The organism is Streptococcus mitis (genome assembly GCF_946190065.1).
GTDB classification, from domain to species: Bacteria; Bacillota; Bacilli; order Lactobacillales; family Streptococcaceae; genus Streptococcus; species Streptococcus mitis_DE.
In genome coordinates, this window is record NZ_CAMHZD010000012.1 from 1 (window position 1) to 57,671 (window position 57,671).

A 57,671-nucleotide genomic window follows, 5' to 3' on the forward strand; every position below is an offset into this window, starting at 1 on the left:
TGCTCCTGGCGCTGCTGGTTGATCTTCCACAGGTTGCGCTGGAGTTGGGGTTTCTGTTGCTCCTGGCGCTGCTGGTTGGTCTTCCACAGGTTGCGCTGGAGTTGGGGTTTCTGTTGCTCCTGGCGCTGCTGGTTGATCTTCCACAGGTTGCGCTGGAGTTGGGGTTTCTGTTGCTCCTGGCGCTGCTGGTTCTTCTACTTTTGGCGCCGGTGTCGCTGGTTCGTCCGCTTTTGAATCAGTCGCTGCTGGTTCTTCCACTTTCGGCGTTGTTGCCGCTGGCTCCTCTACTTTTGGCGCTGGAGTCACTGGTTCGTCCGTTTTTGGTTCAGTTCCTGCTGGTTCGTCCTCTTTTGGAGTTGTTGCCACTGGTTCTTCTACTTTTGGTGCTGGAGTCGCTGGTTCTTCTGCTTTTGGCGTTGTTCCTGCTGCTGGCTCGTCTGATTTTGGTGTTGTTCCTGCTACTGGTTCTTCAACTTTTGGCGCCGGTGTCGCTGGTTCGTCCGCTTTTGGATCAGTCACTACTGGCTCTTCCGCCTTCGGTGTTGTTCCTGCTGGTTCGTCCGTTTTTGGTTCAGTTCCTGCTGGTTCGTCTGCCTTCGGCGTTGTTACCACTGGTTCCTCTGCTTTTGGCGCTGGCGCTTCTGAACTTGGATTTGAAACTACAGGTTGATTTGTAGTTCCTGTATCTGAAGGGGAATTGTCTGTTACTGGAGTTGAGACTCCTGAATGACCCTCACTTCTTACACCTGATGATGGATTTGAAGTTTCGGCTTTTGTTTCGGCTTTTGGCGCAACTGAGACTGAGGTTTCTGATTTCGGTGCTGCTACTGCTGCTGGTGTTTCCACAACTACTGGTGTCGTTTGTTTAACAGTAGTCCTTTGCTCTCCAGTTACAGTATCTATCTTTGTTTCAACTTCATAACTTTGACAGCTACCAGAATTATCAATCGACACTCGCTGTCTTTTTACTTCTGTATTTCCATCTTTTAGAAAAGCCTCTTCGCTAAAATACAATTTATTATTAGCAAAAATCAAATCTCTATTTGCAATACGATTTATCTCAACCAAACTATCAACAGATAGCCCCGTTGCCCCACTAATAGCACTCAGTGTATCTCCCCACTTAATTGTGTAGTGTGATAAATTGTCTATATTTTGAATATCAGCTTTTACTTCTGCAACTGTTCTAGCTACCCAGACACCATCTTGTTCATTAGCTGAAACAGTTGGAGCTAAAAAGCCCAACCCCAATAAAATCACACCTGTCGCAACAATTGCACCGGTTCTCAATTTTCTAAAGCCACGTAGGGATAATGTCCCTCTAACATTTGTTTGTCTCATAATGTTTATTTTTCCTCACTATTCTATATTTTCCAAAGTATACCCTGCCTAGGTCTACTAGCCTATGTTTGCGATATGGATAGGCTTCTACAGATTTATCTATCTATTTTCAAGATAAGATTTCTATAGATTTTTATGCACAATTCCATATATAAGTTGTGAAACCCCTTTCTAATAAATTCCATAACTTTAGTATATCATATTTAAGTACTAAAGTACAAGGAAAGCAACTGAAAGCAATGATTTTCACCACTGCTTTCAGCTCTATTTTGTATTGTTAAATAGCCATTCTCTATCCACCATTCTTGAATAGAAAAACAAGATGCTTTCTCTATTTCCAGAATCATTTTTTCAAACTTATTCGCCATCCAGCAAGAGCTCTTTTGGTTGTTTTCTAAGGAGATTGCTTGAAGCAAGTGCCATAACGAGAACTACTAGAACCAATGCAAGAACAAAGACGATAATAAAGTCTGATGTCTGAATAGAAATGTCTAGACTCGACAAAGTCTTACTAAAGCCATCTACTTCTGCACCACCACCAAGGTTAGAGGCTTGAGCAGCCTTGCTAGCCTGCTTAGCAACACCAGAAGTTACATTGGCAAGAACAGTGTTTCCGATTGCACGTGCTGTGTAGTTGGCTAGGAAGTAAGCAGAAACAAGAGCAGGGATGGCAATCAAGATGGATTCGGTGATAAATTGCCCCAAGATACTTGCCTGCTTGAGACCGATAGAGAGGAGGATTCCCACCTCCTTGCGACGGGCGTTGATCCAAAGGCTGAGCAAGAGAGCAAGAAGAAGGACTGAGAAGCTCAAGCTACCCCAGAAGAGGAGGTTGGCCATCTTGTACATACCAGAGATGGATTGCTCAAGAGCTGGGTAGTTAGAGGAGCTCTTAACGAGTGTATAGTTCTTCCAGTTGATACCGCTGATACCATTCAACTCTTTCATAACATCATCCAAGTTCTTGTCCGCTGTTACAAAGAAGGTTGCGTCCCCATAAATGGCTGTGTCTTCTGTGTATCCATAAAGTTTTGCAGCAGTGTGAATGTCTGTAATAGCTGTATTTTCGTATAGTTCTTGTGAATAGGTTACTGCCGACTTATTGTGACCATCAAAGAGTCCCTTGATTGTCACTTCAACTGTTTCCTTAGCACCTTTTTCATTGTCTGCGTCGTAGACATTGGAGTCCAGTTTAACCTTATCCCCTACTTTCCAGCCGTGTTTGGCTGCCAAGTCCTTGTGCAGGAGGATCTTGTCCTTGTCGTCGTTGGTTATGTGCTCACCTTCGACCAACTTATAAGAACCAGAGACAAACTTGTCTTCTTTAGAGGAGTCATTGACACCTGTAATCATCAAGCTACTTCCAAAATGTTTGGCACGGTCAGGTGTCAGATTTTTCTTGGTATCTGGCGTTTCGATGAGTTCATAGCCAGTCAAATCCCCAATAGCGTTGATGCGTTTAACATAAGACTCGATGGCCTTGTTTTCGGTGATTTTTTTGATATCCTCACCCTTGATATTCCCAGCACCACGTGGCGTTCCTTGATTAACGCGACGATTGATTTGCATGGAGAAGCTGTTGGTGATATTTTTAAATGTCTCCTGAGAAGCCTTGGCAGTAGCTCCCTTGATGGACAAGCCGACCAAACTCAAGCTAGCCATGAGGAGAATAATCAGGAAGATGACAATCGATTTGAAAAACTTCCTTGTAACATAGGCAAATGCGTTGTGTAACATAGGTTCCCTTTCTAGATTTTGTTTTATAATCCTATCAAAACAAGCTTAAATTATTTACTAGTATTGCGAGTTTCAGTCAGTTTCTTATCCTTCAACTCAAGTGTAATATCTGACGCTTGTGCCACTTCTTTACTGTGGGTTACGACAATGACACATTTACCTGTTTTCTGGGCAAGTGATTTGAGCAGTTCGACAATATCTCCAGCAGTCTTAGGGTCCAGATTTCCTGTTGGCTCATCGGCTAGAATAACTGGAGCTTCTGAGACCAAACTGCGAGCAATGGCAACACGTTGTTGTTGACCACCTGATAACTGGAGAACATTCCGCTTGATCTGACTTTCATCTAAACCAAGCTCAAGCAGCGTATCCTTGCTTGCCTTTTTATTGACCAAGCGGATATTTTCCAGTGGAGAAAGATAATCTATCAAATTATAATTTTGAAAGACCAGGGAAATATGGTGCATGCGATGGTAAGAATAGCCCTTCTTACGAATGTCCTCTCCTTGGAAAAGGATAGAACCTTCAACAGGACTATCTAGACCAGCAAGCAGGGACAAGAGAGTGGATTTTCCTGCTCCTGACTCCCCAATAATACTGTAAAATTTCCCGGGTTCAAAATTATAATTGATCTGATATAAAACTGCCTCAGCAGTGTTCTTATAACGGTAGGTAACATCTTGCAATTGTAATAAAGTCATGATTTCTCCTTCTTAACTAATAGATGATAAAATTTCTTTCGGTGATTTTCTAAATAAGAACAGGAAACAAAGGGCTACAGATAAGCAACTAATCAACAACAGAAAGACATAGGATTCTGCAAAAGATAGGATGCTGGCTGATAAACCGCTTGCTTTGGCTAGTGTGTCTTGTAAGGCTGTCTGATCTCCACTTGCTAATAATGTTTGGAGTAGGTAAGATGTGATTGCGTTTCCTGCAACAAATGCTGGAAGTAAAGCACCGAGAGACACCAAAACAACCTCTAAACAGAACTGTAGGAAAATCGAGCCCTTGCCTTTTCCAAGTGCAAGTAAAATTCCCACTTCGTAGACTCTTTCTCTCAACCATAGAGACAAAACAAGAATTAAGGCTCCTGCTCCTGCTATCATAATCCCATAAAGGAAAATGGTCAGAAAGGTTTGGAAGGTTGCAACTGAATCCTTGATTTGTTCAAAGGCCTTGTTTTCCTTCTCGACTTGGTATCCTTGACTTTCCAAGGTCAAGTTTTCCACCTGCTTCAAGAGTCCGTCCATTTCCTTAGGATTTTCTACATAGAAGCGAGCTGCACTGACTTGAGGTTCACTATTACCCAAAAGGCTTTGGCTACTCTCATAATCTGTAAAGACCTGGTTTTCACTGAAATCAGAAGACAAACCTGTGAATTTCTCCTGTTTTTTACCAGAAAAGATTCCTACAATCTCAAACTCCACTGTTTGCCCTTTGCCAGATTCTGACTGTCCAGCATCCAAACCAATCTTGTCGTGAAGCGAAAGAACGTTCTTCTTAGCCAACTCTTCGTGGATCAAGATTTTCTTGGAATCTCCTTTTTGAAGGTGTCGGCCTTCTTTTAAGTTGAAAGCCGAGCTGGTAAAGGTCACATCCTTAGATGAATCCTCAAGAGCTGTTAAGCTAACCAAGTTCTTGTCCGCAGCTGATAAATCATCACGCTCCACGCTCTGCTCTCCACTCACCGCTTCCTTGTCTTTTAACTTTGCGACCGTCTCGAGTTCAGGAGAGATATTTTCCAACCCCTTAATCTTGCTAACTGATGCTAGGTCCGATAACTTGAAGGTCTGACTATTTTCTATCTTCTTAATAGAAAAAGATGTATTGAGTGATTTGTAAAGATTGGTTTCCACTGTTTTGTTGGATTTCATCAGCGTCAAACAGGCTGAAATTCCTGCTAAGAGGACCAATAAAATCAGAAATAAAATAAAACTTCTCAGTCGTTTTCTGCTGACATAGGCCCAAGCTCTTTGGATTGGATTCATTTGTCACCTCCATATTTGTAAGACTATTATAAAATCCAAATATGAAATGTTTATGAAATACAAAAAAAGAGCAAAAATTTTTTGCTCTACTTGAATTCGATAAAAAAAGAGCTAGCCTAAGCTAACTCTTATCCTATGCGGAGAGAGGGACTTGAACCCTCACAACCTAAAGCGGTCACAGGATCCTTAGTCCTGCGCGTCTGCCAATTCCGCCATCCCCGCGTCGATTACTTTACTAGTATATCAACTTTTAGGATGCTTGTCAACACTTTTTTTCAAAATTTTTCATTTCAATCAACCAAATTACTCAGAAATTTCATTTAAATTTTCATCTACTAACTTGGCTCCAAGTGTATTTTTGAAATGACCTAGGGCAAATTGATGATTTTCAGGCCATATGGAAGCAACAGCAGGTTTAACAATCTCGATATCATATCCTAGATTATAGGCATCTATAGCTGTATGCAGGACACAGATATCCGTCAAGACTCCTGTTAAGATAACTGTAGAAATTCGACGCTCTCTCAAACGGATATCCAGGTCAGTCCCTGAAAAAGCTGAGTAATGGCGTTTATCCATCCAAAAGACACGACTGTCTGAACCATGCTCTTGATAAAAGGTCCCCAAATCTCCATATAAATTTCGTCCACTAGTCCCAATCAAATTGTGAGGAGGAAATAACTTGCTTTCTGGATGGAAACAATCATTTTCTTCGTGAGCATCAATGGTAAAGAAGATATAATCTCCGCGTTCAAAAGCTAGTCGAGTCACCTTACTAATAGCTTCCGCAATAGCCTGAGCTGGAGCGCCTGCTGTCAATTTTCCACTATCAGCAACAAAATCTTCTGTATAATCAATCGAAATTAAAGCCTTAGTCATTAGTAATCTCTTTTCTTCACTTCTTCAAAAATATCTGAAATCAAGACCTTAAGATAGGTTCCCTTCATTCCAAGCGAGCGACTTTCAATAATCCCTGCAGACTCAAGTTTACGAAGAGCATTGACAATCACAGAGCGGGTGATTCCGATACGGTCTGCAATCACAGACGCAGTTAACTGGCCTTCATTTCCATTTAATTCCCCTAAAATTGCTGAAACAGCACGGAGTTCTGAATAAGAAAGGGTGTTAACTGCCATGGTAACAGCAGTACGGCGACGGATATTTTTCTCATCTTCTTCACGCTGGAAGTTAAGGAGTTGAATTCCAACAACGGTACTCGCAATCTCAACAAGGATCAAATCCTCGTCTTCGAATTTTTTATCATTGCGCCAAATAATCAAAGAACCAAGGCGAATCCCTGATACATGAATCGGTGCAATAGTCGTCAAACCATCTGGAAAGTCTGCACGACTCTCCACAGGGAAAATACTTAAATCATGATCAACCGTCAGATTGGCTTCTGTATCGTAGATCATGTTCGCACCTTGAATGTACTCATCTGGGAAAATTTTAGTTTGGAAGAATTGCTCTACACGATCTGTATTGGTTTTGTAACGCATAAAATAACCAAGGAGACGTCCCTTGCTATTGACGATACAGGCGTTACAGTCAATAATATCTGCCAATTGACGGGTAATCGCATTGTAGGGAAGTTCTTCCTGCAACTGCTCCTCTGAGCGCTTCAGGATAGAAGTAATTTTTCTAGTTTTTTCTAATAAATGTGCCATTTTTCACCTCGAATTTAATCGCTATCATTATAACATAAACAGCTTGAATTTTCAATTATTATCTGAAAATTGCTTATTTAATTGCAATTTGAAAAAACAAGAATATTTTTAATTAAATTGCTTCTTTTCTATTGACAAACTCCCTATTTTTGTGTATTATAATATTACAAGAAGATAATATATCTATTTTGTTTATCTTTCTTTTTCCATTCGGTCTCCTTATATAAAAAAGCGATTCATTTTGAACCGCTTTTTCTTATTTATCGCCCTTGTTACGAATCACAAAGCCTGTTTTCTTTTCGCTTGAAGTATTGCGTGGTTTTTTATTATCCTTACGGTAACGTTTTTCTTTATCAAAACGATCGTTGCTACGACTTCCTTTTTTGAACTCATCACGACGACCACCACGACGGTTGTCTCCTCGGCGATTATCACGACGGTCATCTCCACGACGACCTCCCTTAGCTTTACCACCGAAGCCATTACCTGACGGTTTAAACGGTAGTGGTTTTTCACGTGCAATCTCCACTTCAGGAAGGCTATCTGGATCTTGAACTGTTAGACTCAAGATATACATTGCCAATTCTTCTGGAGTAAATTCAGCAGCTAGTTTACGAGCATCCTTGCCAAATTTCTCAAAGTTAGCACGAATGGTTTCATCTGCAAAATCACGTTCGATTTTCTTGAGAGCTACCTGTTTTTTAGCTTGGAAGGCTTCTTCTGCACTTGCAGGCTTGAGACCTTTCATGCGTTTCTTGGTCAAGTTCTCAATGATTTGGAGGTAGCCCATTTCATTTGGTGATACGAAAGTAATCGATTGACCTGACTTACCAGCACGACCAGTACGTCCGATACGGTGAACATAACTTTCAGGATCTTGTGGAATATCATAGTTATAGACATGGGTCACACCTGAAATATCCAAACCACGCGCTGCAACATCTGTCGCAACCAAAACATCAAGATTACCGTTTTTAAAGTCACGAAGGACACGAAGACGTTTGTTTTGGTCTAGGTCTCCATGAATTCCTTCTGCACGGAAGCCACGGATTTTCAGACCACGAGTCAATTCATCCACACGGCGTTTTGTACGACCAAATACGATAGCAAGCTCTGGTTGTTCCACATCCATGAGACGAGTCATGGTGTCAAATTTTTCTTGTTCTTTGACTCGGATATAATATTGGTCAACCAATTCTGTTGTCAATTCCTTGGCAGCAATTTTCACATGCTCAGGTTCTTTCATAAACTGAACACCGATACGTTTGATGGCTTCAGGCATAGTCGCTGAAAAGAGCAATGTCTGACGGTTCTCAGGTACACGAGAGATAATCGCTTCAATATCCTCAAGGAAGCCCATGTTGAGCATTTCATCCGCTTCGTCAAGGATAAGAGTTTCAATATCTTGTAATTTCAAGGCCTTGCGTTTAATCAAGTCCAAGAGGCGACCTGGTGTTCCTACTACAATATGAGCACCAGATTTAAGAGCCTTAATTTGTTTTTCAATGCTTGATCCGCCATATACTGAGCGGACTTTGACTCCCTTACTACGACCAAAACGGAAGAGTTCTTCTTGACTTTGGACAGCTAGTTCACGAGTTGGAGCGATAACTAAGGCTTGGATGGTCGCTTCTTCTGTACGGATTTTTTCAAGAGTTGGCAAGCCAAAGGCTGCAGTTTTTCCTGTACCAGTCTGAGCTTGACCGATCACATCCTTGCCTTCTAGGGCCAAGGGAATAGTTTGTTCTTGGATAGGACTGGTTTCTACAAAACCAGCTTTTTCAATCTCTGCTAGCAAATCAGCAGACAAGTTTAATTCATTAAATTTCACGTTATTCTTCTTTCTAAAGGTGGTGCGAAGCCACCCTATAGGGCTTAGTTTATACTTTTCTTTTTATGACGTATTTTCATATACTGGATATAAAATCGTGTTGCTTCTTTTCCACAAAAGAAAAGTACTGTTTTCTTTGCAACCTATCTAGTATAACACAAGAGAGAAGCAAAAGATAGTTAAATCCGTCGATAAAGTCATGTAAACGATTTTTCTGAGAAAATGAGGCTGAAATTTCCACTATTTCATAAACTTTTTTAAAGCGTAGCAGAATTGTGCAAAAGTTTTTTTCTTGTGCTAGAATGAAAATCGAATAGGAGGAAGATAAATGTTAACTTATGATTTAATCGTTATCGGATTTGGTAAAGCTGGTAAAACACTAGCAGGTAAATTGGCTTCAGCTGGCAAAAAAGTTGCCCTCATTGAACGTAGCAAAGCCATGTACGGCGGAACTTGTATCAACATCGGTTGTATCCCAACTAAGACTTTGCTAGTTGCTGCTGAGAAGGACTTGTCTTTTGAAGAAGTGATTGCTACCAAAAACACTATCACTGGTCGCCTCAACGGTAAAAACTATGCGACTGTTGCTGGTACAGGCGTGGATATCTTTGATGCGGAAGCTCACTTCCTTTCAAATAAAGTCATCGAAATCCAAGCTGGTGATGAAAAGAAAGAACTGACTGCTGAAACAATCGTCATCAACACTGGTGCTGTTTCAAACGTCTTGCCAATCCCTGGACTTGCTACAAGCAAAAACGTCTTTGACTCAACAGGTATCCAAAACTTGGACAAATTGCCTGAAAAACTTGGAGTCCTTGGTGGCGGAAATATCGGTCTTGAATTTGCTGGTCTTTACAACAAACTTGGAAGCAAGGTTACAGTTCTAGATGCCTTGGATACTTTCCTTCCTCGTGCAGAACCTTCAATCGCTGCTCTTGCTAAACAATACATGGAAGAAGACGGTATTGAATTGCTTCAAAACATTCGTACTACTGAAATCAAAAACGACGGTGACCAAGTGCTTGTCGTAACTGAAAATGAAACTTACCGTTTCGACGCCCTTCTTTACGCAACTGGACGCAAACCAAATGTAGAACCACTTCAACTTGAAAATACAGATATTGAACTAACTGAACGTGGTGCTATTAAAGTAGATAAACATTGTCAAACAAACGTTCCTGGTGTCTTTGCAGTTGGAGATGTCAACGGTGGCCTTCAATTTACCTACATTTCACTTGATGACTTCCGTGTTGTTTACAGCTACCTTGCTGGAGATGGCAGCTACACACTTGAAGACCGTCTCAATGTACCAAACACCATGTTTATCACACCTGCACTTTCACAAGTTGGTTTGACTGAAAGCCAAGCAGCTGATTTGAAACTTCCATACGCCGTTAAGGAAATTCCTGTCGCAGCCATGCCTCGTGGTCACGTAAACGGAGACCTTCGCGGTGCTTTCAAAGCTGTTGTTAATACTGAAACAAAAGAAATTCTTGGAGCAAGCATCTTCTCAGAAGGTTCTCAAGAAATCATCAACATCATCACTGTTGCTATGGACAACAAGATTCCTTACACTTACTTCACAAAACAAATCTTCACTCACCCAACCTTGGCTGAGAACTTGAATGACTTGTTTGCGATTTAAGTTGAGATTTAATCGTATCGAACAGCCCTCTGAGGGCTGTTTTTACTTCTGCGAAATCTCATACTCTTCGAAAATCAAATTCAAACCACGTCAGCTTCACCTTGCCGTATATATGTTACTGACTTCGTCAGTTCTATCTACAACCTCAAAGCAGTGCTTTGAGCAACCTACGACTAGCTTCCTAGTTTGCTCTTTGATTTTCATTGAGTATCAAATCTGTCTTTTCCCTCTTTTATGATATAATAGAAACATGAAATTAAAAACTACTTTGGGCCTTCTTGCTGGGCGTTCTTCCCACTTCGTTTTGAGCCATCTTGGCCGTGGAAGTACGCTCCCAGGAAAACTTGCCCTTCAATTTGATAAAGATATTTTACAAAATCTAGCTAAGAACTACGAGATTGTCGTGGTCACTGGAACCAACGGGAAAACCCTGACAACTGCCCTCACTGTCGGCATTTTAAAAGAGGTTTATGGTCAAGTTCTGACCAACCCAAGCGGTGCCAACATGATTACAGGAATTGCGACAACCTTCTTAACAGCCAAATCTTCTAAAACTGGGAAAAATATTGCCGTCCTAGAAATCGACGAAGCCAGTCTATCTCGTATCTGTGACTATATCCAGCCAAGCCTTTTTGTCATCACGAATATCTTCCGTGACCAGATGGACCGCTATGGTGAAATTTACACAACTTACAAGATGATTTTGGATGCCATTCGTAAGGTGCCTACGGCTACTGTTCTCCTTAATGGAGACAGTCCACTTTTCTACAAGCCAGCTATTCCAAATCCTGTACAGTATTTTGGTTTTGACTTAGAAAAAGGACCCGCTCGAGAAGCTCACTACAATACAGAAGGAATTCTCTGTCCTGACTGCCAAGGCATCCTCAAATATGAGCACAATACCTATGCCAACTTGGGGGCCTATATCTGTGAAAATTGTGGCTGCAAACGTCCTGATCTCAACTATCGCTTGACAGAACTAGTTGAGTTGACCAACAATCGCTCTCGCTTTGTCATTGACGGACAAGAATACGGTATTCAAATCGGTGGTCTCTACAATATCTACAACGCCCTAGCTGCAGTTGCTATCGCCCGTTTCCTTGGTGCAAATCCACAACTCATCAAGCAGGGATTTGACAAGAGCCGTGCAGTCTTTGGACGCCAAGAAACCTTCCATATCGGTGACAAGGAATGCACCCTCGTCTTGATTAAAAATCCAGTCGGTGCGACCCAAGCTATCGAGATGATTAAACTAGCTCCTTATCCATTTAGCCTATCTGTACTCCTAAATGCCAACTATGCAGATGGAATTGATACAAGCTGGATCTGGGATGCTGATTTTGAACAAATCACTGACATGGACATTCCCGAAATCAACGCTGGCGGTGTTCGCCATTCTGAAATCGCACGTCGTCTACGAGTAACAGGCTATCCAGCTGATAAAATCACTGAAACAAGTAGTCTGGAACAAGTTCTTAAAACCATTGAGAACCAAGACTGTAAGCATGCCTATATCCTAGCAACTTATACTGCTATGCTGGAATTCCGCGAACTGCTGGCTAGTCGTCAGATTGTTAGAAAGGAGATGAACTAATGGTTTATACTTCACTTTCCTCAAAAGCTGGCAATTACCCCTATCAGCTCAACATTGCCCACCTCTATGGGAACCTCATGAATACCTACGGGGACAATGGAAACATCCTCATGCTCAAGTATGTGGCTGAAAAACTGGGAGCCCATGTGACCGTTGACATCGTTTCTCTCCATGATGACTTTGATGAAAATCACTACGACATCGCCTTTTTCGGTGGCGGTCAAGACTTTGAACAAAGTATTATTGCAGACGACCTACCTGCTAAAAAAGAGAGCATTGACAACTACATCCAAAACAACGGTGTAGTTCTGGCTATCTGCGGTGGTTTCCAACTATTGGGCCAATATTATGTTGAGGCTTCTGGGAGACGTATCGAAGGTTTAGGGGTCATGGGCCACTACACCCTCAACCAGACCAATAACCGTTTTATCGGTGACATCAAGATTCATAATGAAGATTTCAATGAAACCTACTATGGATTTGAGAATCATCAGGGCCGTACCTTCCTCTCAGATGATCAAAAACCACTGGGACAGGTTGTCTATGGAAATGGAAATAACGAAGAAAAAATCGGTGAAGGCGTTCATTATAAAAATGTCTTTGGTTCTTACTTCCACGGACCGATCCTCTCTCGTAATGCCAATCTAGCTTATCGCCTAGTCACTACTGCCCTCAAGAAGAAATATGGTCAGGACATCCAACTCCCTGCCTATGAAGATATTCTCAGCCAAGAAATCGCTGAAGAATACAGCGACGTGAAAAGCAAGGCTGACTTTTCTTAAACAAAAGGAAATTATATCAAAGAACTCTGTTATCTTGTCGGAGTTCTTTTTGTCTTTTCTTTTACCCTTCTCCCTTGCATTTTCTCACTTTTTTTGCCAAAATAGAGGGGTAGAAAGAAGGTAGCATATGTCTAAATTACAACAAATCGTAACATATCTTGAATCAGAAAAACTAGACGTCGCTGTCGTATCTGACCCCGTCACAATCAATTACCTCACTGGCTTTTACAGTGATCCCCATGAACGCCAAATGTTCCTTTTTGTCCTAGCAGATCAGGAACCCCTCCTCTTTGTCCCAGCTCTTGAGGTTGAGCGTGCAAGCAGCACCGTTTCCTTCCCAGTTGTGGGCTATGTGGATTCTGAAAATCCATGGCAAAAAATGAAACATGCTCTTCCACAACTTGACTTCAAACGTGTCGCTGTTGAGTTTGACAATCTCATCTTGACCAAATATCATGGCTTGAAAATAGTCTTTGAAACTGCTGAGTTTGAAAACCTCACTCCTCGTATCCAACGCATGCGCCTCATCAAATCAGCTGACGAAGTGCAAAAAATGATGGTTGCAGGTCTCTATGCTGACAAGGCTGTTAAGGTTGGTTTTGACAATATTTCTCTTGATAAGACTGAGACAGATATCATCGCCCAAATTGACTTTGCTATGAAGCGTGAAGGTTATGAAATGAGCTTTGATACCATGGTCTTGACTGGTGATAATGCTGCAAATCCACACGGTATTCCAGCAGCTAATAAGGTTGAAAATGATGCTCTTCTCCTCTTTGACCTGGGTGTTCTAGTCAACGGCTATGCGTCAGATATGACTCGTACAGTCGCAGTCGGCAAACCTGACCAATTCAAGAAAGACATTTACAACTTGACTCTTGAAGCCCAACAAGCTGCTCTTGACTTTATCAAACCAGGTGTGACTGCCCATGAAGTGGATCGTGCTGCTCGTGAGGTCATCGAAAAAGCTGGTTACGGCGAGTACTTCAACCACCGTCTCGGTCACGGTATCGGTATGGATGTCCACGAATTCCCATCTATCATGGAAGGAAACGACATGATCATCGAAGAAGGCATGTGCTTCTCTGTTGAACCAGGTATCTATATCCCTGGTAAAGTTGGTGTCCGTATCGAAGACTGCGGTGTTGTTACCAAGGATGGCTTCGACCTCTTTACAAGCACCAGCAAAGACTTGCTTTATTTTGATTAATATTCATCTAAAATCTTCCCACAATAAAACGCATAGTATCAAGCTTTCAACACCTGATATTATGCGTTTTTTCTTATTTGAAAGACTTTTAACTCAGCCTCTTTACTTAATCTTCTTGATACTTTGACTAAGAATAAATCCTACAATCATCCCTACAATATTTTGCATGAAATTTGGTAGAATTTCTGGTAGGGCTGCAGCCCAGCCATTCATCAATGTAGAACCCAAGGCGTAACCCCCTACCATGGCAATCGTTGCTAAGATAAGGCCTAACCACTGAGTTTTTCCTTTAAATCCTGCGAAAAATCCCTGCAATCCATGGTTGACCAAGCTAAAGAACATCCATTGAGGGTAGCCTGATAAGAGGTCAATCAAGAAACCTGCTAGTCCTCCGACTACAGCTCCTTCACGACTACCAAAATAAAAGGCTGCGAAGAAGACACCCGCATCTAAAAGAGTTAGAATGCCTGTCGGTGTTGGAATTTTTAAGAAATAGCCTAGAACCACAGAAAGGGCGGTTAATAGGGATACAAGGGCGATTTTAGTTGTTTTGGTTTGCTTCATATTGTCTTACTCCATACTGATCTGCTTGTGCAATGGCACGGTAAACGAAAGCCTTAGAGCTTTCTACTGCTGGTAAAAGTTCATAACCTTTAACCAAGTGACTGGCAATGCTGGAGGCAAAGGTACAACCTGCACCAGCATTTTGCCCTTGGATAACTGGATTTTCTAGGACTGTAAAGGTCTGTCCGTCATAAAAGACATCCATAGCCTTGTCCTGACTAAGACGATTGCCTCCCTTGATAATGACTGCTGGCGCTCCTAAGCCATTTAATTTCTGAGCTGCAGTTTTCATGTCTTCCAAGGTTTTAATTTCCTGACCAGCTAATAATTCTGCTTCAGGAAGATTAGGCGTAATCACACTGACATGAGGGAAAAAGCGAATCAATTCTTGACAGAGCTCACTTACAGCTACATCATGCGTTTCCTTGCAGACCAAGACAGGATCCAATACCACAGGCACTCCTGGACGTTGCTTGATAAAGTCCAATGCCTTCTCAGCTACACTGACAGTTGGTAGAAGACCAATCTTAATCCCTGCAAATTCCACATCACGCAAGCTATCTAATTCATGTTGAAAAATGCTATCGTCAGTTGGAAAAACTTCAAAGCCCTTTTCCGTCAAGGCTGTCAAACAAGTCACTGCTACAAAGCCATGCAAGCCGTTCAAGGTATAGGTAGCCAAATCAGCTGACAGGCCACCACCACTAAAAATATCATTTCCAGAAAGTGCTAAAATACGATTATTCTTCATAACGAATCTCCTTTAAATACAAACCATTTGGTGCTGCAGTGGGACCTGCAAGTTGCCTGTCCTTTTTCTCCAAGATGAGGTCAATCTGCTCCACTGGCATACGATTATTTCCGATTTTGAGCAGTGTCCCCACCATATTGCGAATCTGCTTATACAAGAAACCATTTCCTGAAAAGGTAAAGGTCAAAAACTGACCTGTCTCATCAACTGACAAACTAGCTTCTGTGATGGTGCGAACCTTATCCTCTACACTAGTCCCAGAGGCTGTAAAACCGGTAAAATCATGGGTTCCCTCTAGATTTTTGATTGCAATCTGCATGCGTTCCACATCGAGTGGATAAGGAAAGTGAGTGGCATAGTGACGGCGCATGGGATTTTTAGGACGACCCCTATCCACGATAAACTCATAGGTCTTGCTGTGCTTGGCATAACGGCAATGAAAATCATCTGCCACTAGCTCAATCGAAATCACATCAATATCTTCAGGGGACTGGGTGTCCAAGGCAAAGCGAAGTTTTTCCTCATCCATTTGATAGGGCAAGTCAAAATGAATCACCTGTCCCAAAGCATGAACCCCACTATCAGTCCTACCAGCACCGTGAACAGTGATTGCTTTCCCTTTATTGAGTCTCGTCAAGGTTTTTTCAATTTCTTCCTGAACACTACGCGCATGAGGCTGGCGCTGAAAACCAGCAAAGGCGTAACCGTCATAGGAAATAGTTGCTTTATATCTTGTCATAACTTCCATTTTATCAAGAAATTAGTCTGTAGACAAGGTCCTAAAATAAATACTGTATGGGTACAAAAATCCTAAAAAGAAAAACTTAGGAACCAATCCTAAGCTCTCTTTTGAAGTAGGTACATGACAAAGATAGAAGTTACAATCAACCAAACTCCCAAAATTGTAAAGACCAACATTCCATTTTGTGTTAGTAACCCAATTGCACTTAGAACGAATGGGGTCGTAAAGGCTCCGAAACTACAGCCTAATACAGCAAATGAAGTGGCTTGATTGAGAAGTTTAGCTGGAATTCTTTCAGAGACAAGTTGAAAGACCGTCGTCAAGGCTACACTGTAGGCAAAACCAGCCAGAATACTTCCTGCCACTACCACCCACAAGGATGGAGACAAGGCAATCACAATTTGCCCTAAGCCAAAGGTAATACCAGACCAGAGGAGCAACTTTTCCTTAAAGATAGAAATCAAGAAAGAAAAACTCACCCCAGCCACAATCCCGATTAACTGCATGACACTAAGAACAAAACTAGATAACTGGGCATCCCCCAATCCTCTTTCCACCATCAAGCTTGGAATACGGATGGTAATAGCCGTATTGGTACAAACTACAACTGCCGCTTCAATAGCTAGGGTAAAAATCAAGCCTTTCATTTCTCGAGTTAAACGACTTACTTCCTTCGTTTTTTTCTTGACTTCTTTCTTTTCTTTTCCATAAGGGACAAAGAGTAAATAAAGGGTCAGCACCAAAAATCCAGCACTATAGGCTAGGAAGGTAGCTGTCCAACCAAAGGCCAACAATTGGCCGACTGCCAAGGTAATGAGAGAAGCCCCAACGACCTCTGCAGAACCGCGTAGCCCTAACATCTGAATCCGCGTTTTTCCTTGATAACGTTCACTGATAATAGAAATGGCCTTAGCATTGATCATTCCAACACCCAAACCAAAAAGAATCCGTGTTCCAAAGACAAAGGGGTAGGCTTGATACCAGAAAGGAGCCGTTCCGCTTAGTGATAAAATCAGCAATCCCAAACTAATCTGTAATCGCTCAGGAAATATTTTTTCTAAGAAACCATTTAGTAGTAACATAATCATGATTCCAAAGGAAGGCAAGCTCGCCAAGAGCTCAATTTGTTCCTTAGGATAGCCTTGATAATAGTCAAACATGGCTGGCAGGGCACTCGAGATGGAAAAGGATGTAATCAAAACGAGGGAGAGAGCCAAAATACTGGCCCGTTCTAAAAATTGTTTCATGAAATCTCTTTCTATATTTTCTCTTAATCTTCTGTCTCTTTTGATAGTTATCAAACAAGCAAGAAAAGAAGAAGCCTCTTTGGTGTATAGACTCCTTCTTAAACTCGAAAATGAATCCCTTGTGTCTTAGGATGACTTTCTCTTGATTTGCTTAATAAAGTAGAAGATAAATCCTGCCACCATATAGGCAACAAAGATAATCAGACACCACTTGAACACGACATCCCAACCCTTGTTTACATTCAAAAAGAAGTAAGGGAAGGGACTGACCTTAGAATTAGGAACATCAAGTTTCAGTACCAAGCCATTAAAAAGAGCAAAAATCATATAAAGCAAGGGTAAAATCGTCCACACAACTGGATCCCAAATCTTGTATTGACCCTGTTTGTCAAAAAAGAGGGTATCTGCTAAAAACCAGAGGGGAACGATATAGTGGCAAAGGAAATTTTCTAGGGTATAGAAATTAGTCGCAATAGGCGCTAATAGGAAATGGTAAATCACACAGGTAATCATGATACTCATGGTGACCCCACCTTTTAAGCGCAAAAGACTTGGTTTTTGCCAGTCTTCACCTAAACGGCTCATAACCTTTAGGAGATAGAGCGTAAAAATCGCGACTAAAAGGTTGGACAGAACCGTATAATAGAGTAACATCCCAAATCCACCATGCTTGGCGATTTCAAGATAAACTCCCGTAAAAGCCGCTAGAAACAAGAAGATACGGCTATAAAATACAAGTTTATAGTGTTTTGACATGCTTAAATTTTCTTCACAAACTCTGATTTGAGTTTCATGGCACCAAAACCATCAATTTTACAGTCGATATTGTGGTCGCCTTCTACGATGCGGATATTCTTCACGCGCGTCCCTTGTTTCAAATCTTTTGGCGCACCTTTTACTTTCAAGTCCTTGATGAGGGTTACAGTATCACCGTCAGCCAATTTATTTCCGTTGGCATCGATAGCAACAAGGCCCTCTTCTACATCTGCAACTTCAGCAGGATTCCACTCATGAGCACACTCTGGGCAAACCAGTAGGGCACCGTCTTCGTAGACATACTCTGAGTTACATTTTGGGCAATTTGGTAAGTTGTTCATGGTTTCTCCTTATCATCATTCACTATTCTTTGAAAATCAAAATTTCTCGAACAGCAACTATTATACCCTAAAATCAGCATTTTGACAAATTTAGAAAAAACCGATATCAATCTATCGGCTTCTCTACATTTACATTCTTTTTTCAGCTTCTGCTTTGATTTTTTCAACTACTTCTTGAATGTTCAAGCCAGTTGTATCAAGGTAGACAGCGTCCTCTGCTTGTTTGAGAGGCGAAGTCTCACGATGGCTATCCTTGTAGTCACGCGCAGCAATTTCCTCTTTTAGGGTTTCAAGGTCTGTTTCAATTCCCTTGGCAATATTTTCCTTGTAACGGCGCTCTGCTCTTTCATCTACCGAAGCTACTAGGAAAATTTTCAATTCTGCTTGTGGCAATACAACCGTTCCAATATCGCGACCGTCCATGACAATCCCACCTTGCTGGGCAATCTCTTGTTGGAGAGAAACTAGTTTCTCACGTACTTCAGGAATTGCTGCAATAGCTGAAACATGATTGGTCACTTCATTTTCACGAATAGGATGGGTAATATCCACATCTCCTACAAAGACAAGTTGTTCTCCAGTTTCTGAGCGCCCAAAACTGATTGGATGCTGGTCCAATAAGTATAAGAGTTCTTCAACTTGTTCAACTCCTAATTGGTTCCTGAGAGCCATGTAGGTCGCTGCACGATACATAGCACCTGTATCTAGGTAGGTGTAACCAAAATCCTTGGCAATAATCTTTGCGACTGTACTCTTACCACTTGAAGCAGGACCGTCAATAGCAATTTGAATTGTTTTCATATCAACTCCTATTTGATTTTGACAACATCACCTGGATTAGCAAACCAAGATCCTGTAGCCATATGGCCAGGATTCAAAGCCTCTAACTGAGCAATAGAGATTCCTGCACGAGCGGCAATGGCTGCTTCTCCTTCTCCAGCCAAGACTTTTGTAGTTCCTTCTGGATCATTTGGATGTTCTGAGCTACTAGATGACTCTTCTACCTTCTCCTCTGAACTAGAAGATGCCTGCTCTGAGCTACTAGAAGATGAAATCTGTACTACACTTGCATCAGAATCGTGAAAATCTTTCAAGGCTGCTGTGCGATTACTCCCACCCGATGAAAGATAGATCAGAACAATAATCATCACGACTACAATCACAAAGAAAATACTTGCTAAGATAGTTAAGATACGGTTAGCAACGACTCCTCCACCTTGTTCTCTCTTACGACGTTGTGTTCTTGTTTCCTCTTGATTTTCATAAATATCTTCTTGCCACGGTTCTTTTGCCATACCTTACTCCTTGTTTTTTTTTACTTTTCTTATTACAATATAAATATGAAAATCACACTTATACCTGAACGATGTATCGCCTGTGGGCTTTGCCAAACTTATTCTGATTTATTTGATTACCACGATAATGGAATCGTGCGTTTTTACGATGACCCTGACCAACTGGAAAAAGAAATTTCTCCTAGTCAGGATGTCTTAGAGGCTGTTAAAAATTGCCCAACTCGCGCCCTGATTGGAAACCAGGAAGCCTAAATCAATGGCGATAATCCACTCCCTCTAGTTTAGCACATTTCCATGTAAAATTATAGTCTTTTCACTTTATTTTTTTCTGTAAAATCAGGAAGATCACTTTTTTCTTTGATAAGATAAAGTGGTCTTTTTTTAGTCTCTAGATAAATCTTACTGATATACTTGCCGAGAATCCCAATGGTCAAGAGTTGAATGCCCCCAAGAAAGAGAATGACTGCCATCAGAGAGGTCCAACCTGATGTCGGATTGCCCAAAATGAGGGTCCGAACCACAACAAAAAAGGTCATTAGTAGAGAAATAAAACAAGATAGGAGACCTGCCACAAAGGCTATAATCAAGGGAAAATCTGAAAAATTGACAATTCCTTCAATGGAGTAGAAAAAGAGTTGCCTAAAGCTCCAACTGGTCTTGCCAGCCTGTCTTTCAACATTTGGATAGTCCAGATAGTGGGTTTTAAAGCCGACCCAGGCAAAGAGTCCCTTTGAAAAACGATTGGACTCGGTCAAGCTTAAAATAGCATCCACTACGGATCTTCTCATCATGCGAAAATCACGGACACCTGAGGGCAAGGCTACTGGGCTAATTTTTTGCATAAGGAGGTAAAAGATATCAGCACAGAAACTACGAAAGAAGGGTTCTCCCTCCCGACTGGTTCTCCGTGTCCCAACACAGTCCAAGTCTGCATTCTGGTCTAGTAAGGCTTTCATCTCAAGCAACATACTAGGAGGATCCTGGAGGTCTGCATCCATTACCACCACCAGATCTCCTGTCGCATATTGTAAGCCTGCATACAGAGCTGCTTCTTTGCCAAAATTTCGTGAGAAAGAAATATAATGAACTGCCGGATTTTGCTTCCGATAGGTATTTAAGAGTTCCAAAGTCCCATCACTTGAGCCATCGTCGACAAAGACATACTCGATTTCTGTTTCCAAATCTGGAAGTAAAGATTCCAAAGCCTGATAAAAAAGAGGAAGTACTTCCTCTTCGTTTAAACAGGGGACAATGATTGATATCACCATCTTAGTCTTCAAATCCATTTGGATGCTTGCTTTGCCAACGCCATGCGTCTTCACACATTTGGGTGATGTCGAGTTCTGCTTCCCAGCCGAGTTCTGCTTTGGCTTTTGCAGGATCTGAATAACAGGCTGCGATATCCCCTGGGCGACGGTCTACGATGCGGTAAGGAATTGGACGTCCCACTGCTTTTTCCATATTTTGGATAATTTCAAGAACTGAGTAGCCTTTCCCTGTTCCAAGGTTATAAACGTTTAGGCCTGAACCTTTTTGGATTTTTTTCAGAGCTGCAACGTGACCTTTGGCCAAATCGACAACGTGGATATAGTCACGAACACCAGTTCCGTCTTCGGTATCGTAATCATCTCCAAACACTTGCACTTGCTCTAGTTTTCCAACGGCTACTTGAGTCACATATGGCAAAAGATTGTTTGGAATACCATTTGGATTTTCTCCTAGGTCTCCACTTTCATGAGCTCCGATTGGGTTGAAGTAACGAAGCAAGACTACATTCCACTCTGAGTCTGCCTTGTAGATATCGGTCAAAATTTCCTCAAGCATAAGCTTAGTGCGACCATATGGATTAGTCACTGAAAGTGGGAAATCTTCCAAGATGGGCACTGTGTGCGGATCCCCGTAAACTGTCGCAGAAGAACTGAAAATGATGTTTTTACAGTTGTTTTCTTCCATGACCTTCAAAAGACTAACAGTTCCAGCGATATTGTTGTCATAGTAGGCAAGAGGGATACGTGTTGATTCGCCAACAGCCTTCAAACCAGCAAAGTGAATGACTCCTGTTGGTTCTTCTTGCTTGAAAATATCTCTGATGGTATCTGTATCACGGATATCTGCCTCATAGAAAGGCACTTCAACTCCTGTAATTCTCTCAACAACTTCTAAACTTTTTCTGTTACTATTAACAAGGTTATCCACCACAACAACTTGATGACCTGCTTGGATTAACTCAATAACTGTGTGGGTTCCGATAAAACCTGCTCCACCCGTTACCAAAATCTTTTCTTGCATCATCTTTTCTTGCATCTTCTTTCCTCGATTCTCAGATTTTTTCTTATTTTACCATTTTTGATAGGGAATGTCATTTACAATCCTAGGGGGTAGGATAAAATTTCAGTAAAATGCTTATACTCTTCGAAAATCTCTTCAAACAACGTCAGCTTCGCCTTGCCATGGGTATGGTTACTGACTTCGTCAGTTCTATCCACAACCTCAAAGCAGTGCTTTGAGCAGCCCGCGGCTAGTTTCCTAGTTTGCTCTTTGATTTTCATTGAGTATTATTCGCTTTTTACTCGTTTGACATAGTTTTCAATTGGGTAGTTTAGAGGGTCTAAGGTCATTTCCCTGCTTTGTACCAGTTGTGCTAGGTGGTAACCAATGATAGGACCAGTTGTGAGGCCTGATGAACCTAGTCCACTGGCTGCATAGACACCTGCCAATTCTGGCACCTGCCCAAAGAAAGGAGAGAAATCACTGGTATAGGCACGGATTCCCACACGCTCACTTCTTGAAGTCGCTTTAGCCAAGGCTGGATAGTGAGGCAAGGCTGCCTCCTCCATTTGTTGGAGTAAGGTTTCATCTACCGTCAAATCAAATCCCATGTCATTTTCATGAGTAGCACCTAAGGACAATTTCCCACCAGAAAAAGGAATCAAATCCCACTCCCCTTCTGGCATAACCACAGGGTAAGCTTCCATGTCTTGGGCCATCTGATAATCTTGGAGTTGTCCTTTTTGGGGACGAACATCTACTTCATAACCTAAAGGCTCTAACATGTGTCCTAACCAAGCTCCCGTCGCCAAAATAACCTGATCAAACACCTCTTCACCAATCTGGTAACCTGATGCTAACGGTGTCAGAGTCACTTTTTCTTTGACCAGCTTGACATGACTGGCTTCCAGCAAACGAGTCACTAAGAGTTGACCATCTACTCTCGCTCCACCAGAAGCATAGAGCAAGCGGTCAAATCCCTGTAAGCCAGGGAATAATTCATTAGCTGATGCTGGGTCCAGAATGGCTAATTGCCCTATCAAGGGAGATTCTTCCCTGCGCTGAAGAGCCAGTTGATAGAGTTCTTCCAACTTGGACTCATCCTTTTTCAAAAGAAAGACTCCCGAACGCTGGTAAAAATCGATTCCTTGCCCTGACTTCTCTAAATCAGCTAATAAATCCACATAAAAGTCAGCTCCCAAGCGCGCCATTTTGTACCAGGCCTTATTGCGGCGTTTGGAAAACCAAGGGCTGATAATTCCTGCTGCGGCCTTGGTAGCCTGACCTTGTCCATGGTCAAAGACGGTCACCTCTAGGTCACTTTCTTTCGAGAGGTAGTAGGCAGCTGTTGCTCCCACAATTCCTGCTCCAATAATGGCAACTTTTTTCATTGTTTTCACTTTCTAACTAGATATGGTGGAAAGGATTGGTCGATGCTTGACTAGGTAAAATCTCTAGTTCCCAGCCTTTTTCCTCTTTCCATTGATTAAGGAGTGCTGCGATTTTTTCCACAAAAAGCACTTCAATATAGTGACCTGGGTCCAATGCTAGCAAGCCATCAGACAGCATATCCTGGGCAGTGTGGTAGTAAATGTCACCAGTGATATAGACATCAGCTCCCTTAGCTAAAGCATCCTTATAGAAAGACTGCCCGCTACCACCACAGATGGCCACTCTTGAAATAGACTTCTGCAAATCACTCTCTTGATAATGCACCATTCGAAGACTATCTAGACCAAAGACTTGCTTGACACGTTGAGCCAATTCTCCAAATGTCTGAGTCGGAACATTCCCAATACGTCCAATTCCACGTTCAGGACCTGTCTCCTGTAGATAAGTCGTCTCCTCGATTCCTAGTATCTGGCAGAACCAGTCATTGAGACCATTTTCAACAATGTCAATATTGGTATGACTGACATAGACTGCGATATCATGCTTGATGAGGTCAATGTAAATCTGATTTTGTGGACGGCTAGCTACCAAATCCTTAATGGGACGGAAAATCGGCGCGTGCTTGACGATAATCAAATTCACCCCCTTTTCAATAGCTTCAGCCACCGTTTCTTCACGAATATCCAGAGCAACCATAACACTTTGGATATCCTTGTCCAAAGTTCCAATTTGCAGGCCACGACTGTCTCCCTCCATAGAAAATTCCTGAGGGCAAAAGGCTTCATACGCGTTAATCACTTCACTTGCTAACATGGAGCACCTCCTTGATGGCTTGAATTTTATCTACTAGAACTTGACGTTCCTCCAGATTTTTTTCTGGGATTTGTCCGAGGGCAAACTCTAGCTTAACAGCTTCTTTTTGCCATTTTTGGACAAAGACTGGACTGACCTCTTTGGACAAGAAAGGTCCAAAGCGAACATCACTGGTTGATAGCTTCATTTGTCCTGCTTCCACCACCAAAATCTCGTAAAACTTGCCAGCTTCTTCTAAGATGCTTTCAGCTACAATCTGAAATCCGTTCTCTTGTAGCCAGATACGCAAGTCGTCTTCACGATTATTGGGCTGGAGGATCAAACGCTCTAGATTAGCTAACTTGTCCAAGCCTTCTTCTAAAATCCTAGCAATCAAACGACCCCCCATACCAGCAATGGTAATGACCGACACTTGGTCTGCCTCTTCAAAGGCTGCCAAGCCATTGGCTAAACGAACCTGGATTTTCTCCTTTAGGCCGTGAGCCTCAACATTTTTGACAGCAGACTGATAAGGTCCCTCCACAACTTCACCTGCAATGGCACTTTTGATTTGTCCTCTTTCGACCAAGTCGATAGGCAAATAAGCATGGTCACTCCCCACATCTAGTAAAATGGCTCCCTGTGGCACAAAGGAGGCCACTAATTCTAATCTCTTTGAAATCATCTTCTCTCGCTTTCCAAAACTCTATTACCTCTTATTATACCACATTTCAGCTAGCAATCTTTTACCTAAAAAGACCGCAATCCACAGATTGCAGCCTTTCTTTATTTTTTCGCTTGGTAACGACTGGTTAAGATAAATATCACGGTAAAGACCAACATCATGACACCATAAACAGGTAATGTTTGTCCTGTTAAGGTTGAAATTTCAAGCAGTTTTTGAATTCTTGGGAAGAGAGCTGTGGCTAGGAAGCCTCCTACTGACCAAACAATCAAGAGGACACGCCATAGGGTAAATGGCATGCAGGCTCTAAATACGGATAAGAAACCAATTGACCCCAAGAGATAATAGAGTAGAGTTGAGATTTCTAACTCAGACCAACCTTGGCTACTTCCAAATATTTTCACAAAGAGAACACTGAACACGACCATAAGGGCACTTGGGAGAGCACGAAGCATGGATCTTCTGAGGAAATTTGGCTGAACAGGTTTGATATTTCGCTCAAAAGTCAGAACGAATGGTGGGAAACCTTCCACGAACTGGTCAATCATGGTAATCTGGATTGGAATGAAAGGGAAAATCAAGATCCATTCAGACCGTCCCAGAAGAGCGCTGGCAATACAAATCACCGCGAGCAAGAAGGAATAAATCGTCTTAATCAAGAAAATCGGTGCAATGTGGGCAATGTTATTGACCACACGACGACCTTCAAAGAGAATCTCAGGAACATCATTAAAATCAGAGTTCAAGAGAACCAGATTGGCAATCTGACGAGTCGCAGGATCTCCCTCAGCCATCACGATAGAACAATCCGCCTCACGAAGGGCCAGAATATCATTAACCCCGTCCCCTGTCATAGCCGTTGTATGCCCCGCTTTTTTCAGTGTTTGGATGATGAGTTTCTTTTGATGAGGGGAAACACGTCCGAAAATAGCTGTCTCCTCAGCCATAGCAACCAATTCCTCATCCGTAATTTTCGAGCAATCTACATAACTGTCATAGTCCGCAAAACCAGCCTTCTGGGCAATGCTGGATACCGTAACTGGATTATCACCAGAAATGATTTTGAGACCTACTTCTTGGGAACGGAGATAGTCCAGCGTCTCTGCTGCTCCCTCTCGAATAGGGTCCAAGATTTCCAGCAAGGCCAGAGCCTGAATATCAGATGGTTTCTGTGGTTTATGATGGTCCAATTTTTCCTGACTGAGAGCTAGAACCAAGACACGTGAACCTCTCTCCAATTCCTCTCTGGCTTCAGGGACCTCAGAATCCAGCAACATCTCAGGTGCACCTAAGAAAACTGTTCCCAAACCTTCCAATTCCATTGCTCCCCACTTGCGGTCGCTTGAGAAGGGAAGATTAGAGAGCATAGGATAGGCTACTTGGCCTTGGAAACGCTGGCGAATGGCTTGGGCAGTTGGATTTTTATCCTCACTGTGGGCTATGTAGCTGGTCAGGATGCTGGCAATAGTCTCTTCACCATAAGTTGTCGTCAGCGGAAGAACAGCCTCTACCTGCATCTTTCCTTGGGTGATGGTACCCGTCTTGTCCAGACAGAGCATATCCACGCGCGCCAAGGTCTCAACAGAGTACATCTCCTGCACCAAGACCTTTTTCAAGCCCAACTTAATCACCGCAGTCAAAAGCGAAGTAATGGTCAAAAGGGCAATTCCCTTAGGTAACATCCCCAAAAGGGCCGTCGACGAATTTACAACAGATGACTTGAGAGGCAGGCCTTTTAAAATCAAGGCGTCTAGCAAGAGAGCCAGACCAAAGGGAATGATAATCTTCCCAGTAAAACCGGCTAGGTTGTCCAGCGATTTCATGATACGTGAGTTGATTGGTTTAACGGTCTTAGCTTCCAGCATGAGTTTGGCAGCATAGTTGTCTGCACCGACATGGTGAACTTGAGCTAAAACTGAGCCACTGGCTAGGAAACTTCCAGACAAAAGCAAGGCGTCAACTTCCTTTTGCACCAAATCACTTTCTCCCGTTAACATGGCTTCATTGACTTCCGCAAAGCCTTCCAAAACCAAGGCATCACTGGGAATCTGCTCTCCAGCAGACAAACGAATGACATCTCCTAACACCAATTCTTCAGGATTCAGAGCAACTTCCTGACCATCACGAATAGTCTTGACCTTTTCCTTGGTCATGAGATTGAGCTTGTCCACCATGTGTTTGGCCCGCAGCTCGGTCACAATCCCAGAAAAAGCGTTAAAGCAGATAACGGCAAAGAAGACCAAATTGCTCCAAGCCTGCACAAAGGCTAATGCCAAAGCAATGACAAAGTTCAAAGCGTTAAAAAGGGTAAAGACATTTCGTTTGATGATTTGCCAAGTGCTGGTACTGGCCGAAGCAGTAAAATCATTGACCAAGCCCTTAGCCTGTCTTTCCTTGACTTCTATTTGGGTTAATCCCATAATCTTATTTTTATCCATAAATTCTATCATATCATTTTTTATGATAGAATACTAATCTCATCCTAAATATACTTGTTACAAATGGAAAAAGTTTGCCAGCCCTCCTTTGATAAGGTATAATAATAACAAGAAAATAATCGAAGGAGATCGCATGTTTTATACTTATTTACGTGGATTGGTTGTATTGCTCCTCTGGTCCATCAATGGCAATGCCCACTATCATAATACTAATAAAATTCCTAATCAAGATGAAAATTATATTCTGGTTGCACCTCACCGCACCTGGTGGGATCCTGTTTACATGGCCTTTGCGACCAAGCCAAAACAATTCATCTTTATGGCCAAAAAAGAACTCTTTACCAACCGTATCTTTGGTTGGTGGATTCGTATGTGTGGTGCCTTTCCTATCGACCGTGAAAATCCAAGCGCCTCTGCCATCAAATATCCTATCAATGTCCTCAAAAAAAGTGACCGCTCTCTCATCATGTTTCCAAGTGGAAGCCGCCACTCAAACGATGTCAAGGGTGGCGTAGCTCTGATTGCCAAAATGGCCAAGGTCCGTATCATGCCGGTTACCTACACAGGTCCTATGACTTTGAAGGGATTAGTTAGCCGTGAACGTGTCGATATGAACTTTGGAAATCCAATCGATATCTCAGATATCAAGAAAATGAATGATGAAGGCATTGAAACAGTCGCCAATCGCATTCAAGCAGAATTCCAACGTTTGGACCAAGAAACGAAACAATGGCACAATGATAAAAAACCAAACCCACTCTGGTGGTTTATCCGCATCCCTGCTCTCATCCTTGCCATTATCCTCGCTATCCTAACCATCATCTTTAGCTTCATCGCAAGCTTTATCTGGAATCCAGATAAGAAAAGAGAAAAACTTAGTTAAATACAACAATCCCTTGGCAAAAGCCAAGGGATAAATCTTTTATTCGATTTTCCATTTTTGAGCCAACCAGCTAGAAAAAGCTAGAAATCGTTCAGCTACTTGTTCATGGTGCCCATAAGGATCAAAGACAAATTGACCGTTCGGATAGCGTTTCTGAAGACTGGTATGGATCTGCTCAGCATAGACTGGTGCTTGAGCCAAGCGATTGCTATGATTGATTCCTTCTGTTTGACCGTTCTGTAAATACAGCAAACAGTCCAAATTTTTCACATTTTCTTCCTTGCAGTAAGTCACAAAATCAGGATACCAAAAGGAACCGCAGATCGAAAAGACACAGGAAACCTTGTCAAAGCTGAAAAGACTGTAGACTGCCGCCAAACCACCTAGTGAGTAGCCTCCATAAGCAAGGCGAGTTTCGTCCAGGCGATAAAGCGACTGCAACTTGTCTAAAAGACCTTCGAACAAATGATCATGATAGACCTTGGCCTGACCTCCAAAATCTGGAGCCCCATCTCTCAGAGCAGATGCCTTCCAGGGAGTGTAATCGTCTAAGCGATTTTTAGAGGTCAAGCCCACTAAAATCACAGATTCGGAAAGGAACGATAGGAAATCCAAGTTTCCATCATTCAATAAAATAGTCGGATAGGTTTGATTGGGGTCGTAGTTAGAAGGAAGGCTTATTTTGACTTGAATTCCTTCCCAATCAAACTCATTATTTATTGATAAAGTCATTGATTTTCTCAAGGGAATCAATCACTGCTGGACCATAGTCCATCAATTCATCGTAAGAGATAGTCATGATTTTTTGATTCTTAATAGCAGCAACGCTTTCCAAAACAGCATTTGCCTTCATCAACTCTACTGCTTTTCCATCCAATTTTTTATTGCGGTCGCTGGTTACATAGATAATCAATTCAGGATCCATTGACACGAGGTTTTCCAAGGTCAAGCCTGATGTCCCCGTAGCAACGTTTGTATAACCAAGTTGGTTCAGCAAACTTTCTTGCAAAGCAGACTTGTAGGCACCGAAGGTTTCATCATTATAAGCAACCATAATCAAAGCCTTTTTCTTTTCACCTTGACTTGCTGGATTTGCTTTCTTAACAGCGTCAATTTTAGTTTGTAATTGGGCTGCGTATTCATTAGCCTTGTCCTGAACATTAAAAATCATTCCCAGATTTTTGACATCTTCTACAATATTCCCCAAATCTTGCTGAATTGTTGAGAGAGAAGCTTTTTGCGTATAAACTGGGATTTTGTTTTCATTCCAAGTGCTAACTGTCCCCAAGGATTTTTCAGAAAACATCATGTTTCGACCCATCACAGCGTCTGGCTCATAAGAAAGGACTGTCTCTTGTGAGACTGTTTTTTTATCCCCAATTTGAGGAATCGTCGCAATCGCGTCCTTGTATTTGTCCGTCACAGCATTGTCTGGATTGAGCATGCCAACAATTTTATCCTTCAACCCCAACTCCAATAAGATTTCAGTGGTTGAAAGATTGTTGGTGATAACTTTTTCAGGTGCCTTTTCAAAAACTTGTTCGACTTCATTTCCTTTAGCATCATAGGTCTTAACCGTTAACGGATAAGTCGTCTCTGCGTTAGCCTTTTGACTTGTCTCTGTGCTAGATTGTGTGGTAGCTTTTTCTGTAGTAGTATTTCCACAAGCTGCCAAAGTTAAGGTAGCTACTGTCACGAGTAAAATACTGAGTGTTTTTTTCATCTTGTTTTCCTTTTCATTCTTATAAATAGTGAATCATAGCTTGCTGATCCTCGGTCCAAGTCACCTGACTTTGAACTCCGTATATAGTTTGCAATGACTCAGGGGTGATAGTCTCCTTTGGAGTCCCTTGGTAAAGGATTTCTCCCTCTTTCATCAGATAGAGATAATCCGAATAGCGACAAGCAAGTTGAATATCATGCAAGACAGCTAGAACATTGACCTTGAGATTCTTCACAATGGCCAACAAGTCTAGCTGATACTTGATATCCAAGTGATTGGTTGGTTCGTCCAGGAGCAAGAGAGTCGGTTCTTGCGCCAAGGCTCGGGCTAACAAAACTCGCTGTTTCTCTCCCCCTGACAGAGACGAATAGAGACGAGTTTTCTTCTCGAGCATATCCACCTTAACGAGGGCATCTTGAACGAGAGTAAAATCCCTTTCCCTTTCCTTCTGTAAAAAAGAGAGGTGGGGAGTTCTTCCCAGCAAGACGATTTCTTCAACTGTACAATCAAACTGCAGTTGGTTAAACTGGGTCACAACTGCCATTTGCTTGGCTGTTTCTTTGAGTGACCAATGATCCAGCGGCTTTCCATCTAGGCTTATCAAGCCTTTGTCCGCCTTTTCCTGACGATAGAGGAGTTTAAGCAAGCTGGTTTTTCCGCTTCCATTTGGTCCTAATATCGTGTGAAATTGATTCCCCTCAACCTTAAGAGAGACTCCTTTGAGGATTTTTTTCTCTCCTAGTCCAAAATGGATATCCTGACAAATCAAGTCCATATCAGACCCTCACCTCCCTTCGCCTACCTCCAACAATATAGATAAAGAAGGGAGCACCTACTAAGGCTGTGAAAATACCAATAGGAAGCTCTGCGTTTGGAATGATGATACGAGAGAGTACGTCTGCCCAGATGACAAAGAGGGAACCCAGCAAGGTTGCAACAGGAAAAAGCCTCTTGTAATTCGTTCCTACTAACCCTCGAGCTAAATGTGGAGTAATCAGACCGACAAATCCAATAATCCCACAGGTTGCCACTAAGACTGCTGTCAGCACAGCCACCATGGTCACATAAAGATACCAATAAAAGCGTAAGGGAATCCCCAAAGTTAAAGCAGCCTCATCTCCCATCATCATCGCATTGAAAACACGATACTGAGTAGAGAAAAATAGAAAGGCTATTCCTACTACTATAGTTGGCAGGACCAAGTCTGCCCAGGAAGTCCCAGCGAGCGAGCCCATGGTCCAAAACTTAATGGTCATCACACTGTCCGCATTAGCGCCAACTGAGATAATAAAGTTGGAAAAAGCTAGAAAGAGAGCATTGACCACCGTTCCTGATAAGATCAGACTAGATGTTGTCATCCTTCCCTGCATAGAGGCAATGATGAGGACAGCAATTGTTGCCAAAATAGCTCCAAGAAAAGCTCCAAGGCTAATCATCACTTTTAAACCAAGAATGATGCTCAAGGTTGCACCTAGAGTTGCACCAGCAGAGATGCCTAAGACATAGGGCTCAGCGATGGGATTGTTCACTGTAGACTGCATCACGCTACCACACATAGAAAGGCCTGCTCCTGCTATCAGACCTAACAATACTCGAGGGAATCTCATGTTCCATACAATGGCAAGAGTGGACTTGGAAACCTCTCCTACCTCAAGAGGAAATCCCAACCTGCTCAAAATAATCCGATAGGTATCTCCTAGATCAATCGCAACAGATCCCATTGAAACTGCTAGAAAGAGAGAAATCCCTAAAATACCTAGCAAAATGACTAAAAGTAACACAAATTGCTGGTCTTGTCGGCTTCCAGAAAATTTGGAAAACATGCAAACCTCCTTTGATAGAATCTTAAAAATTTAGAAAATTCTCATGAAAAGTATATCATATTTTCAACAATGGAACAAGATAAGAAAAATAAATATAGTTGGTCTTACAGTGCTAATAATCATAACCGAAGATTATACTTGAGTATATCGAGGTAAAGTGACAACATAAAAAGCCCTCTGAAAATCAGAGAGCCAATTTGAGCTCGGGATAAAATCCTAGTGAAACAAAAAAATCTACACGGTCAGAAAAGTCTCTATCGTGCCATTTTCATACATGATGTATAGTCCAAGCAGAATGAATACTAAGGGCACAATGATTCGCTCGTATTTTTCAATTGTCTCGAATATTAAGGGAATAGAGGATAACACCCGACTAATCTCGCATAAGATAATTATGCCGATTACAAACACAAGCAAGGCCACGAGGGTCTGTGACCAATCTAATGAAGCAAAATAAGGTATATAGATACCTAAATTATCTCCGCCAGACGCAATTGTCAGCAATGTAACTGTCCAAAACAGTTGATTTGCCTTGCTTTGTTCTAATCTTTCAATAATTTCTTCCTCTTCTTCCTCTTCTTCCTCACCTTCTCCAACAATTGCAAAGCGAATCCCTAAATAGATAGGGATTAAACCAAGCAATCCAACCATCCATTCTTCAGGCACGAAATTAACGACATAAGCAGCAACTAAACTCGCCCCTACAAGTAAGCCTGTGCCTAGATATTGCCCCGCATAAATATGCCATTTTTGTTTATTCTGTGATAGCTGTGCAAATAAAATAAATAAAATAATTAAATAATCGATACTGGTGGAAATATAAACACCAATAGCAGATATGATTGTCTGTCCCATAAAAAACCTCCTGTATTGGTCAGTAATAAATCAGCAGATTTTAGGAGAGCACAGACACATTAATTTAGCTATCGCTAGTGGGTAATGTCGAACATAGGAAAGCATTTTACTCCTCCTCAAAAAGTAGTTACAAAGTAATTTCTAACTGGAATTCGGTGACTACTTCCATGTAAAGTATAACATACTATACTTTACTTCGTAAAGTGTGGGCTCTCCGAGGGGGCTTGCAGACAGCTACTCGGCTTTTCAAGCCGAGTAGCTACGCACCTTTATAGTGTAATTAGCTGATACCATTTGAGGTTTTTGTAGTCTCCAAAATTGTGACCGATAAAACCTCAATAAAAAAGCCCTCTGAAAATCAGAGAGCTAATTTGAGATTGGGATAAAATCCTAGTGAAAAAGATGAAACTCCTTGCATTGATCGAACACTGTGTCATTTCCCTATTTTCATACGGATTTCTTACGCCCTTAGCATCATGATTCTTGCTGGATAAAACGTTTATAGACTAGACGGCGAGGAGAAGAATGTACGAAAATTTCAGTGAAACAAAAAAATCTCCCCGAAGGGAGATCATTCTGGTTTATTTTACCTTACAGTGCTAGGAACTGTAACCGAAGATTATACTTGAGTATATCGAGGTAAGGTGACAACGTAAAAAGCCCTCTGAAAATCAGAGAGCTACAGTCTTGCTGGATAAACCGTTTATAGACTAGGCGACGAGGCGAAGATTGTACTAATGGTACATCGAGCCGAAGCCAACGAAGTATAGAAACGGTTTAGACGCAAGATTAGCGACGAAGTCCTAGAGAGTTGATCAACTCACGGTAACGGTTAACGTCGTTTTTACGCAAGTATGCAAGCAAGTTACGACGGCGACCGATTTTTTTCATCAATCCACGGTAAGTAGCGTGGTCTTTTTTGTGTTGTTTGATGTGTTCGTTAAGGTGGTTGATTTCCCAAGTAAGGACAGCAACTTGAACCTCTACTGAACCTGTATCACCTTCGTGACGTGCATATTGTGCGATGATTTCATTTTTTTTCTCTTTTGAGATTGCCATGATGTTTCTCCTTTTTATTTGGCTTCATCCGAGTGACAGGTTGGCATGCCTGCAACCAAGAAGAAGTTATTTGCCTTTACGACAATCCTTATTCTACCAATAACTAACTTCTTTGTCAACAGATTTACTTTCTTTCTCTTTATTTCACTAGCATCATTAAGAGTATCAACTTCTTCTAATATTACCATATCTGATTGCCGACACCTTTCCAACAAGGAAATTCAAAAAAATCTACAAAAATCTTGAAAATTTTCACAATCATGCTATAATAATCCATAGAGACAAGTCACTTAGTCCCTTTCTACTAGAGAGTGCGTGGTTGCTGGAAACGCATAGGAAGCCTAAACTGATACTACTCTTGAGTTTTTTATGAAAACATAAAACGGTGGCTACGTTAAAGCCAATCAGAGGTGTCCCTCTCTTTTGAGGTACATAAATGAAGGTGGAACCACGTTGCGACGTCCTTTCGAGGAGGTCGCTTTTTGTTTTTCTAGCTTTCACAATCCTCTGTCCCTGTTTTTAAAATAGGGTTCACACATTCGTCAATAATATAAGTAAGGAGAACATCATGATTAACATTACTTTCCCAGATGGCGCTGTTCGTGAATTCGAATCTGGCGTGACAACTTTTGAAATTGCCCAATCTATCAGCAATTCTCTAGCTAAAAAGGCCTTGGCTGGTAAATTCAACGGCAAACTCATCGACACTACTCGTGCCATCACTGAAGATGGAAGCATCGAAATCGTGACACCTGATCACGAAGATGCCCTTCCAATCTTGCGTCACTCAGCAGCTCACTTGTTCGCCCAAGCAGCTCGTCGTCTTTTCCCAGACATTCACTTGGGAGTTGGTCCAGCCATCGAAGACGGCTTCTACTACGATACTGACAACACAGCTGGTCAAATCTCTAACGAAGATCTTCCTCGTATCGAAGAAGAAATGCAAAAAATTGTCAAAGAAAACTTCCCATCTATTCGTGAAGAAGTGACTAAAGATGAAGCCCGTGAAATCTTCAAGAATGACCCTTACAAGTTGGAATTGATTGAAGAACACTCTGAAGACGAAGGTGGTTTGACTATCTATCGTCAGGGTGAATATGTGGACCTTTGCCGTGGCCCTCACGTTCCATCAACAGGTCGTATCCAAATCTTCCACCTTCTCCATGTAGCAGGTGCTTACTGGCGTGGAAATAGCGACAATGCTATGATGCAACGTATCTACGGTACAGCTTGGTTTGACAAGAAAGACTTGAAAAACTACCTTCAAATGCGTGAAGAAGCCAAAGAACGTGACCACCGTAAACTTGGTAAAGAGCTTGACCTCTTCATGATTTCACAAGAGGTTGGTCAAGGACTTCCATTCTGGTTGCCAAATGGTGCGACTATCCGTCGTGAATTGGAACGCTACATCGTAGACAAAGAGTTGGCTTCTGGCTACCAACACGTATACACTCCACCACTTGCTTCTGTTGAGCTTTACAAGACTTCCGGTCACTGGGATCATTACCAAGAAGACATGTTCCCAACTATGGACATGGGTGACGGGGAAGAATTCGTCCTTCGTCCAATGAACTGCCCACACCACATTCAAGTCTTTAAACACCATGTTCACTCTTACCGTGAATTGCCAATCCGTATCGCTGAAATCGGTATGATGCACCGTTATGAAAAATCTGGTGCCCTTACTGGTCTTCAACGTGTACGTGAAATGTCACTCAACGACGGTCACCTCTTCGTTACTCCAGAGCAAATCCAAGAAGAATTCCAACGTGCCCTTCAGTTGATTATCGATGTTTATGAAGATTTCAACTTGACTGAATACCGCTTCCGTCTCTCTCTTCGCGACCCTCAAGATACTCATAAGTACTTTGATAACGATGAGATGTGGGAAAATGCCCAAACCATGCTTCGTGCAGCTCTTGATGAAATGGGCGTTGACTACTTTGAAGCCGAAGGTGAAGCAGCCTTCTACGGACCAAAATTGGATATCCAGGTTAAGACTGCCCTTGGTAAAGAAGAGACCCTTTCAACTATCCAACTTGACTTCTTGCTTCCAGAACGCTTCGACCTCAAATATATCGGAGCTGATGGTGAAGAGCACCGTCCAGTTATGATTCACCGCGGGGTTATCTCAACTATGGAACGCTTCACAGCGATCTTGATTGAGAACTACAAGGGTGCCTTCCCAACATGGCTTGCACCACACCAAGTAACCCTCATCCCAGTATCTAACGAAAAACACGTGGACTATGCTTGGGAAGTAGCTAAGAAACTCCGTGACCGTGGGGTTCGTGCTGACGTGGATGAACGCAATGAGAAAATGCAGTTCAAGATTCGTGCTTCACAAACAAGCAAGATTCCTTACCAGTTGATTGTTGGAGACAAGGAAATGGAAGACGGAACTGTTAACGTTCGCCGCTATGGCCAAAAAGAAACACAAACTGTCTCAGTTGATGACTTTGTTCAAGCTATCCTAGCTGATATTGCCAACAAATCACGAGTTGAGAAATAAAACAATCACAGTCTGAGAAACATTTTTCAGAGCCAGAAAAAGCAACAACTATTTCAGCTGTTGCTTTTTATATTTTATTTAATCTGAGCTAGTAGTGATTGGTCAAACCACCACACAAAATTTTCTTTCATGAGTTAGATAAGGTCAATATCCTCAATCCTTGTCTGCTTCATTTTCTTTTACGAGATCTTTTTGTGAATCCTTTTCAGAGAGTTTTTGATCGATATACTTGTTAATGGTTTCATAAAATTCCTTGGTCGCTTCACTATCTAATGTTGGCGAGTTCTGAACTTGATTCACTTTCAATTGAACAGATTGAATACCGTAAGAGGCTTGTTTTTGGTGGAGTGTTTCTAATTCTTCTTCTGAAATCGGATCTCCAACAACCGTCAAGACCAATTCATTGTTACTTGACTTGTAGACTTGATTAATAACCGTATAATTGGCGAACTCTTTTCCTACAAACTGTTTGATCCCTTCTTTGCGCGCTTGTTCTATTGTCAGAGTAACTGCCGAATAGCTAGCTGGAAGAATCAACAATACAATCAAAGAAATCAAGCCAATTCTCATTTTAATGCTCAGCTCTTTAAATGAAGTTAAAGGAGATTTTCTCATCAAAATTCTTGTTCCAACAATGTTGGCTAGCATGATAAAGACACAGTTGATCAAGAAAAGATAGAGAGCCCCCAATAAAAATCGTACATTCCCATTAGCTAAACCATAGCCAGCAGTACAGATAGGCGGCATCAAAGCTGTAGCAATGGCTACTCCTGGCACGATATTGTTTGCTTCTTTTTTCCTTGAACCGATCACACCAGCAATCCCACCAGCAATAGCAATGAGAACATCCCAAATGGTTGGAGAGGTTCGTGCGATCAACTCGCTACTTGCATAAGACAAGGGAGAAATCCAGAAATACAGAGTCGAGACAAGCAAACTGACCAACACTTGAGTCAATAAAACCTCTAGAGATTGCTTGATTAAACGCGTATCAAAAATAGCTAAACCGAATCCCAGTCCAACAATCGGTGTCATGAGAGGTGAAATTAACATGGCTCCAATAATAACAGCTGTTGAATTCATATTTAGACCGATAGAGGCAATAAAAATTGCACACATCAAAATCGCTGTATCTCTCAATCGAACATGAAGGTCATCGTATAATTTCTCACGGTATTCCCGTGTTGAATAATTTCCGTTCATTGGTTACTCCTTTTATTTTATATAATCTTGTTTCTGCATGGATGATGGTAGAGAGACTTCTGTCCAATCTTACATATTTTTCTTCTCACCTGTTATTCTTTTGAAAATTATCTTTTAAGTATCCGTCAGTCCATCCTTTATATTATATCAAAAATTTTACAGTTTTTCTCTGACGAAATCTATCAATTGAATAGATAGATGAAGCAAGAAATTTTTGTTTCCTTATCCGAAGAAGGAAAAACGGTATCTCCTGAACCTTGATACTATGCGTTTTATTCTTTATAATTTAGCTATTTCAAAATTACAAGTTCTCCATTCTTAATTTCCCAAACTTGGTCAAACTTACTTAATAATTCGTTTTGGCGATGTAAAGTAACAATGACGGCACTTGGTAGTTCCAGAACTCTTTCCAATTCCATTTTAAACTGATTAGTATCCAAGGCAGAGAAAGGTTCGTCTAGGATAAGCAATGGATTTTTACGATTTTTCTCACGATTTAAATACATTCGTTGTTGCTGACCACCTGACAGGGATTGTGGTGGAATTTTTTCAAAATCTTCTTCTCTGAATTTTTCATTGAAACTATTGAATAGTGTTACATTATTTTCATAACTCGAAATAAATGTATGTTCTTGTTGCAGAATCATACCGAATCTTCCCCAAAGATGGTCCAAAACAAGCCCATCTAGCACAATTTGTCCTTCAAAATCTTCATCTGTTCCATTTAAAATGTTGAGAAGACTACTTTTTCCAGAACCATTCTTACCAATAAGCGCAATTTTATCCCCTTTTTGAATCGTAGCGGAAGTAATTATCAATTTTGATTCTCCCAGTTGTTTGGAAATGTTTTTCAAAGTAATCGTATCAAAAGAATGTTGAGGTGCTTGAACTGAAACGGGTCTCCCAACAATGTTTTGAAAACTCTTGATTACAGGCTTTACGGACTCTAACATTTGTAAATCATAAAGGATTTCCTGTATTGGTTCAGAAAAAGCATTAATATATCCGAAACTCGCCACCACCTCAGGAATACCGAGTTGCTGGTGAGATAGAGAGTAGGCTAAATAAATAAACAGAACAAGACTAATGAATTCAAAAGAAACACCTGTCAATAAGATGCCTGTAATTTTTGTCAAACCATACTTAAAATACTTATCCTGCAAATTCTTTAGAGAACTCTTTTGTTGATTCAAAAAATGCGACATAGTTAGTTTATTTACCAAATGATGTCCCATGAGCAAATCCTCCAAAGTTCGATAGTAATCTCCTTGTTTTTTCAAGTAAACCTGTCTACGATTAGCGGTCAACTTCCCAACGATTTTAGGAATTTGAATACTAATTCCAGTAGAAAAGATTAAAATCAGTGATACAATAGGATTAATTGTTCTGCTAATAATGAAAGCGTAAATGATGATACGTAAAATTTGTTTGATAAAACTCATCAATGGAGGAAGGTAATCCTTTTCCAACGAATCTAGGTCATTAGATTGATAGGAAATATACTCTGCTACTGTTTTCTGCTTGAAATCGTGGTGACTGAGTCCCAGAAGTGAACGAAACCACTCATTTTTCAAAGTAGTCGAAAAGATAATCCCCTGCTTCCAATCAAGTATCATTTGGATATAGTTACAACTCAAATAGCCTGCCACTGACATAGAGTAACCATATAGAGCTACTTGATAATCTCCTTTGATTAATGCCTGCGTGAAATACGGTAACAAAGCTGTGCAGATATTCGATACTACACCAAAAAGAAAATTAAAGAATAAATACCATCTAATAGTTTTAAGATATGGAAGCATATACGATACTCCTTGCTAATGCGTTTTTTTACATATCGCAGAACAATCTCTACTATTCCCTATTTCAGATAGTGCGATACTCGGACATTGAGTGCAATAATTGTAAATCACACAAGTACTGCAGTTTTTACTATCATTCAAAATATAATTTGCTATTTTGTAAAATATAGGTCTATTCCATGTTTCTTTGATAGATGTAAAATGAATATTTCCAATACTTCTATTGAAAGTAAGCTTTTTCAGTTTTTCTAACGATTTAGGCTATTTCGTGACACACCCACAATCCGTGAAAATTCTGGTTATATCAGATTATGTGATTTTCGTAAGAATTTTATATTGTCTCCAATCATGGCAGTCTCCTTTTACTTGATAAAACTATTATAACATTTAGAAATTAAAAACTGGTTCAAAATCAATAGAATGTGTGTATTCGATACATTCAATAAATTCTTGGAAACAGTTCTACACCAGTTACACAAATCTATATACACCTATCTCATTCAAAATAAAAAGAAAGCTGTAGTTCTTTTAATCCTGTATCAACGATTCATTCTGAAATCGAATAGGAGACATTTCCCAAGTCTACAATTCACTTCATCTCAAATTAATTTTTGTAATTCACCCTTAGTTTATAGATTTTATACTCAACAAAAGTATAAAGCATACAAAACTTCACTTTGAACCAGTATTTATACTATATCCCGTATCAAGAACTCTATTATTATTTTTCTAAAATACAATTTTCAAATATCCTGAAATATAGGAAAAAGAGATTGTGTAAAAACTCAATCCCTGTAAAAAATGGTTTTCCCCCAGTCTCTTTTCGTCTATGCTCACTCAATTATTAGATTCATGTCAGCAAACTGAATCCGTACTATCGTTCCTTTTCCGACCTCAGACTCGATACGAATCTGGTGCCCCAGTTCTTCAGAAATTTTCTTAGATAGGTAAAGTCCAAGTCCAGATGACTGCTGGGTTAGGCGGCCATTATATCCTGAAAATCCACGTTCAAAGACTCGGAGGACATCACTGTTTTTTATCCCTATTCCTGTATCCTTGATACAGAGTTCTTGCCCTTCCATATAAATCTCCAGACCACCTTCCTTGGTGTACTTGAGACTGTTTGAAATAATTTGCTCAATGACAACTAGCAGCCACTTCTTATCCGTCACGATTTCTTTATCAAGGTCATGTAGATTGACATTTAGTCCTTTTTGAATAAAGAAAAGAGCGTATTTACGAATTATTTCCTTGACCAAATCCTCAATTTGAACCTGCTTTAAGACCAAATCATCATGGAAACTTTCTAAACGCAGGTACTGTAAAACTAGATTAGTATAGGAGTCAATCTTGAAAATTTCCTGTTCTAATTGCTGCTTCAGTTGTCGGTCGGCTACTTCTGCAACTAAGAGCTGACTGGCTGCAATGGGGGTCTTAATCTGATGGACCCACAAGGTATAGTAATCCAGCAAATCCGTCAGTTTTCTTTCGGCATCTGACCTTTGCTGATAGAGTTCCATCTCACGCGCTTCTAATTTTTCTGCTAAAGCTATTTCTAAAGGAGATTTGGCTTCCCTCTCTCCGTAGAGAAGTTCCTTGCGATAGACCTGCATCTCCACCAATATGTCCCAAGTGAAAAATAAGATGGTTACAAAGCAGCACAAGAGGAAAAAGTAGAGAAAGTAAATTCCCAAACTGGCAAATAAAAACTGAAAGAGCAAAACCAGAAATGCCAAAGAAAGCAGATAGACAAACAGACGACTACGGGAGCGCAGATAGGCTAGAAAAAATTGTTTCCAATCAAGCATGCTTCAGTCCGTACCCTATCCCTTTCTTGGTCTCGATAAATCCTACCAAGCCCTGCTCTTCCAATTTTTTACGCAAACGAGCCACATTGACAGAGAGGGTATTATCATCAATGAAAAAGTCACTGTTCCAAAGTTCACGCATCAGGTCGTCACGCGCTACGATATTGCCCGCATGCTCAAACAAAACACGTAAAATCTGGAATTCATTCTTGGTCAAATTCAAGACTTGCCCTTGATAATGTAAATCCATTGATTTGGTATTGAGGATCACACCGGCATATTCCAGTAAACTCTCGTCACGCCCAAACTCATAGGAACGACGCAACAAGCCCTGAATCTTGGCTAAAAGAACCTGCTGGTCAAAAGGCTTGGTCACAAAGTCATCCGCCCCCATATTAATTGCCATGACAATATCCATGGCCTGGTCTCTCGAAGACAGAAACATGATGGGGACCTTGGAAATCTTGCGAATTTCCTGACACCAGTGATAACCATTAAACAAGGGCAAACCAATATCCATGAGGACCAGATGAGGCTCCGACTGGACAAAAAGACTCAAAACTTCCATAAAGTCTTCTACCAGCACCACTTCAAATCCCCATTCAGAGAGCATTTTCCCGACCTGTTGACGAATGACCTGATCATCTTCTACTAATAAAATCTTGTGCATCTGATTCTCCTTTGCTAATTTTAGGAGTCTTAAATCCTTTAGTATAAATAGAGGGCTTAGTATCTAATACTTTTTTGACATTTCCTTGTCACAACAGCTCAAAAACAGATAGTGAATAACCCCATTGATATCATACCTTATTTTCAGACATAGTGCCAGCCCTACCCTTTTATTTTTAATTTTTTCAACCTTCATTTCAGTTCTTTTATCCATCCCCTTAACCAAAATTTATATCTATTCTTCCAAACCTTGAGTGTAGTTAAAACGACACTCTATACTCTTCTAACATTGAAAAGCTCCTTATCGAGTGGTATCCGTAAAAAGTTCTAGCTTTCAGATTGACAATCTGAAAAAGATTTGTTAAGATATGAATGAACAATATTTAATATTCATTCAGAAAAGAGGTGAATCAAATTGGACAAAAAACAGGCTTTGAAATCCGCAGCTTATGAAGTTTTTTCAAAAAAAGGATACAAGGCGACAGGAATTTCAGAAATTGCTAGACAAGCTCATATGGCAGTCGGATCTTTTTATAACTATTACGAAAGTAAAGAAGCTATTTTTTTAGATATCTATATTGATGAAAACAACCGTGTTCGCCAAACTATGGTCGAAGAACTGGATTGGGAAATTGATATGATTGATCTTATTAGTCAACTCTTTGCTCAATCCAGAGCACTCGTTTCCTCCAATAAAATCCTTGCAGAATGGTACAATCCTGCCATAGCAGATGAGTTGCATAGCTACTATTCCTCAGAAGAAGGAAAAGTCACGAATCCATTTCATCAATTTCTCGTGAAAACCTTTACTCATCGTTTGCAGGCTGAAGGCCATTCTCCAGAAAAAATTCAAGATATTTTACAAGTTTACAACCTATTTTACTACATGGATATGCATATCACAGAAAATGATTTTCCAGATATTAGCAAAACTGTAGAAATACTAGCAACCAACTTCATTAAAGGAATACTGAAATAAAGAAATCTTTTCTTTATTTTTTGGAAATTATTGAATGAAAAAAAATATTATTCATTCATATAAAATTACTACACTATAGGAGTTAAAAATGAAACGAGGGAAAAAAATGTTCATAATTATTCTAACTACACTTGGAGTGCTCGGCTTTATATCTTGGGGAATCATTACCTATCTTGGACGAAGTCAAACTTTATCGATAAAATCCATTGAAAATCCCAGCGGAGATTTGTATTTAGTTCACATCACAAAACCAAAAAATCAAATATGGAAAGCTGGCTCCTATGCTCAGTTTAAGCTTCCTGACAGCTCGTTTGGTCCAGACAAAAGTCCAGTAAAGGAGGATCAGGCTAGCCGATGGCTAACCCTTGCTTCCACTCCTGATGAGGATGAAATTCTTATTGTAACCCATAATAGTGGTAGCGTGTTTAAGGAAACCTTAACACATTTACCAGCTGGTAGTAAAATTGAGATGAGTTGGCTGGAGTCATCTTTATCTGTTAAAGACAATGACCAAGCACTGGTTTGTTTTGCCTCTGATGTCGGTATTTCTACTCTACGTCCAGTTGTGAAAGAGTGGGCTGGTAAGCGCTCCATCATTCTTAATCATTTAGACAAAGGAGTAAACATTTTTGATAATGAGTTAAGAGAGCTTAGTAAGAATAATCCGAATCTAACTTATAAAACTAGCGAAACCTTTTCTCAAAGCCAAGCATTTTTAAAAAATGCGGTTATGAAATACGGTAACCAAGCTATTTATCTCTTAACCGGCCAACCTGATGATATAAATGAGATGAAAAATTTCTTAAAAGAGAATGGGATTGACGACAAACAGATACAAACAAGTATGTTTAGAGGTTTGAAATAAAAGCCAACTGTCTTCTATGTGTCTGAATCATACCATTATAGGTCGGTATGTAGAGAGCTCGTACAAACCAACTAGTAAATTCTATGTGTTTGTGATAAGATAAATAAAAAGAAAGGAGCTCTTATGGCCAATATTTTTGACTATCTGAAAGATGTCGCACACGATTCCTTTTACGACCTTCCTTTGAATGAATTAGATGTTTTAGCCTTAACAGAAACAACCTACCTCTCCTTTGATAATCTGGTCTCCACAAATCCTCAGCGACTTTTAGACCTGGCACCTCAGGTTCCAAGGGAGCCTAACATGTTGACTAGTAAAAATCGCCTCCAGCTATTAGATGAACTAGCTCAACACAAACGATTCAAAAATTGCAAACTCTCCCATTTTGTCAACGACATCGACCCTGAGCTGCAAAAGCAATTTGCAGCTATGACCTACCGCCTCACTCTCGATACCTATCTGATTGTCTTTCGTGGGACTGATGACAGCATCATTGGCTGGAAGGAAGATTTCCACCTGACCTATATGAAGGAAATTCCTGCTCAAAAGCACGCCCTCCGCTATTTAAAGAACTTTTTTGCCCACCATCCTAAGCAAAAGGTCATTCTGTCCGGGCATTCCAAGGGAGGAAATCTAGCCATCTATGCTGCTAGTCAAATTGAGCAAAGCTTGCAAAATCAAATCACAGCAGTTTATACCTTTGATGCGCCTGGTCTCCATAAAGAACTGACACAAACTGAGGGATATCAAAGGATAATGGATAGAATCAAGGTCTTTATCCCACAAGGGTCCATTATCGGTATGATGATGGAAATCCCTAACCACCAAATCATCGTGCACAGTACTGCCTTAGGTGGTATCGCCCAACACGATACCTTTAGTTGGCAGATTGAGGACAAACACTTCGTCCAACTGGATAAAATCAACAGTGATAGTCAACAAGTCGACACAACCTTCAAGGAATGGGTGGCCACAGTCCCTGACGAGGAACTCCAGCTCTACTTCGATCTCTTCTTTGGCACTATTCTTGATTCTGGTATCACCTCTATCAATGACCTGTCTTCCTTCAAGGCTATCGAACACATTCATCATCTCTTTGTTCAAGCGCAATCCCTCACTCCAGAAGAAAGGGAAACCTTGGGACGCCTTACCCAGTTATTGATTGATACCCGTTACCAAGTCTGGAAGAATAGATAGTACCTTTCAAAAATCAAATGTATATAAAACAAAAGACCTAGAATACATACTTTCATGTGCATTCTAAGTCTTTTTAAATAAAATCTAACTACCAAATAATCCCTTTGTAGGCTATCAAAATGAGGACTGATAGCAGGACATAAAAGGCAAGGAAAAGCCATTTCATCTTAACACAGAGCGCTACGTACTCCCGAATAAAAGCAGATGGTATGTAGTAGCCTGCCGTCCTACATCCGAGGCCATCTCCCTTCATATTTAACTTACGCGCATAGGTACTGGTACGAAAAACATGATAGTCATTTGTTACAAAGAGAAATTGAGGTTTGGCTACCAGTTTCTCGCCAAGTTCCTTAGAAAAGAGAAGGTTCTCATAGGTAGTCCTTGATTGATCCTCCAGAATAATCGCATCTTGGGGAACATCTGTCTCTTCAAGCAGATAGTTTGTAATAGCCTGCGCTTCAGAAATTTTCTCATCTCCTCCTTGACCACCACTGGCAATAATTTTTATGTTAGAATTCTTAGACTTGTGGTAAGCTTCTACCGCCTTATCAATTCTCCTCTTTAGCAAAGGTGTTACCTTTTCTCCGCCTAATAAACCAGCACCGTGAATGATAATAAAATCATAATGCTTCTTCTTAGGAATAAAGAGATACAAGATAGAGTACAGCATAAAACCCGTAAAAGCAAAGCCAAAAATAAAATAAGAGTAGAAAATGAATACAAATAAAATGTTTAGAAAGTGATTGGTGGCAAATAAAGCGTCTCTATCTCCAAAGCGAAATAACATCAAAGCAAAAAATACCAAAATGACTATTCCAAGGAGCATGGAGAGATAATTGGCCTTTGAACGTCCCTCTCGCTTCAACAAAATGACCCCATTATAGATTAAAAAGATGCCACTTAGAAAAATCAGTATCGGAAGTAAAATAAAGGGGAATATAAAAAAAGCGAAATGAATCTTCTCATACCCATTTTGATAAAAAAGGTAGCCTAGATAAAAATAACTGGAAATGAGGGATAATAAGAATAATACTGGATTCCACAAACTTCTATTATCCTTCCAAAATGACACTATAAAGGCTAATACAATTCCTATAACGAGATACATTTCTTCCTCCTTTAATGATTCTATTTTATCACAATTTTACATAGAGAAAAAGAGGGCATCTACCCCTCTTAATCCTTCATTTGACTCTCTGCATCAGCCACGACTTGTTCTAGACTGGTCTGACCAAGCTCTGCCTCCATAGCCAGCTGGATTCTCTCCAATTTTTGATCCAAAACATCATGAATATGAGCTCCGACTGGACAATTTGGATTTGGATTGTCATGGAAACTGAAGAGTTGACCTGTCTTTCCAAGACACTCAACCGCTTGATAAACATCTAATAGACTAATGTCTTTGAGATCCTTAACAATCTCTGTTCCCCCTGTTCCGCGCGCAACTGAAATCAGCTCTGCTTTCTTCAACTGGGACAAGGTTTTTCTGATAATGACAGGATTGACCCCTACACTAGCAGCCAGAAAATCACTGGTCACCTTTTTTTCCTTCCCCTCTAGAGCAATGATTATCAGCATATGAGTCGCAATGGTAAATCTACTTGGAATTTGCATCCTCTTCTCCTTTTTACGAGGCTCCCCTGCCTCTACTCTTCTTTTTCTATTATTATACCCTTTTTAGTTGTAATGTCAATCATTACCACTTTTCAACCAGTCGTCTAACTCCCTATCGTATCCCTCTTTCTGAGCCAATTCTCTCAGAAATTCCTGATGATGAGTATGATGGATACCATTGACTAGACTTTCATAATACACCTCAAAATAAGGGAGTTTCAGGTCTTTAGCCAACTGCAATTCAGCTGCCACATCGTAGTCCACCCGTCGGAAATCCATATCTACCAAGCCCTTGTCATCAAACTCCAAAATCATATACTGGGCCCGCAAGTCCTTCCGCAACTGAGTATCTAGAAAGAAAGGTTGCCCAATCGAACCCGGATTGACAATCAATTGCCCACCAGTACCGTAACGAAGCAACTGCTGGTGAATATGACCATACACAGCAATATCACAAGGCGGGTTGGTCACCAAGCGGTCAAAATCCTCTTGCGCTCCAGTATGAATCAACTCTCTCCCCCAGTTCTTATCAGGAAGATGGTGGCTAATTCCTACCGTCAAATCCCCAAACTGACGATGAATCTGGAGTGGTTGATTATGGAGCAGTTCAATTTCTTCTAGTGAAATTTCCTCTAAAACATACTGGCACTGGCGCAAGAGATAGCGTTGACTGGGACGAGTACTATCCAATTCCTTGCGGACACCATGCCACAGACTATCTTCCCAGTTTCCCAAAACTCTAGCTGTAATCGGTAGTTGAGCCAACAAGTCCAATATCCTTCTCCGCCCTGTTCCTGGCATGAGAATATCCCCCAAAAGCCAGTATTCATCCACTCCTAGCTGCCGAGTATCTGCCAAAACAGCCTCCAAGGCTGTAGTATTTCCATGAATATCTGAAAGAAGAGCTATTTTTGTCATATTCATCTCCTCATTTTTTCTCTTGCAATAAGTATAACATAAAAAGTCACAGCTAGAGAAATCTAGCTTTTTTTGATATACTAGATAAAGATATTAGACAAGAGGAAACGAATGACCCCGAATAAAGAAGATTATCTAAAATGTATTTATGAAATTGGCACAGACCTACATAAAATCACCAACAAGGAAATTGCGGCTCGTATGCAAGTATCTCCCCCTGCCGTAACTGAAATGATTAAACGGATGAAAAGTGAAAATCTCATCCTCAAGGACAAGGAATGTGGCTATCTACTGACTGACCTTGGACTTAAACTGGTCTCTGAACTCTACCGTAAACACCGCTTGATTGAAGTTTTTCTAGTTCATCATTTAGACTATACGAGTGACCAGATTCACGAGGAAGCTGAGGTATTGGAACATACTGTCTCTGACCTATTCGTGGAGAGACTAGAAAAATTACTTGGATTCCCCAAAACTTGCCCTCACGGAGGAACTATTCCTGCCAAGGGAGAACTCCTGGTTGAAATCAATAACCTGCCACTAGCTGATATCAAGGAAGCTGGCGCCTACCGCCTGACTCGGGTGCACGATAGTTTTGACATTCTCCATTATTTGGATAAGCACTCACTTCACATCGGTGACTGTCTCCAAGTCCAGCAGTTTGATGGCTTCAGCAATACCTTCACTATCCTCAGTAAAAATGAGGATTTGCAAGTAAGTATGGACATTGCCAAACAACTCTACGTCGAGAAAATCGACTAATTTCTCAAGTACCCAACCAACCCTGAAAGTTTAATTTTCAGGGTTTTATTTCTAGCATTTGATTTTACTTTCATTTAGTTGTAGAATGTTTGTTAAAAAAAAGAAAGATAGTTTAACCTATGAAAAAATCACTAAAAATTTTTGCTACATCCAAATGGTTTGACCTCTTCGGTGTTGCTCTGGTCGTTGGGATTGCGATTGCATCTGGTTACCTCAACTCTCGTCTCGATAAATTCGTAGATTGGGGACCCTGGACTGCTCTTGTTCCCTTTGGATTGATTTCCGTAACCAATGTTGGGATTTCCATGTTGTCCACTCGTTTTACAGGAAAATTAAGCAAGTGGGGAAATTACTTTGGCATTATCAATACGATTTTGTCCGGTACTATTGATTATATCCTTGGAAATAAGGCGGCCATTATCACCTATCCTGTCACCTTCCTCATTTATACCTTTGCGATTAAGAAATGGGAAGCTTCGCAAGAAGGCAGACCCAACCAAATGAGCCAAAAACAGCTAAAGTTGGCGGCCATCATCATTTCCATCATCGCCTTCCTCTTTGCCTTTGTGACCAACTATATCGGATATGGTGGTAAGATGAATCTCCTTGCCTATGTAACAACTATTGCCTTTGCACTGTCCCTCATCGCCAATGCCTTGAACGCATTGAAACTGACAACTCAGTGGGGCTTCTGGTTGATTTACAATTTTGTGCAGCTGACAAAGGCTGGCATTCAAGGAAACTTCGCCAATATCGGTAAATACATCTTTTATATCCTCAATGCAATCGGAGCTTTATTTGTCTGGAATGATGAAGAAGTTAGATAATAGAAGGAAACTCAAATAAAGAATACTAGCCAACTTAAGAGAATCTCCCTTCTACTATTTTTATCATTTTACTTGTAACTCCCATTCTTTTGGAGTAGAATGAAGCTAGATAAAAGAGGGAGGTCATCTTATGAAAAATCTCTTTAGAATCCATTTTGTAGCAATTGCAGTCATTGATTTGCTACTATTTGCATTTTTTACCACTAGACCCGAGACTTCTTTGGAGCAGCTCCTGCTTTCTGGCTTCATTTTTATCCTTGCTCAAGGACTCCTGCTATTTCGCTTGGTTGTCCGACTCAAACATCAATTCACTGAGATTTATCCTCAAATCAATAAAAAGATTCGCTTCTACTATTTAGGGGTTCTCACCTTTGATTTTCTGTTTTTCTTCATCTTATCCCTCATAAGTTCTCATCGTTTTTCATCTCTTATGCCAATTGCCACTGCTTGCCATTCTACTTTATATTATACGACGACTAACTACCTAAGAGAAAACTATCCAGACTTTTACGACAAACACATCTCTTTATGGGAGTGTCTCTAAGGCAAAGGAGGTTTTAGCATGAAAAAAATCATCTTCATCAAAATCACTCAACTCCTTGTCATTGATGGAATCATGCTGGCATTTTTGACGTTTAAAGAGGGGCTTACTTGGGATTGGATTTTGATTTATAGCGGTTGGCTCATTTTCTTTCATCCTGTGCTATTGACCTATCTGTCTAATCAGCTTTGTGACCACTTTAGTCAACTCTATTCCCAGATTAGACCGATATTCTGGCGCTTTGCATTACAAATCCTCCTATGGGATAGCCTGATGATTCTCTCCTTGATATGTTTAAGTGGTATCCCACTTTTCCTCCAGGGAACTCTCCTAATCCTAGGACACCTCATCCCTTCCTATCACATAAGCCAAAGTTTGAAAAGAGACTTCCCCAAGGCCTATCAGGAACAGATTTCATTTTGGAGTATTTTATGATAGATGAGAAAAACCAAGCCGGCCGGGCTTGGTCTTTCTTATCTATTTTTAGTATCAAGAATAATGGTAACTGGTCCATCATTAACCAGCTCAACCTGCATGTCCGCACCAAAGATACCTGTCTGAACGGGCACTTCCTGCGCTAATTTTTGATTGAAAGCGTCATAGAAGTCTGATGCCATATCAGGCTTGGCTGCACCTGTGAAGGCTGGACGATTGCCCTTCTTAGTATCCGCAAAGAGAGTAAACTGAGAAATAGAGAGGATTTCTCCCTCAATATCTTTGACAGACAGGTTCATCTTGCCTTCTGCATCTGAAAAAATCCGCATATTGACAATCTTTCTCACAGCATAGTCCAAATCTTCCTCTTGGTCCTCTGGTCCAACACCAACCAGCAATAAAAGCCCCTGATTGATTTTCCCCTGCAACTGACCTTCGATACTGACTTGGGCTTTTTTAACCCGTTGGATAATGATTTTCATAATAGCCTTTCTAGTAAGAGCTAGGACAATTAGCCATTGGTACGTTTAACAGAGTAAACTTCTGGCACACTCTTAATCTTGTCCACGACCGTAGTCAGCGTCGAGAGGTTAGCAATGCCAAAGGATACATGGATATTAGCAAACTTCATATCCTTGGTTGGTTGGGCGTTGACTGTTGAGATATTCTTAGTTGTGTTTGAAAGAACTTGTAGCACATCGTTCAACAGTCCTGTACGGTTGAGGCCATAAATATCGATATGGGCCATATACTCCTTATTTGAGCTAGAGTACTGGTCTTCCCATTCCACATCAAGAAGACGTTGCTCGTAGTTTTCTTGGGCACGCAGATTCATACAGTCCACACGGTGAATAGCTACACCACGCCCCTTGGTAATATAGCCAACAATATCATCACCAGGAACTGGATTACAACACTTGGCAATCCGCACTAGGAGGCCTGATGCACCTTCAATGACCACACCACCCTCATGCTTGACCTTGAGGGTTTCTTTATTTTCAACCTTGATCTCGCCACCTTTGACAAGTTCCTCTGCTTCAGCCTTGGCCTTGGCACGTTCTTCCTCACGACGTTCCTTCTCAGTTAGACGATTAAAGACAGTAATAGCACCGATTTCTCCAAAACCAATGGCCGCAAAGAGGGATTCTTCTGTCTTGTAGCTGGTCTTTTGCAGAACTCGGTCCATATGACGCTTGTCCATGAATTTATTGGCCACATAGCCATTTTCTTGGAACTGGGCCATCAACATTTCACGACCCTTATTGACAGACAATTCCTTATCTTGGTTTTTAAAGAACTGGCGAATCTTGTTACGGGCTTTGCTGGTCTTGACCATGTTGAGCCAGTCACGACTCGGCCCAAAGGAGTTAGGGTTGGTGACAATTTCAACCTGATCCCCTGTCTTGAGCTTGGTTGTCAGTGGAACCATGCGACCATTGACCTTGGCTCCAGTTGCTTTTTCCCCAACCTTGGTATGGATTTCATAGGCAAAGTCAATCGGTCCTGAATCTTTCGGAAGGGAACGGACAGCTCCATCTGGGGTAAAGACGTAAATCTCCTCAGCCAGATAGTTTTCCTTAACTGAATCCACAAATTCCTTGGCATCGTCAGCCTGGTCTTGGAGCTCCATCATCTCCTTGATCCAGTTCATTCCAATGGCTGATTCCTTGCTGTTAACCTGCCCCTTGATGCCCTTCTTATAAGCCCAGTGAGCCGCAACCCCGTACTCAGCCACCTCATGCATGGCCTTGGTCCGAATCTGGAATTCAATCGGCCCTTTTGGCCCATAGACAGTCGTATGGATAGACTGATAACCATTGGCCTTGCGGTTAGCGATATAGTCTTTGAAACGACCTGGCATTGGTTTCCAAAGTTCATGCACATAACCAAGCATGGCATAAACATCACTTTGGGTATCTAAAATACAACGAATGGCAATCAGATCATAGATTTCCTCAAAACGTTTTCTCTTATCCTGCATTTTGCGGAAAATTGAGTAAATATGCTTGGGACGACCGTAAATCTTCCCTTTCAAGTGACGATCCGTCGTATAGTCTTCTAGCTTCGTAACTACCTCATCCACCAAGGCCTCACGCTCTCTGCGCTTTTCCTTCATCATATGGGTAATCTTGTAAAACTCCGTTGGGTTGAGATAACGGAAAGATAAGTCTTCCAACTCCCATTTGACACTGGAAATCCCCAGACGGTGAGCAAGTGGGGCATAGATTTCCATAGTTTCTTTGGAAATGCGCTCCTGCTTGTCTTTTCGAAGATGTTTAAGCGTTCGCATATTATGCAAGCGGTCAGACAGTTTGACCAAGATAACACGGATATCCTCAGACATGGCCATGAGCATCTTGCGGTGATTTTCCGCTAATTGCTCCTCGATCGATTTGTACTCGACCTTACCAAGCTTGGTAACCCCATCGACAATCACGCGCACATCAGGACCAAACTCCCTTTCCAAATCGTCCAAGGTCGCATCAGTATCTTCCACCACATCATGCAAGAAACCACAAGCTACTGTTACAGCATCCAGCTTGAGTTTGGCTAAAATACCTGCCACTTGGATAGGATGAATGATATAAGGCTCGCCTGATTTGCGGTATTGACCACTATGGCATTCCACCGCATAGATCAAGGCCTTATGGACAAAATGGACATCCTCTTCCGTTAAATATTCTTTGGTTAAAGCGACAACTTCTTCGCCTGTTAAATTCACTTCTTTTGGCATCTCTACTCTCCAATTCTTCCTACCATTTTATCACTTTTTTAAGAATATGAAAACTAGATTGGAACAGAATAAGAAAAAAATAATTCAGAATTGCTTGACAATTCTGAAATGTTTTTTTATAATATGTTATACAGTTAGATTTTCTATTTAGGTGATAGAAGGAGAGATAGAAGAACGGAAACCATATTGTAATCTAAATATAATTTAACTCCCTATGCTTATCACTTTTTCATTCAAGTAAATATATTTGAATGACGTCATTTTACAAAGGAGTATCCTATGAAAAAAATTGTACTAACACTATTAGGAGCTACTGCTCTATCTATTGCCGTTCCAATCAATGCTGCTGAAACCAATACAACAAATAACTTTGAAGGTCCTCGTTATGAGCGTATATATTCTCATAGTTATAGTAAAACAGTAACAAAATACTATAACGATGATGGTTACATCCCACCAACTATCTACTATTCAGAATATAATGATGGTTTCCATTCAACCTTCAAAGGAACACTTGAAATAGATAGTGTACGAAGATCAAACGGTGGAACTCGTGTCACATACACTGGTACCTTGACTGGATTTTGGAATTAAAATCCTCAAGATGCTTTCTTTTATCCTTTAGTTTATAAGGAGAACACCTATGAAAAAAACTGCTATTTCTATCTTTGCTCTCCTAGTGTTAGGAGTTAGCTGCCTGTTCCTATTCAGCCAGCAAGGCTATAAAAAAACAGTCGTTCAATACTATGCTAACGACCAGAACCTGCCCAATAGGATAACTTATAGTGAATATAGCGATAAACGAGAAGCCAACTACGGTGGCACTCTAAACATCACATCTATCAAACAAGCTAATGACGGAGTTTATGCAACCTATGAAGGACAATTGACACCTCTCCAATATTGATAAATTGATAACCAGCCTGTCTTCATCTAGTCATGCTGGTTTTTAAGTTCATTCTAAATCCTTACCTATTCTCCCTAACTGTGCTATACTTAATTTATACTCAATGAAAATTAAAGAGCAAACTAGGAAACTAGCCACAGGCTGTACTTGAGTACGGCAAGGCGACGTTGACGCGGTTTGAATTTGATTTTCGAAGAGTATTAGTGCATTCTTTGAGATTGGAGCTAACATGAAAATCCATAAAACCGTGAATCCTGTTGCCTATGAAAATACCTATTACTTGGAAGGCGAAAAACACCTCATCGTGGTTGACCCTGGTAGCCATTGGGAAGCTATTCGTCAGACAATAGAAAACATCAACAAACCTATATGCGCTATTCTATTGACTCACGCCCATTATGACCATATCATGAGTCTGGACTTGGTTCGCGAAACTTTTGGCAATCCTCCTGTCTATATCGCAGAGAGTGAAGCCAGCTGGCTCTACACTCCTGTCGATAATCTCTCTGGGCTACCTCGCCACGATGATATGGCAGATGTGGTCGCAAAACCTGCAGAACACACCTTTGTCTTTCATGAAGAATACCAACTAGAGGAGTTTCGTTTCACTGTCTTGCCAACACCAGGTCACTCTATCGGTGGTGTTTCCCTAGTCTTTCCTGATGCCCACCTAGTCTTAACAGGAGATGCCCTATTCCGAGAAACTATTGGACGGACCGACCTTCCAACTGGTAGTACGGAGCAACTCCTTCATAGTATCCAGACTCAACTCTTTACCCTACCAAACTACGATGTCTATCCAGGACATGGTCCAGCTACGACCATCGCTCACGAAAAGACCTTCAATCCTTTTTTCTAGTAATATGATGACAATTAAGTAAACTATCCAGCAAGTCTTTCCATTATAAAAGGCATCCAATCAAGTTTTCAGACCTGATTGGATGCCTTTTTCTGATTACTTGCTTCTTTGCATTACCAAATAATCACGCGCTCTTCTGGTGAACGCCACATACCGTCGCCTTCTTTGACATCATATGTTGTAAAGAAATCATCGAAGTTTGGTACTTGTACATTGACACGGAGTTTGGCTGGCGCGTGCACATCAACGCTAGCCAAAAGTTTCATAAATTCTGGACGACCTTTCATGCGCCAGATGCGACCGAAGTTGTAGAAGAACTCTTCTGCTGAGAAGTCTGCTTCTCTCTTAGCTGCTTCAAGCGCTGCAGCGATTCCTCCCAAGTCAGCCACGTTCTCTGATACAGTCAATTTACCGTTGATGGTTGCTCCATAAGAATCCTGTCCATCAAATTGGTCAATAACTTTTTGTGTTTTCTCCTTGAAGGCAGCATAGTCGCTCTCAGTCCACCAATCCTTGAGGCTACCATTTTCATCGAAGGAAGCTCCGTTGGTGTCAAAGGCGTGGGAAATTTCATGAGCAATAACCGCCCCAATACCACCGTAGTTAGCAGAAGATGACTGATGCAAGTCATAGAAAGGTGCCTGTAAAATGGCCGCTGGGAAGACAATCAAGTTCTTCTGTGGATTGTAGTAGGCATTGACCATATGAGCAGGCATGCCCCATTCCTTGTAATCTACAGGCTGGTTCCATTTGCTCCAACTGTGTTTGATTTCCACACGCGCAAAGGCTAGAGCATTGTCAAAAAGACTAACATTTTCATCCACTACCTTGTCCTTGTAGCGTTCTGGCAATTCTTCTGGGTAACCGATATAAGGCTTGATGACATTGAGTTTGACGATGGCCTTGTCACGAGTTTCTGGAGTCAGCCAGTCATTTTTAGCCAAGCGTTCCTTATAGACATCAATCATAGTTGCCACTTTTTTCTCCACGTCTGCCTTGGCCTCTGGAGAGAATTTTTCATGGGCATACCAAAGACCTAAGGCTTGTTTGAAAGGACCTTGTGCTAGCTGGTAGGCTGCCTTGACCTTGTCTTTGGCTTCTGGAACCCCTGAAAGCGCACGGCTATAGGCACCTGACAAGACACGGATTTCTTCTGTTAAATAGCTGGTTGAGAGATTAACAACACTCAAAATTAAGGTTGCCTTGAGGAGAGGCCATGCCTCTTCACTATAGAATTGGTCTGCTGCTTGCCAGAAACGTTCCTCGTCTACGATAACCTTGTCTGGTACTTGTCCAAGAACGGCTTGGAAGAAGTCATCCAGAGGTAGGGCAGGCGCAAATTTCTTGAAATCTTCATATGCATATGGATGGTAGAGTTTAGCACACTCTGAACTTTCTTCATTAGAGAGCACAACTGCCGCAACTCGGCGATCCAATTCAAGTCTTTTCTCTAGCAAGTCTTCAATTTCTGCATCAGAGAAATTATAAGCCTTGAGAAGTTTTGCGCTAGTTTCTTTCCAAAGAGTCAAGAGCTCTTCGCGCTGAGGATGGTCTTCTGCATAGTAGGTCGTATCTGGCAGGATCGTACTTGGAGCACTGGCCCATAGAACATTGATTCTCGCATCCATAAAGTCTGGCGATACACCAAAAGGAAGGAAATTAGGTTTTCCTGCAAGCTCAAACTCTGCTAGTTTAGCTGTAAAATCCGCAAAAGTCTCTAATTCTTGGAATTCTTTAAGAAGAGGTAAGACAGGTGTGATACCGTCAGCTTCTCTCTTGTCAAAATCACGGACTAGGTGATGGTATTTGACAAAGTTTGCCAAGATAGCATCCTCAGGCACCTCTTCTCCTGCCAACCACTTGTCTGTTGTCGCCAGCATCAGGTTTTCAATTTCCTGGTCTAAATCAACAAAACCTCCCGTTTGAGACTTATCTGCTGGGATTTCAGCTGTCTGTTGCCATTCCCCATTGATTGCATCATAAAAATCGTCTTGATAACGTGTCATCTTGTTCTCGCTTTCATTTTTTTAAGTTATTGCTAGCTTAACAAAAATTGCTTGGGAATGCAATTAAAAATGAACTTTCCTTTTCCATCATTTTTCAGTTATTATTTTAATTTTTTCAAAAATTAACTTGACTTAATTTTTTTTTTAATGTATATTAAGAGACAGGAGGAATACAAGTTTATGATACGTATCGAAAACCTCAGTGTCTCCTACAAAGAAACGTTGGCACTTAAGGATATTTCACTAGTGCTCCAAGGACCAACAATTACCGGTATCATTGGTCCGAACGGTGCTGGAAAATCAACATTATTAAAAGGTATGCTGGGAATTATCCAACATCAAGGTCAGGCATTTCTCGATGACAAGGAAGTTAAAAAATCCTTACACCGAATTGCCTATGTCGAACAAAAAATCAATATCGACTACAACTTTCCCATCAAGGTCAAGGAGTGCGTCTCGTTAGGACTCTTTCCTTCTATCCCTCTCTTTCGCAGTTTAAACGCTAAACATTGGAAGAAAGTGCAAGAAGCCCTTGAAATCGTCGGCCTAGCTGACTACGCAGAACGTCAAATCAGTCAACTATCTGGAGGTCAGTTCCAGCGGGTTTTGATTGCCAGATGTTTGGTGCAGGAAGCCGACTATATCCTCTTGGATGAACCCTTTGTTGGGATTGACTCTGTCAGTGAGGAAATCATCATGAATACGCTGAGAGATTTGAAAAAAGCTGGGAAGACGGTTCTCATCGTCCACCACGACCTCAGCAAGGTTCCCCACTACTTCGATCAAGTCTTGCTTGTCAATCGAGAAGTGATTGCCTTTGGTCCAACCAAAGAAACCTTTACCGAAGCCAATCTCAAAGAAGCTTACGGTAATCGACTCTTTTTCAATGGAGGTGACCTATGATTGCAGAATTTATCGATGGATTGCAAAAATTCCATTTCTTACAAAATGCCTTGATAACAGCCATTGTCGTCGGGGTCGTAGCTGGAGCTGTGGGATGTTTCATCATTCTACGCGGGATGTCACTCATGGGAGATGCTATTTCACATGCTGTTTTGCCAGGTGTAGCCCTCTCCTTCATCTTGGGCCTTGACTTCTTTATCGGAGCCATTGTCTTTGGATTGCTAGCTGCTATCATTATTACCTACATCAAGGGAAACTCGATTATCAAAAGCGATACCGCCATCGGCATTACCTTTTCTTCTTTCTTAGCCCTCGGTATCATCTTGATTAGTGTCGCTAAAAGTTCTACTGACCTTTTCCATATCCTTTTTGGTAATATCCTGGCCGTCCAAGATACGGATATGTTTATTACTATGGGTGTTGGGGCAGTCATTCTCTTGTTAATCTGGATTTTCTTCAAGCAACTCTTGATAACTTCCTTTGATGAACTCTTGGCTAAAGCCATGGGAATGCCTGTCAATTTCTATCACTACCTTCTCATGGTACTCCTGACTCTCGTGTCTGTGACAGCCATGCAAAGTGTCGGAACTATCCTGATTGTAGCCATGCTGATTACCCCAGCTGCAACTGCTTATCTATATGCTAATAGCCTGAAAAGTATGATTTTCCTTTCCTCAACCTTTGGAGCTACTGCTTCAGTTTTGGGACTCTTTATCGGTTA

Annotated in this window: 58 protein-coding genes, 1 tRNA gene and 1 pseudogene (1 of these 60 running past the window's edge); 21 read left to right on the forward strand and 39 right to left on the reverse strand. The window is 41.2% G+C overall.

What is annotated here, in order from left to right:
- From OCF96_RS06425 to cshA, 8 genes are all read right to left on the reverse strand, one after another.
- Window positions 1-1,341 (reverse strand): LysM peptidoglycan-binding domain-containing protein (locus OCF96_RS06425; protein ID WP_261446721.1); only part of this gene is annotated, 1,341 nt, incomplete at its 3' end.
- Between the two features lie 357 nt (window positions 1,342-1,698).
- Window positions 1,699-3,078 carry an ABC transporter permease subunit Vex3 gene (gene vex3 / locus OCF96_RS06430; protein WP_261446722.1) on the reverse strand — a complete coding sequence of 460 codons (1,380 nt, stop codon included), beginning with the start codon at window positions 3,076-3,078 and terminating at the stop codon, window positions 1,699-1,701.
- A gap of 50 nt (window positions 3,079-3,128) precedes the next feature.
- On the reverse strand, window positions 3,129-3,776 hold the full coding sequence (gene vex2, locus OCF96_RS06435) for an ABC transporter ATP-binding subunit Vex2 (protein ID WP_000173750.1): 648 nt from the start codon (window positions 3,774-3,776) through the stop codon (window positions 3,129-3,131).
- 12 nt (window positions 3,777-3,788) lie between these two features.
- Complete coding sequence (locus tag OCF96_RS06440) at window positions 3,789-5,066, reverse strand: ABC transporter permease (RefSeq protein ID WP_261446723.1); 1,278 nt, start codon at window positions 5,064-5,066, stop codon at window positions 3,789-3,791.
- 136 nt (window positions 5,067-5,202) lie between these two features.
- Window positions 5,203-5,288 (reverse strand) — tRNA-Leu (locus OCF96_RS06445).
- Window positions 5,289-5,369: 81 nt separating this feature from the next.
- Window positions 5,370-5,945, reverse strand: a complete 576-nt coding sequence (locus OCF96_RS06450) for a cysteine hydrolase family protein (protein ID WP_261017030.1) — start codon at window positions 5,943-5,945, stop codon at window positions 5,370-5,372.
- Window positions 5,945-6,733, reverse strand: coding sequence for a GTP-sensing pleiotropic transcriptional regulator CodY (gene codY / locus OCF96_RS06455; protein WP_120718906.1), 789 nt, complete (start codon window positions 6,731-6,733; stop codon window positions 5,945-5,947). The genes OCF96_RS06450 and codY overlap by 1 nt, the downstream gene beginning before the upstream one ends.
- 256 nt (window positions 6,734-6,989) lie before the next feature.
- Window positions 6,990-8,564 (reverse strand): degradosome RNA helicase CshA, encoded by a 1,575-nt coding sequence (cshA, locus tag OCF96_RS06460; RefSeq protein ID WP_261446724.1) that lies wholly within the window; start codon window positions 8,562-8,564, stop codon window positions 6,990-6,992.
- Window positions 8,565-8,892: 328 nt separating this feature from the next.
- On the opposite strand from cshA, the gene OCF96_RS06465 reads away from it, so the two are divergent.
- From OCF96_RS06465 to OCF96_RS06480, 4 genes are all read left to right on the forward strand, one after another.
- Window positions 8,893-10,209, forward strand: a complete 1,317-nt coding sequence (locus tag OCF96_RS06465) for an FAD-containing oxidoreductase (protein ID WP_125452543.1) — start codon at window positions 8,893-8,895, stop codon at window positions 10,207-10,209.
- 250 nt (window positions 10,210-10,459) lie between these two features.
- Entirely contained in the window at window positions 10,460-11,803 is a 1,344-nt protein-coding gene (murT, locus tag OCF96_RS06470) for a lipid II isoglutaminyl synthase subunit MurT (RefSeq protein ID WP_261032274.1), read from the forward strand.
- A complete protein-coding gene (gene gatD, locus OCF96_RS06475) occupies window positions 11,803-12,585 on the forward strand; it encodes a lipid II isoglutaminyl synthase subunit GatD (protein WP_223330237.1) in 783 nt (260 codons plus the stop codon). The genes murT and gatD overlap by 1 nt, the downstream gene beginning before the upstream one ends.
- Before the next feature lie 127 nt (window positions 12,586-12,712).
- Complete coding sequence (locus tag OCF96_RS06480; protein WP_261446726.1) at window positions 12,713-13,795, forward strand: M24 family metallopeptidase; 1,083 nt, start codon at window positions 12,713-12,715, stop codon at window positions 13,793-13,795.
- 102 nt (window positions 13,796-13,897) lie between these two features.
- Here OCF96_RS06480 and OCF96_RS06485 read toward each other — a convergent pair whose 3' ends face one another.
- From OCF96_RS06485 to OCF96_RS06520, 8 genes are all read right to left on the reverse strand, one after another.
- Window positions 13,898-14,359, reverse strand: coding sequence for an ECF transporter S component (locus OCF96_RS06485; RefSeq protein WP_049532073.1), 462 nt, complete (start codon window positions 14,357-14,359; stop codon window positions 13,898-13,900).
- Window positions 14,337-15,110 (reverse strand): bifunctional hydroxymethylpyrimidine kinase/phosphomethylpyrimidine kinase, encoded by a 774-nt coding sequence (locus tag OCF96_RS06490; RefSeq protein WP_261446728.1) that lies wholly within the window; start codon window positions 15,108-15,110, stop codon window positions 14,337-14,339. The genes OCF96_RS06485 and OCF96_RS06490 overlap by 23 nt, the downstream gene beginning before the upstream one ends.
- A complete protein-coding gene (gene truA / locus OCF96_RS06495; RefSeq protein WP_261446729.1) occupies window positions 15,100-15,849 on the reverse strand; it encodes a tRNA pseudouridine(38-40) synthase TruA in 750 nt (249 codons plus the stop codon). The genes OCF96_RS06490 and truA overlap by 11 nt, the downstream gene beginning before the upstream one ends.
- Window positions 15,850-15,947: 98 nt before the next feature.
- Window positions 15,948-17,099 carry an MFS transporter gene (locus tag OCF96_RS06500; RefSeq protein ID WP_261446731.1) on the reverse strand — a complete coding sequence of 384 codons (1,152 nt, stop codon included), beginning with the start codon at window positions 17,097-17,099 and terminating at the stop codon, window positions 15,948-15,950.
- A gap of 126 nt (window positions 17,100-17,225) precedes the next feature.
- A complete protein-coding gene (locus OCF96_RS06505) occupies window positions 17,226-17,855 on the reverse strand; it encodes a Pr6Pr family membrane protein (RefSeq protein ID WP_261446732.1) in 630 nt (209 codons plus the stop codon).
- A gap of 2 nt (window positions 17,856-17,857) precedes the next feature.
- Window positions 17,858-18,196 carry a zinc ribbon domain-containing protein YjdM gene (locus OCF96_RS06510; protein ID WP_001061584.1) on the reverse strand — a complete coding sequence of 113 codons (339 nt, stop codon included), beginning with the start codon at window positions 18,194-18,196 and terminating at the stop codon, window positions 17,858-17,860.
- Between the two features lie 129 nt (window positions 18,197-18,325).
- On the reverse strand, window positions 18,326-18,997 hold the full coding sequence (gene cmk, locus OCF96_RS06515) for a (d)CMP kinase (RefSeq protein ID WP_153210423.1): 672 nt from the start codon (window positions 18,995-18,997) through the stop codon (window positions 18,326-18,328).
- Between the two features lie 8 nt (window positions 18,998-19,005).
- Entirely contained in the window at window positions 19,006-19,491 is a 486-nt protein-coding gene (locus tag OCF96_RS06520) for an SAG1386/EF1546 family surface-associated protein (protein WP_261017039.1), read from the reverse strand.
- Window positions 19,492-19,536: 45 nt separating this feature from the next.
- On the opposite strand from OCF96_RS06520, the gene OCF96_RS06525 reads away from it, so the two are divergent.
- The gene (locus OCF96_RS06525) at window positions 19,537-19,743 is read left to right on the forward strand and encodes a ferredoxin (protein ID WP_000705155.1); all 207 of its coding nucleotides are present in this window, start codon (window positions 19,537-19,539) and stop codon (window positions 19,741-19,743) included.
- Window positions 19,744-19,793: 50 nt separating this feature from the next.
- Here OCF96_RS06525 and OCF96_RS06530 read toward each other — a convergent pair whose 3' ends face one another.
- From OCF96_RS06530 to OCF96_RS06555, 6 genes are all read right to left on the reverse strand, one after another.
- Window positions 19,794-20,759 carry a glycosyltransferase family 2 protein gene (locus tag OCF96_RS06530; protein WP_261446734.1) on the reverse strand — a complete coding sequence of 322 codons (966 nt, stop codon included), beginning with the start codon at window positions 20,757-20,759 and terminating at the stop codon, window positions 19,794-19,796.
- A gap of 1 nt (window position 20,760) precedes the next feature.
- The gene (galE, locus tag OCF96_RS06535) at window positions 20,761-21,780 is read right to left on the reverse strand and encodes a UDP-glucose 4-epimerase GalE (RefSeq protein ID WP_261446769.1); all 1,020 of its coding nucleotides are present in this window, start codon (window positions 21,778-21,780) and stop codon (window positions 20,761-20,763) included.
- 266 nt (window positions 21,781-22,046) lie between these two features.
- On the reverse strand, window positions 22,047-23,150 hold the full coding sequence (locus OCF96_RS06540) for an NAD(P)/FAD-dependent oxidoreductase (RefSeq protein WP_261446736.1): 1,104 nt from the start codon (window positions 23,148-23,150) through the stop codon (window positions 22,047-22,049).
- 16 nt (window positions 23,151-23,166) lie between these two features.
- Window positions 23,167-23,964 carry a Nif3-like dinuclear metal center hexameric protein gene (locus OCF96_RS06545; RefSeq protein WP_261446738.1) on the reverse strand — a complete coding sequence of 266 codons (798 nt, stop codon included), beginning with the start codon at window positions 23,962-23,964 and terminating at the stop codon, window positions 23,167-23,169.
- Window positions 23,951-24,628, reverse strand: coding sequence for a tRNA (adenine(22)-N(1))-methyltransferase (locus OCF96_RS06550; protein WP_261446740.1), 678 nt, complete (start codon window positions 24,626-24,628; stop codon window positions 23,951-23,953). Before OCF96_RS06550 ends, OCF96_RS06545 begins: the two co-directional genes overlap by 14 nt.
- 101 nt (window positions 24,629-24,729) lie before the next feature.
- Window positions 24,730-27,066: a cation-translocating P-type ATPase gene (locus tag OCF96_RS06555; RefSeq protein ID WP_261446742.1), complete on the reverse strand. Its 2,337-nt coding sequence runs from the start codon at window positions 27,064-27,066 to the stop codon at window positions 24,730-24,732.
- A 133-nt stretch (window positions 27,067-27,199) separates the two neighbouring features.
- On the opposite strand from OCF96_RS06555, the gene OCF96_RS06560 reads away from it, so the two are divergent.
- Window positions 27,200-27,949 carry a lysophospholipid acyltransferase family protein gene (locus OCF96_RS06560; RefSeq protein WP_261446745.1) on the forward strand — a complete coding sequence of 250 codons (750 nt, stop codon included), beginning with the start codon at window positions 27,200-27,202 and terminating at the stop codon, window positions 27,947-27,949.
- A gap of 39 nt (window positions 27,950-27,988) precedes the next feature.
- Here the strand turns inward: OCF96_RS06560 and OCF96_RS06565 are convergent, their stop codons facing one another.
- From OCF96_RS06565 to OCF96_RS06595, 7 genes are all read right to left on the reverse strand, one after another.
- Window positions 27,989-28,681: an alpha/beta hydrolase gene (locus OCF96_RS06565; protein WP_261446747.1), complete on the reverse strand. Its 693-nt coding sequence runs from the start codon at window positions 28,679-28,681 to the stop codon at window positions 27,989-27,991.
- The gene (locus OCF96_RS06570; protein ID WP_261446749.1) at window positions 28,662-29,672 is read right to left on the reverse strand and encodes an ABC transporter substrate-binding protein; all 1,011 of its coding nucleotides are present in this window, start codon (window positions 29,670-29,672) and stop codon (window positions 28,662-28,664) included. Before OCF96_RS06570 ends, OCF96_RS06565 begins: the two co-directional genes overlap by 20 nt.
- Window positions 29,673-29,691: 19 nt before the next feature.
- A complete protein-coding gene (locus OCF96_RS06575) occupies window positions 29,692-30,447 on the reverse strand; it encodes an ABC transporter ATP-binding protein (RefSeq protein WP_084924041.1) in 756 nt (251 codons plus the stop codon).
- A gap of 1 nt (window position 30,448) precedes the next feature.
- Entirely contained in the window at window positions 30,449-31,495 is a 1,047-nt protein-coding gene (locus tag OCF96_RS06580; RefSeq protein ID WP_261446750.1) for a FecCD family ABC transporter permease, read from the reverse strand.
- A gap of 234 nt (window positions 31,496-31,729) precedes the next feature.
- A complete protein-coding gene (locus OCF96_RS06585; protein ID WP_000531713.1) occupies window positions 31,730-32,350 on the reverse strand; it encodes a CadD family cadmium resistance transporter in 621 nt (206 codons plus the stop codon).
- Window positions 32,351-33,139: 789 nt separating this feature from the next.
- On the reverse strand, window positions 33,140-33,409 hold the full coding sequence (gene rpsO / locus OCF96_RS06590; RefSeq protein ID WP_001018251.1) for a 30S ribosomal protein S15: 270 nt from the start codon (window positions 33,407-33,409) through the stop codon (window positions 33,140-33,142).
- Window positions 33,410-33,423: 14 nt separating this feature from the next.
- Complete coding sequence (locus OCF96_RS06595) at window positions 33,424-33,597, reverse strand: hypothetical protein (RefSeq protein WP_261446751.1); 174 nt, start codon at window positions 33,595-33,597, stop codon at window positions 33,424-33,426.
- 380 nt (window positions 33,598-33,977) lie between these two features.
- Here OCF96_RS06595 and thrS point away from each other — a divergent pair, with 380 nt between their 5' ends.
- Complete coding sequence (gene thrS / locus OCF96_RS06600; RefSeq protein WP_000608345.1) at window positions 33,978-35,921, forward strand: threonine--tRNA ligase; 1,944 nt, start codon at window positions 33,978-33,980, stop codon at window positions 35,919-35,921.
- Window positions 35,922-36,074: 153 nt separating this feature from the next.
- On the opposite strand, the gene OCF96_RS06605 is transcribed toward thrS, so the two are convergent.
- The 4 genes from OCF96_RS06605 to OCF96_RS06620 all read right to left on the reverse strand — a co-directional run bounded on the left by OCF96_RS06605 (window position 36,075) and on the right by OCF96_RS06620 (window position 41,404).
- The gene (locus OCF96_RS06605) at window positions 36,075-37,124 is read right to left on the reverse strand and encodes a DUF389 domain-containing protein (RefSeq protein ID WP_261446752.1); all 1,050 of its coding nucleotides are present in this window, start codon (window positions 37,122-37,124) and stop codon (window positions 36,075-36,077) included.
- 290 nt (window positions 37,125-37,414) lie between these two features.
- On the reverse strand, window positions 37,415-38,926 hold the full coding sequence (locus tag OCF96_RS06610) for an ATP-binding cassette domain-containing protein (RefSeq protein WP_004242726.1): 1,512 nt from the start codon (window positions 38,924-38,926) through the stop codon (window positions 37,415-37,417).
- Window positions 38,927-39,759: 833 nt separating this feature from the next.
- Window positions 39,760-40,734 (reverse strand): sensor histidine kinase, encoded by a 975-nt coding sequence (locus tag OCF96_RS06615; RefSeq protein WP_254753915.1) that lies wholly within the window; start codon window positions 40,732-40,734, stop codon window positions 39,760-39,762.
- A complete protein-coding gene (locus tag OCF96_RS06620; protein WP_000548988.1) occupies window positions 40,727-41,404 on the reverse strand; it encodes a response regulator transcription factor in 678 nt (225 codons plus the stop codon). The genes OCF96_RS06615 and OCF96_RS06620 overlap by 8 nt, the downstream gene beginning before the upstream one ends.
- Window positions 41,405-41,812: 408 nt before the next feature.
- Between OCF96_RS06620 and OCF96_RS06625 the strand changes: the two genes are divergently transcribed.
- The 3 genes from OCF96_RS06625 (at window position 41,813) to OCF96_RS06635 (ending at window position 44,444) form a co-directional block, all read left to right on the forward strand.
- The gene (locus OCF96_RS06625; protein WP_261446770.1) at window positions 41,813-42,382 is read left to right on the forward strand and encodes a TetR/AcrR family transcriptional regulator; all 570 of its coding nucleotides are present in this window, start codon (window positions 41,813-41,815) and stop codon (window positions 42,380-42,382) included.
- A gap of 88 nt (window positions 42,383-42,470) precedes the next feature.
- Entirely contained in the window at window positions 42,471-43,247 is a 777-nt protein-coding gene (locus OCF96_RS06630; protein WP_020903273.1) for a ferredoxin reductase domain-containing protein, read from the forward strand.
- A 123-nt stretch (window positions 43,248-43,370) separates the two neighbouring features.
- Window positions 43,371-44,444, forward strand: a complete 1,074-nt coding sequence (locus OCF96_RS06635; protein WP_261446753.1) for a DUF2974 domain-containing protein — start codon at window positions 43,371-43,373, stop codon at window positions 44,442-44,444.
- A gap of 88 nt (window positions 44,445-44,532) precedes the next feature.
- Here OCF96_RS06635 and OCF96_RS06640 read toward each other — a convergent pair whose 3' ends face one another.
- The 3 genes from OCF96_RS06640 to OCF96_RS06650 form a co-directional block, all read right to left on the reverse strand.
- Entirely contained in the window at window positions 44,533-45,552 is a 1,020-nt protein-coding gene (locus tag OCF96_RS06640) for a YdcF family protein (protein ID WP_261446754.1), read from the reverse strand.
- A gap of 68 nt (window positions 45,553-45,620) precedes the next feature.
- Window positions 45,621-46,058, reverse strand: coding sequence for an Rrf2 family transcriptional regulator (locus OCF96_RS06645; RefSeq protein ID WP_261446755.1), 438 nt, complete (start codon window positions 46,056-46,058; stop codon window positions 45,621-45,623).
- Window positions 46,059-46,133: 75 nt separating this feature from the next.
- Complete coding sequence (locus OCF96_RS06650; protein ID WP_261446756.1) at window positions 46,134-46,976, reverse strand: metallophosphoesterase family protein; 843 nt, start codon at window positions 46,974-46,976, stop codon at window positions 46,134-46,136.
- A gap of 111 nt (window positions 46,977-47,087) precedes the next feature.
- On the opposite strand from OCF96_RS06650, the gene OCF96_RS06655 reads away from it, so the two are divergent.
- The 5 genes and pseudogenes from OCF96_RS06655 to OCF96_RS06670 all read left to right on the forward strand — a co-directional run bounded on the left by OCF96_RS06655 (window position 47,088) and on the right by OCF96_RS06670 (window position 49,541).
- Complete coding sequence (locus OCF96_RS06655) at window positions 47,088-47,738, forward strand: metal-dependent transcriptional regulator (protein WP_261446757.1); 651 nt, start codon at window positions 47,088-47,090, stop codon at window positions 47,736-47,738.
- Window positions 47,704-47,901: pseudogene (locus OCF96_RS10205) on the forward strand (hypothetical protein). The gene OCF96_RS06655 and the pseudogene OCF96_RS10205 overlap by 35 nt, the downstream one beginning before the upstream one ends.
- Window positions 47,858-48,565 (forward strand): nicotinamide mononucleotide transporter family protein, encoded by a 708-nt coding sequence (locus OCF96_RS06660; RefSeq protein ID WP_261446758.1) that lies wholly within the window; start codon window positions 47,858-47,860, stop codon window positions 48,563-48,565. The pseudogene OCF96_RS10205 and the gene OCF96_RS06660 overlap by 44 nt, the downstream one beginning before the upstream one ends.
- A 130-nt stretch (window positions 48,566-48,695) precedes the next feature.
- Window positions 48,696-49,109, forward strand: coding sequence for a hypothetical protein (locus OCF96_RS06665; protein ID WP_261446759.1), 414 nt, complete (start codon window positions 48,696-48,698; stop codon window positions 49,107-49,109).
- Between the two features lie 18 nt (window positions 49,110-49,127).
- Window positions 49,128-49,541: a hypothetical protein gene (locus OCF96_RS06670; protein WP_261446760.1), complete on the forward strand. Its 414-nt coding sequence runs from the start codon at window positions 49,128-49,130 to the stop codon at window positions 49,539-49,541.
- Between the two features lie 38 nt (window positions 49,542-49,579).
- Here the strand turns inward: OCF96_RS06670 and dtd are convergent, their stop codons facing one another.
- Window positions 49,580-50,023, reverse strand: coding sequence for a D-aminoacyl-tRNA deacylase (gene dtd / locus OCF96_RS06675; RefSeq protein WP_084950932.1), 444 nt, complete (start codon window positions 50,021-50,023; stop codon window positions 49,580-49,582).
- A 29-nt stretch (window positions 50,024-50,052) separates the two neighbouring features.
- Complete coding sequence (locus OCF96_RS06680) at window positions 50,053-52,275, reverse strand: RelA/SpoT family protein (protein ID WP_261446761.1); 2,223 nt, start codon at window positions 52,273-52,275, stop codon at window positions 50,053-50,055.
- On the opposite strand from OCF96_RS06680, the gene OCF96_RS10245 reads away from it, so the two are divergent.
- The 4 genes from OCF96_RS10245 (at window position 52,226) to OCF96_RS06695 (ending at window position 54,041) form a co-directional block, all read left to right on the forward strand.
- The gene (locus tag OCF96_RS10245) at window positions 52,226-52,426 is read left to right on the forward strand and encodes a bacteriorhodopsin (protein ID WP_369010958.1); all 201 of its coding nucleotides are present in this window, start codon (window positions 52,226-52,228) and stop codon (window positions 52,424-52,426) included. The genes OCF96_RS06680 and OCF96_RS10245 overlap by 50 nt on opposite strands.
- Window positions 52,427-52,554: 128 nt before the next feature.
- A complete protein-coding gene (locus OCF96_RS06685) occupies window positions 52,555-52,869 on the forward strand; it encodes a hypothetical protein (RefSeq protein ID WP_101782547.1) in 315 nt (104 codons plus the stop codon).
- Between the two features lie 85 nt (window positions 52,870-52,954).
- Window positions 52,955-53,182, forward strand: a complete 228-nt coding sequence (locus OCF96_RS06690) for a hypothetical protein (protein WP_308300788.1) — start codon at window positions 52,955-52,957, stop codon at window positions 53,180-53,182.
- Between the two features lie 229 nt (window positions 53,183-53,411).
- Window positions 53,412-54,041: an MBL fold metallo-hydrolase gene (locus OCF96_RS06695; RefSeq protein ID WP_261446762.1), complete on the forward strand. Its 630-nt coding sequence runs from the start codon at window positions 53,412-53,414 to the stop codon at window positions 54,039-54,041.
- A 113-nt stretch (window positions 54,042-54,154) separates the two neighbouring features.
- On the opposite strand, the gene pepO is transcribed toward OCF96_RS06695, so the two are convergent.
- Window positions 54,155-56,047: an endopeptidase PepO gene (gene pepO, locus OCF96_RS06700; RefSeq protein ID WP_261446763.1), complete on the reverse strand. Its 1,893-nt coding sequence runs from the start codon at window positions 56,045-56,047 to the stop codon at window positions 54,155-54,157.
- A 180-nt stretch (window positions 56,048-56,227) separates the two neighbouring features.
- Between pepO and OCF96_RS06705 the strand changes: the two genes are divergently transcribed.
- Window positions 56,228-56,950: a metal ABC transporter ATP-binding protein gene (locus OCF96_RS06705; RefSeq protein WP_261446764.1), complete on the forward strand. Its 723-nt coding sequence runs from the start codon at window positions 56,228-56,230 to the stop codon at window positions 56,948-56,950.
- Window positions 56,947-57,671 carry the 5' portion of a metal ABC transporter permease gene (locus OCF96_RS06710; RefSeq protein ID WP_000559787.1) on the forward strand. The gene runs 124 nt beyond the window's last position, so 725 of the gene's 849 nt are visible here — the first part of the coding sequence; its start codon is at window positions 56,947-56,949; its stop codon lies beyond the right edge, outside the window. Before OCF96_RS06705 ends, OCF96_RS06710 begins: the two co-directional genes overlap by 4 nt.

Coding starts and splice junctions, on each gene's coding strand:
- vex3 (WP_261446722.1), bottom strand. CDS start 3,078: ATGTTACACAACGCATTTGCCTATGTTACAAGGAAGTTTTTCAAATCG.
- vex2 (WP_000173750.1), bottom strand. CDS start 3,776: ATGACTTTATTACAATTGCAAGATGTTACCTACCGTTATAAGAACACT.
- OCF96_RS06440 (WP_261446723.1), bottom strand. CDS start 5,066: ATGAATCCAATCCAAAGAGCTTGGGCCTATGTCAGCAGAAAACGACTG.
- OCF96_RS06450 (WP_261017030.1), bottom strand. CDS start 5,945: ATGACTAAGGCTTTAATTTCGATTGATTATACAGAAGATTTTGTTGCT.
- codY (WP_120718906.1), bottom strand. CDS start 6,733: ATGGCACATTTATTAGAAAAAACTAGAAAAATTACTTCTATCCTGAAG.
- OCF96_RS06465 (WP_125452543.1), top strand. CDS start 8,893: ATGTTAACTTATGATTTAATCGTTATCGGATTTGGTAAAGCTGGTAAA.
- murT (WP_261032274.1), top strand. CDS start 10,460: ATGAAATTAAAAACTACTTTGGGCCTTCTTGCTGGGCGTTCTTCCCAC.
- gatD (WP_223330237.1), top strand. CDS start 11,803: ATGGTTTATACTTCACTTTCCTCAAAAGCTGGCAATTACCCCTATCAG.
- OCF96_RS06480 (WP_261446726.1), top strand. CDS start 12,713: ATGTCTAAATTACAACAAATCGTAACATATCTTGAATCAGAAAAACTA.
- OCF96_RS06485 (WP_049532073.1), bottom strand. CDS start 14,359: ATGAAGCAAACCAAAACAACTAAAATCGCCCTTGTATCCCTATTAACC.
- OCF96_RS06490 (WP_261446728.1), bottom strand. CDS start 15,110: ATGAAGAATAATCGTATTTTAGCACTTTCTGGAAATGATATTTTTAGT.
- truA (WP_261446729.1), bottom strand. CDS start 15,849: ATGACAAGATATAAAGCAACTATTTCCTATGACGGTTACGCCTTTGCT.
- OCF96_RS06500 (WP_261446731.1), bottom strand. CDS start 17,099: ATGAAACAATTTTTAGAACGGGCCAGTATTTTGGCTCTCTCCCTCGTT.
- OCF96_RS06505 (WP_261446732.1), bottom strand. CDS start 17,855: ATGTCAAAACACTATAAACTTGTATTTTATAGCCGTATCTTCTTGTTT.
- OCF96_RS06510 (WP_001061584.1), bottom strand. CDS start 18,196: ATGAACAACTTACCAAATTGCCCAAAATGTAACTCAGAGTATGTCTAC.
- cmk (WP_153210423.1), bottom strand. CDS start 18,997: ATGAAAACAATTCAAATTGCTATTGACGGTCCTGCTTCAAGTGGTAAG.
- OCF96_RS06520 (WP_261017039.1), bottom strand. CDS start 19,491: ATGGCAAAAGAACCGTGGCAAGAAGATATTTATGAAAATCAAGAGGAA.
- OCF96_RS06525 (WP_000705155.1), top strand. CDS start 19,537: ATGAAAATCACACTTATACCTGAACGATGTATCGCCTGTGGGCTTTGC.
- OCF96_RS06530 (WP_261446734.1), bottom strand. CDS start 20,759: ATGGTGATATCAATCATTGTCCCCTGTTTAAACGAAGAGGAAGTACTT.
- galE (WP_261446769.1), bottom strand. CDS start 21,780: ATGCAAGAAAAGATTTTGGTAACGGGTGGAGCAGGTTTTATCGGAACC.
- OCF96_RS06540 (WP_261446736.1), bottom strand. CDS start 23,150: ATGAAAAAAGTTGCCATTATTGGAGCAGGAATTGTGGGAGCAACAGCT.
- OCF96_RS06545 (WP_261446738.1), bottom strand. CDS start 23,964: ATGTTAGCAAGTGAAGTGATTAACGCGTATGAAGCCTTTTGCCCTCAG.
- OCF96_RS06550 (WP_261446740.1), bottom strand. CDS start 24,628: ATGATTTCAAAGAGATTAGAATTAGTGGCCTCCTTTGTGCCACAGGGA.
- OCF96_RS06555 (WP_261446742.1), bottom strand. CDS start 27,066: ATGGATAAAAATAAGATTATGGGATTAACCCAAATAGAAGTCAAGGAA.
- OCF96_RS06560 (WP_261446745.1), top strand. CDS start 27,200: ATGTTTTATACTTATTTACGTGGATTGGTTGTATTGCTCCTCTGGTCC.
- OCF96_RS06565 (WP_261446747.1), bottom strand. CDS start 28,681: ATGACTTTATCAATAAATAATGAGTTTGATTGGGAAGGAATTCAAGTC.
- OCF96_RS06570 (WP_261446749.1), bottom strand. CDS start 29,672: ATGAAAAAAACACTCAGTATTTTACTCGTGACAGTAGCTACCTTAACT.
- OCF96_RS06575 (WP_084924041.1), bottom strand. CDS start 30,447: ATGGACTTGATTTGTCAGGATATCCATTTTGGACTAGGAGAGAAAAAA.
- OCF96_RS06580 (WP_261446750.1), bottom strand. CDS start 31,495: ATGTTTTCCAAATTTTCTGGAAGCCGACAAGACCAGCAATTTGTGTTA.
- OCF96_RS06585 (WP_000531713.1), bottom strand. CDS start 32,350: ATGGGACAGACAATCATATCTGCTATTGGTGTTTATATTTCCACCAGT.
- rpsO (WP_001018251.1), bottom strand. CDS start 33,409: ATGGCAATCTCAAAAGAGAAAAAAAATGAAATCATCGCACAATATGCA.
- OCF96_RS06595 (WP_261446751.1), bottom strand. CDS start 33,597: ATGGTAATATTAGAAGAAGTTGATACTCTTAATGATGCTAGTGAAATA.
- thrS (WP_000608345.1), top strand. CDS start 33,978: ATGATTAACATTACTTTCCCAGATGGCGCTGTTCGTGAATTCGAATCT.
- OCF96_RS06605 (WP_261446752.1), bottom strand. CDS start 37,124: ATGAACGGAAATTATTCAACACGGGAATACCGTGAGAAATTATACGAT.
- OCF96_RS06610 (WP_004242726.1), bottom strand. CDS start 38,926: ATGCTTCCATATCTTAAAACTATTAGATGGTATTTATTCTTTAATTTT.
- OCF96_RS06615 (WP_254753915.1), bottom strand. CDS start 40,734: ATGCTTGATTGGAAACAATTTTTTCTAGCCTATCTGCGCTCCCGTAGT.
- OCF96_RS06620 (WP_000548988.1), bottom strand. CDS start 41,404: ATGCACAAGATTTTATTAGTAGAAGATGATCAGGTCATTCGTCAACAG.
- OCF96_RS06630 (WP_020903273.1), top strand. CDS start 42,471: ATGAAACGAGGGAAAAAAATGTTCATAATTATTCTAACTACACTTGGA.
- OCF96_RS06635 (WP_261446753.1), top strand. CDS start 43,371: ATGGCCAATATTTTTGACTATCTGAAAGATGTCGCACACGATTCCTTT.
- OCF96_RS06640 (WP_261446754.1), bottom strand. CDS start 45,552: ATGTATCTCGTTATAGGAATTGTATTAGCCTTTATAGTGTCATTTTGG.
- OCF96_RS06645 (WP_261446755.1), bottom strand. CDS start 46,058: ATGCAAATTCCAAGTAGATTTACCATTGCGACTCATATGCTGATAATC.
- OCF96_RS06650 (WP_261446756.1), bottom strand. CDS start 46,976: ATGACAAAAATAGCTCTTCTTTCAGATATTCATGGAAATACTACAGCC.
- OCF96_RS06655 (WP_261446757.1), top strand. CDS start 47,088: ATGACCCCGAATAAAGAAGATTATCTAAAATGTATTTATGAAATTGGC.
- OCF96_RS06660 (WP_261446758.1), top strand. CDS start 47,858: ATGAAAAAATCACTAAAAATTTTTGCTACATCCAAATGGTTTGACCTC.
- OCF96_RS06665 (WP_261446759.1), top strand. CDS start 48,696: ATGAAAAATCTCTTTAGAATCCATTTTGTAGCAATTGCAGTCATTGAT.
- OCF96_RS06670 (WP_261446760.1), top strand. CDS start 49,128: ATGAAAAAAATCATCTTCATCAAAATCACTCAACTCCTTGTCATTGAT.
- dtd (WP_084950932.1), bottom strand. CDS start 50,023: ATGAAAATCATTATCCAACGGGTTAAAAAAGCCCAAGTCAGTATCGAA.
- OCF96_RS06680 (WP_261446761.1), bottom strand. CDS start 52,275: ATGCCAAAAGAAGTGAATTTAACAGGCGAAGAAGTTGTCGCTTTAACC.
- OCF96_RS06685 (WP_101782547.1), top strand. CDS start 52,555: ATGAAAAAAATTGTACTAACACTATTAGGAGCTACTGCTCTATCTATT.
- OCF96_RS06695 (WP_261446762.1), top strand. CDS start 53,412: ATGAAAATCCATAAAACCGTGAATCCTGTTGCCTATGAAAATACCTAT.
- pepO (WP_261446763.1), bottom strand. CDS start 56,047: ATGACACGTTATCAAGACGATTTTTATGATGCAATCAATGGGGAATGG.
- OCF96_RS06705 (WP_261446764.1), top strand. CDS start 56,228: ATGATACGTATCGAAAACCTCAGTGTCTCCTACAAAGAAACGTTGGCA.